The sequence below is a fragment of the Agrobacterium sp. CCNWLW155 genome (assembly GCF_036888815.1).
Taxonomy (GTDB): domain Bacteria; phylum Pseudomonadota; class Alphaproteobacteria; order Rhizobiales; family Rhizobiaceae; genus Agrobacterium; species Agrobacterium radiobacter.
On record NZ_JBAKFW010000007.1, the window covers coordinates 170832 to 227433 of the forward strand.

The 56602-nt window shown below is 60.3% G+C and carries 55 protein-coding genes and 1 tRNA gene (2 of these 56 only partly in view); 33 read left to right on the forward strand and 23 right to left on the reverse strand.

Annotated features, from left to right (window positions below):
• From V6S97_RS20425 to V6S97_RS20435, 3 genes are all read right to left on the reverse strand, one after another.
• On the reverse strand, positions 1–738 hold the 5' portion of the coding sequence (locus tag V6S97_RS20425; RefSeq protein ID WP_112278390.1) for an L-aspartate oxidase. Its footprint begins 834 nt before the window's first position; only the first 738 of its 1572 coding nucleotides appear in the window; the start codon lies at positions 736–738; the stop codon falls past the left edge of the window.
• A complete protein-coding gene (nadA, locus tag V6S97_RS20430; RefSeq protein WP_003508608.1) occupies positions 735–1706 on the reverse strand; it encodes a quinolinate synthase NadA in 972 nt (323 codons plus the stop codon). The genes V6S97_RS20425 and nadA overlap by 4 nt, the downstream gene beginning before the upstream one ends.
• 69 nt (positions 1707–1775) lie before the next feature.
• Positions 1776–2678 carry an NUDIX hydrolase gene (locus tag V6S97_RS20435; RefSeq protein WP_003508614.1) on the reverse strand — a complete coding sequence of 301 codons (903 nt, stop codon included), beginning with the start codon at positions 2676–2678 and terminating at the stop codon, positions 1776–1778.
• Between the two features lie 207 nt (positions 2679–2885).
• Here V6S97_RS20435 and V6S97_RS20440 point away from each other — a divergent pair, with 207 nt between their 5' ends.
• Both V6S97_RS20440 and V6S97_RS20445 read left to right on the forward strand, forming a co-directional pair.
• Complete coding sequence (locus V6S97_RS20440) at positions 2886–3260, forward strand: PAS domain-containing protein (protein WP_003508649.1); 375 nt, start codon at positions 2886–2888, stop codon at positions 3258–3260.
• A gap of 72 nt (positions 3261–3332) precedes the next feature.
• Positions 3333–3833 carry a hypothetical protein gene (locus V6S97_RS20445; RefSeq protein WP_060723426.1) on the forward strand — a complete coding sequence of 167 codons (501 nt, stop codon included), beginning with the start codon at positions 3333–3335 and terminating at the stop codon, positions 3831–3833.
• A 74-nt stretch (positions 3834–3907) separates the two neighbouring features.
• Here V6S97_RS20445 and V6S97_RS20450 read toward each other — a convergent pair.
• Both V6S97_RS20450 and V6S97_RS20455 read right to left on the reverse strand, forming a co-directional pair.
• A tRNA-Ala gene (locus V6S97_RS20450) sits at positions 3908–3983 on the reverse strand.
• Positions 3984–4135: 152 nt separating this feature from the next.
• A complete protein-coding gene (locus V6S97_RS20455) occupies positions 4136–4522 on the reverse strand; it encodes a TIGR02300 family protein (protein WP_003508651.1) in 387 nt (128 codons plus the stop codon).
• A gap of 199 nt (positions 4523–4721) precedes the next feature.
• Between V6S97_RS20455 and cmk the strand changes: the two genes are divergently transcribed.
• Both cmk and rpsA read left to right on the forward strand, forming a co-directional pair.
• Positions 4722–5402, forward strand: a complete 681-nt coding sequence (cmk, locus tag V6S97_RS20460; protein ID WP_003508652.1) for a (d)CMP kinase — start codon at positions 4722–4724, stop codon at positions 5400–5402.
• A 150-nt stretch (positions 5403–5552) separates the two neighbouring features.
• Positions 5553–7253, forward strand: a complete 1701-nt coding sequence (rpsA, locus tag V6S97_RS20465) for a 30S ribosomal protein S1 (protein ID WP_020009998.1) — start codon at positions 5553–5555, stop codon at positions 7251–7253.
• Between the two features lie 96 nt (positions 7254–7349).
• On the opposite strand, the gene V6S97_RS20470 is transcribed toward rpsA, so the two are convergent.
• The 4 genes from V6S97_RS20470 to V6S97_RS20485 form a co-directional block, all read right to left on the reverse strand.
• A complete protein-coding gene (locus tag V6S97_RS20470; RefSeq protein ID WP_112346904.1) occupies positions 7350–8900 on the reverse strand; it encodes a hypothetical protein in 1551 nt (516 codons plus the stop codon).
• 261 nt (positions 8901–9161) lie between these two features.
• A complete protein-coding gene (locus V6S97_RS20475; RefSeq protein ID WP_003508655.1) occupies positions 9162–9470 on the reverse strand; it encodes a hypothetical protein in 309 nt (102 codons plus the stop codon).
• A 48-nt stretch (positions 9471–9518) separates the two neighbouring features.
• On the reverse strand, positions 9519–10748 hold the full coding sequence (locus V6S97_RS20480; RefSeq protein ID WP_334427667.1) for a hypothetical protein: 1230 nt from the start codon (positions 10746–10748) through the stop codon (positions 9519–9521).
• 83 nt (positions 10749–10831) lie between these two features.
• The gene (locus tag V6S97_RS20485; RefSeq protein ID WP_060723422.1) at positions 10832–11458 is read right to left on the reverse strand and encodes a ribonuclease D; all 627 of its coding nucleotides are present in this window, start codon (positions 11456–11458) and stop codon (positions 10832–10834) included.
• Positions 11459–11621: 163 nt separating this feature from the next.
• On the opposite strand from V6S97_RS20485, the gene V6S97_RS20490 reads away from it, so the two are divergent.
• The 8 genes from V6S97_RS20490 to V6S97_RS20525 all read left to right on the forward strand — a co-directional run bounded on the left by V6S97_RS20490 (position 11622) and on the right by V6S97_RS20525 (position 20108).
• Positions 11622–12236, forward strand: a complete 615-nt coding sequence (locus V6S97_RS20490; protein WP_162686891.1) for a nucleoside 2-deoxyribosyltransferase — start codon at positions 11622–11624, stop codon at positions 12234–12236.
• Positions 12233–12982: an SDR family oxidoreductase gene (locus tag V6S97_RS20495; RefSeq protein ID WP_112357030.1), complete on the forward strand. Its 750-nt coding sequence runs from the start codon at positions 12233–12235 to the stop codon at positions 12980–12982. Before V6S97_RS20490 ends, V6S97_RS20495 begins: the two co-directional genes overlap by 4 nt.
• Before the next feature lie 553 nt (positions 12983–13535).
• Complete coding sequence (locus V6S97_RS20500) at positions 13536–14723, forward strand: M24 family metallopeptidase (RefSeq protein WP_112278388.1); 1188 nt, start codon at positions 13536–13538, stop codon at positions 14721–14723.
• A 115-nt stretch (positions 14724–14838) separates the two neighbouring features.
• Positions 14839–16443: an ABC transporter substrate-binding protein gene (locus tag V6S97_RS20505; protein ID WP_111820664.1), complete on the forward strand. Its 1605-nt coding sequence runs from the start codon at positions 14839–14841 to the stop codon at positions 16441–16443.
• A 61-nt stretch (positions 16444–16504) separates the two neighbouring features.
• The gene (locus tag V6S97_RS20510; protein WP_003508673.1) at positions 16505–17512 is read left to right on the forward strand and encodes an ABC transporter permease subunit; all 1008 of its coding nucleotides are present in this window, start codon (positions 16505–16507) and stop codon (positions 17510–17512) included.
• The gene (locus V6S97_RS20515; RefSeq protein WP_003508674.1) at positions 17509–18423 is read left to right on the forward strand and encodes an ABC transporter permease subunit; all 915 of its coding nucleotides are present in this window, start codon (positions 17509–17511) and stop codon (positions 18421–18423) included. Before V6S97_RS20510 ends, V6S97_RS20515 begins: the two co-directional genes overlap by 4 nt.
• Before the next feature lie 3 nt (positions 18424–18426).
• On the forward strand, positions 18427–19266 hold the full coding sequence (locus V6S97_RS20520; RefSeq protein ID WP_020813549.1) for an ABC transporter ATP-binding protein: 840 nt from the start codon (positions 18427–18429) through the stop codon (positions 19264–19266).
• Positions 19263–20108, forward strand: coding sequence for an ATP-binding cassette domain-containing protein (locus tag V6S97_RS20525; RefSeq protein ID WP_003508678.1), 846 nt, complete (start codon positions 19263–19265; stop codon positions 20106–20108). Before V6S97_RS20520 ends, V6S97_RS20525 begins: the two co-directional genes overlap by 4 nt.
• 51 nt (positions 20109–20159) lie before the next feature.
• Here V6S97_RS20525 and V6S97_RS20530 read toward each other — a convergent pair whose 3' ends face one another.
• Both V6S97_RS20530 and V6S97_RS20535 read right to left on the reverse strand, forming a co-directional pair.
• Entirely contained in the window at positions 20160–21629 is a 1470-nt protein-coding gene (locus V6S97_RS20530) for a mannitol dehydrogenase family protein (RefSeq protein ID WP_111792982.1), read from the reverse strand.
• Positions 21630–21736: 107 nt separating this feature from the next.
• The gene (locus tag V6S97_RS20535) at positions 21737–22411 is read right to left on the reverse strand and encodes a GntR family transcriptional regulator (RefSeq protein WP_111792983.1); all 675 of its coding nucleotides are present in this window, start codon (positions 22409–22411) and stop codon (positions 21737–21739) included.
• A gap of 229 nt (positions 22412–22640) precedes the next feature.
• Between V6S97_RS20535 and V6S97_RS20540 the strand changes: the two genes are divergently transcribed.
• Entirely contained in the window at positions 22641–23759 is a 1119-nt protein-coding gene (locus tag V6S97_RS20540; RefSeq protein ID WP_111792984.1) for a mandelate racemase/muconate lactonizing enzyme family protein, read from the forward strand.
• Between the two features lie 187 nt (positions 23760–23946).
• Here the strand turns inward: V6S97_RS20540 and V6S97_RS20545 are convergent, their stop codons facing one another.
• Together V6S97_RS20545 and V6S97_RS20550 are read right to left on the reverse strand one after the other, a co-directional pair.
• The gene (locus tag V6S97_RS20545) at positions 23947–24969 is read right to left on the reverse strand and encodes an LLM class flavin-dependent oxidoreductase (protein ID WP_003508682.1); all 1023 of its coding nucleotides are present in this window, start codon (positions 24967–24969) and stop codon (positions 23947–23949) included.
• A 136-nt stretch (positions 24970–25105) separates the two neighbouring features.
• Positions 25106–26023 carry a LysR family transcriptional regulator gene (locus V6S97_RS20550; RefSeq protein WP_031234580.1) on the reverse strand — a complete coding sequence of 306 codons (918 nt, stop codon included), beginning with the start codon at positions 26021–26023 and terminating at the stop codon, positions 25106–25108.
• 233 nt (positions 26024–26256) lie between these two features.
• On the opposite strand from V6S97_RS20550, the gene V6S97_RS20555 reads away from it, so the two are divergent.
• The 12 genes from V6S97_RS20555 to V6S97_RS20610 all read left to right on the forward strand — a co-directional run bounded on the left by V6S97_RS20555 (position 26257) and on the right by V6S97_RS20610 (position 40630).
• Positions 26257–27465, forward strand: a complete 1209-nt coding sequence (locus tag V6S97_RS20555; RefSeq protein WP_060723414.1) for an ABC transporter substrate-binding protein — start codon at positions 26257–26259, stop codon at positions 27463–27465.
• Positions 27466–27494: 29 nt separating this feature from the next.
• The gene (locus V6S97_RS20560; protein WP_111792985.1) at positions 27495–28280 is read left to right on the forward strand and encodes an ABC transporter ATP-binding protein; all 786 of its coding nucleotides are present in this window, start codon (positions 27495–27497) and stop codon (positions 28278–28280) included.
• A gap of 1 nt (position 28281) precedes the next feature.
• Positions 28282–28983: an ABC transporter ATP-binding protein gene (locus V6S97_RS20565; protein ID WP_020009981.1), complete on the forward strand. Its 702-nt coding sequence runs from the start codon at positions 28282–28284 to the stop codon at positions 28981–28983.
• 2 nt (positions 28984–28985) lie between these two features.
• The gene (locus V6S97_RS20570) at positions 28986–29873 is read left to right on the forward strand and encodes a branched-chain amino acid ABC transporter permease (protein ID WP_026363562.1); all 888 of its coding nucleotides are present in this window, start codon (positions 28986–28988) and stop codon (positions 29871–29873) included.
• Position 29874: 1 nt separating this feature from the next.
• Positions 29875–30882 (forward strand): branched-chain amino acid ABC transporter permease, encoded by a 1008-nt coding sequence (locus V6S97_RS20575; protein WP_003508689.1) that lies wholly within the window; start codon positions 29875–29877, stop codon positions 30880–30882.
• A gap of 74 nt (positions 30883–30956) precedes the next feature.
• Positions 30957–32552, forward strand: coding sequence for a GMC family oxidoreductase (locus V6S97_RS20580; protein ID WP_060727512.1), 1596 nt, complete (start codon positions 30957–30959; stop codon positions 32550–32552).
• A gap of 13 nt (positions 32553–32565) precedes the next feature.
• Positions 32566–33450 (forward strand): 3-hydroxyisobutyrate dehydrogenase, encoded by an 885-nt coding sequence (gene mmsB, locus V6S97_RS20585; protein WP_111792986.1) that lies wholly within the window; start codon positions 32566–32568, stop codon positions 33448–33450.
• Positions 33447–35402, forward strand: coding sequence for an acetoacetate--CoA ligase (locus tag V6S97_RS20590; RefSeq protein WP_334427668.1), 1956 nt, complete (start codon positions 33447–33449; stop codon positions 35400–35402). Before mmsB ends, V6S97_RS20590 begins: the two co-directional genes overlap by 4 nt.
• Positions 35403–35406: 4 nt before the next feature.
• Complete coding sequence (locus V6S97_RS20595; protein ID WP_111820670.1) at positions 35407–36192, forward strand: 3-hydroxybutyrate dehydrogenase; 786 nt, start codon at positions 35407–35409, stop codon at positions 36190–36192.
• A gap of 118 nt (positions 36193–36310) precedes the next feature.
• Positions 36311–37354 carry a helix-turn-helix domain-containing protein gene (locus V6S97_RS20600; RefSeq protein ID WP_111792989.1) on the forward strand — a complete coding sequence of 348 codons (1044 nt, stop codon included), beginning with the start codon at positions 36311–36313 and terminating at the stop codon, positions 37352–37354.
• Between the two features lie 494 nt (positions 37355–37848).
• Complete coding sequence (locus tag V6S97_RS20605) at positions 37849–38190, forward strand: hypothetical protein (protein ID WP_111784242.1); 342 nt, start codon at positions 37849–37851, stop codon at positions 38188–38190.
• A 103-nt stretch (positions 38191–38293) separates the two neighbouring features.
• The gene (locus V6S97_RS20610) at positions 38294–40630 is read left to right on the forward strand and encodes a glucose/quinate/shikimate family membrane-bound PQQ-dependent dehydrogenase (RefSeq protein ID WP_003508700.1); all 2337 of its coding nucleotides are present in this window, start codon (positions 38294–38296) and stop codon (positions 40628–40630) included.
• Between the two features lie 69 nt (positions 40631–40699).
• On the opposite strand, the gene V6S97_RS20615 is transcribed toward V6S97_RS20610, so the two are convergent.
• On the reverse strand, positions 40700–41200 hold the full coding sequence (locus V6S97_RS20615) for a YciE/YciF ferroxidase family protein (protein WP_020009970.1): 501 nt from the start codon (positions 41198–41200) through the stop codon (positions 40700–40702).
• A gap of 172 nt (positions 41201–41372) precedes the next feature.
• Between V6S97_RS20615 and V6S97_RS20620 the strand changes: the two genes are divergently transcribed.
• Positions 41373–41858, forward strand: coding sequence for an MgtC/SapB family protein (locus V6S97_RS20620; protein ID WP_003508703.1), 486 nt, complete (start codon positions 41373–41375; stop codon positions 41856–41858).
• Between the two features lie 6 nt (positions 41859–41864).
• Here the strand turns inward: V6S97_RS20620 and V6S97_RS20625 are convergent, their stop codons facing one another.
• From V6S97_RS20625 to V6S97_RS20650, 6 genes are all read right to left on the reverse strand, one after another.
• On the reverse strand, positions 41865–43091 hold the full coding sequence (locus V6S97_RS20625) for an NAD(P)/FAD-dependent oxidoreductase (protein ID WP_111820671.1): 1227 nt from the start codon (positions 43089–43091) through the stop codon (positions 41865–41867).
• Positions 43092–43109: 18 nt separating this feature from the next.
• Positions 43110–43520: a TIGR02588 family protein gene (locus V6S97_RS20630; protein WP_060723403.1), complete on the reverse strand. Its 411-nt coding sequence runs from the start codon at positions 43518–43520 to the stop codon at positions 43110–43112.
• Positions 43521–43527: 7 nt separating this feature from the next.
• The gene (locus V6S97_RS20635) at positions 43528–44388 is read right to left on the reverse strand and encodes a TIGR02587 family membrane protein (RefSeq protein WP_060723402.1); all 861 of its coding nucleotides are present in this window, start codon (positions 44386–44388) and stop codon (positions 43528–43530) included.
• A gap of 54 nt (positions 44389–44442) precedes the next feature.
• The gene (locus V6S97_RS20640) at positions 44443–44883 is read right to left on the reverse strand and encodes a PPC domain-containing DNA-binding protein (RefSeq protein WP_020009965.1); all 441 of its coding nucleotides are present in this window, start codon (positions 44881–44883) and stop codon (positions 44443–44445) included.
• Between the two features lie 61 nt (positions 44884–44944).
• Positions 44945–45505, reverse strand: coding sequence for a type 1 glutamine amidotransferase domain-containing protein (locus V6S97_RS20645; protein ID WP_112357029.1), 561 nt, complete (start codon positions 45503–45505; stop codon positions 44945–44947).
• Positions 45506–45523: 18 nt separating this feature from the next.
• Positions 45524–45745 (reverse strand): hypothetical protein, encoded by a 222-nt coding sequence (locus V6S97_RS20650; protein ID WP_020009963.1) that lies wholly within the window; start codon positions 45743–45745, stop codon positions 45524–45526.
• Positions 45746–46036: 291 nt separating this feature from the next.
• Between V6S97_RS20650 and V6S97_RS20655 the strand changes: the two genes are divergently transcribed.
• Genes V6S97_RS20655 through V6S97_RS20665 form a run of 3 tightly spaced genes read left to right on the forward strand, consistent with a single transcriptional unit; the run spans position 46037 to position 49798 of the window.
• The gene (locus V6S97_RS20655) at positions 46037–46867 is read left to right on the forward strand and encodes an N-formylglutamate amidohydrolase (protein ID WP_112357028.1); all 831 of its coding nucleotides are present in this window, start codon (positions 46037–46039) and stop codon (positions 46865–46867) included.
• The gene (locus V6S97_RS20660; protein ID WP_112357027.1) at positions 46864–48741 is read left to right on the forward strand and encodes a flavohemoglobin expression-modulating QEGLA motif protein; all 1878 of its coding nucleotides are present in this window, start codon (positions 46864–46866) and stop codon (positions 48739–48741) included. The genes V6S97_RS20655 and V6S97_RS20660 overlap by 4 nt, the downstream gene beginning before the upstream one ends.
• 10 nt (positions 48742–48751) lie before the next feature.
• Positions 48752–49798 carry a glutathione synthase gene (locus V6S97_RS20665; protein WP_003508719.1) on the forward strand — a complete coding sequence of 349 codons (1047 nt, stop codon included), beginning with the start codon at positions 48752–48754 and terminating at the stop codon, positions 49796–49798.
• 2 nt (positions 49799–49800) lie between these two features.
• Here V6S97_RS20665 and V6S97_RS20670 read toward each other — a convergent pair whose 3' ends face one another.
• Both V6S97_RS20670 and V6S97_RS20675 read right to left on the reverse strand, forming a co-directional pair.
• A complete protein-coding gene (locus tag V6S97_RS20670) occupies positions 49801–50823 on the reverse strand; it encodes an NAD-dependent epimerase (RefSeq protein ID WP_087746418.1) in 1023 nt (340 codons plus the stop codon).
• Positions 50824–50909: 86 nt separating this feature from the next.
• A complete protein-coding gene (locus V6S97_RS20675; protein WP_003508722.1) occupies positions 50910–52226 on the reverse strand; it encodes a UDP-glucose dehydrogenase family protein in 1317 nt (438 codons plus the stop codon).
• 63 nt (positions 52227–52289) lie between these two features.
• On the opposite strand from V6S97_RS20675, the gene V6S97_RS20680 reads away from it, so the two are divergent.
• The 3 genes from V6S97_RS20680 (at position 52290) to V6S97_RS20690 (ending at position 54568) form a co-directional block, all read left to right on the forward strand.
• Positions 52290–52439 (forward strand): hypothetical protein, encoded by a 150-nt coding sequence (locus V6S97_RS20680; RefSeq protein ID WP_162690248.1) that lies wholly within the window; start codon positions 52290–52292, stop codon positions 52437–52439.
• A gap of 167 nt (positions 52440–52606) precedes the next feature.
• Positions 52607–53494, forward strand: coding sequence for a DMT family transporter (locus V6S97_RS20685; protein ID WP_111792998.1), 888 nt, complete (start codon positions 52607–52609; stop codon positions 53492–53494).
• A 105-nt stretch (positions 53495–53599) separates the two neighbouring features.
• Positions 53600–54568 carry a glutathione S-transferase family protein gene (locus V6S97_RS20690; protein ID WP_111792999.1) on the forward strand — a complete coding sequence of 323 codons (969 nt, stop codon included), beginning with the start codon at positions 53600–53602 and terminating at the stop codon, positions 54566–54568.
• 17 nt (positions 54569–54585) lie between these two features.
• Here V6S97_RS20690 and V6S97_RS20695 read toward each other — a convergent pair whose 3' ends face one another.
• Positions 54586–55488 (reverse strand): LysR family transcriptional regulator, encoded by a 903-nt coding sequence (locus V6S97_RS20695; protein ID WP_111784248.1) that lies wholly within the window; start codon positions 55486–55488, stop codon positions 54586–54588.
• Positions 55489–55689: 201 nt separating this feature from the next.
• Here V6S97_RS20695 and amaB point away from each other — a divergent pair, with 201 nt between their 5' ends.
• Positions 55690–56602: the 5' portion of an L-piperidine-6-carboxylate dehydrogenase gene (amaB, locus tag V6S97_RS20700; RefSeq protein WP_077998595.1), read on the forward strand. 617 nt of this gene lie beyond the right edge of the window; 913 of the gene's 1530 nt are visible here — the first part of the coding sequence; the start codon lies at positions 55690–55692; its stop codon lies off the right edge, out of view.

Below are 56602 nucleotides of genomic sequence, written 5' to 3' on the forward strand. Positions count from 1 at the left end.
CAGCGCCAGCGGCCGTCGTAGCGAGGAAAGCGCCGTCGGGTGAAACTGGACGAATTCCATATCGGCGAGGATGGCGCCGGCGCGGGCGGCGAGCATGATGCCCTGTCCGAAATTGCCGGATGGATTGGTCGTCGCCTCATAAAGCCCGCCGAGGCCGCCGGTGGCGAGAACGACCTGTGTGGCCGGCAACGTAAAGCAGCCTTTGGGGCCGATGCAGGCGAGACCGGCGATGGCGCCGTTTTCCGTCAGCAGGCGACGAACTTCCGTGCCTTCCAGAACGGTGATGGAGGGTGTGCGAAGAACGCTGGCGGCGAGAGCCGTGACGATGGCCGCGCCCGAACCGTCACCTTCGGCATGCAGGATGCGCCTTCTGCCATGGGCGGCCTCCAGCCCGAAGACGAGCCTGCCCGCGGCATCACGGTCAAAGCGCACCCCCGCCTGCTCCAGCGCCTCGATGACGGCGGGGGCGGCGGAAACGATCTCTGCGGCCATTTCAGCATCGCAGAGGCCGTCACCCGCGGCGAGCGTATCGGCAAGGTGGAGGGCTGCACTATCGTCGGGGCCGAGGCTTGCCGCAATACCGCCCTGCGCCCAGGCGCTGGACGTCTCGCCGCCGAGAACGCCGCGTGTGATAAGCAGCACAGGCTGCGGCGCAAGCGTCAGCGCCGCCATCAGGCCGGCAATGCCGCTGCCGACAATGACCGTCCAGCCCGCATGCGACGGGAGGCGTTCGTTCATACTTCCAGCATCCTTTCCACGGCGCGGCGGGCGGCGACGGCGATAGCCGGATCGACCGTCACTTCGTGGCGGTTTTCCTCAAGGGCCGTGCGGATGTTGCCAAGCGTGATGCGCTTCATATGCGGGCAGAGATTGCAGGGACGGATGAATTCGACATCCGGGTGATGTACGGCGACATTGTCGCTCATCGAGCATTCCGTCAGAAGCACCACGCGGGCGGGGCGTTCGCGGCCGACATAGTCGGACATGACGGCGGTGGAACCGGAAAAATCCGCGGCCTCCACGACATCGGGCGGACATTCCGGATGCGCCAGCACGGTGACGCCGGGATGGCTTTCCCTGAGTTCTCTGATGTCATCGGCGGTGAACAGTTCATGCACCTCGCAATGGCCGCGCCAGGCGATCAGTTCGACATTGGTTTCCTTCGCCACGTTCTTTGCCAGATATTCATCCGGCAGCATCAGCACGCGCGGCACGCCGAGCGATTCCACCACCTGGCGGGCATTGCCTGACGTGCAGCAGATGTCGGAGGCCGCCTTCACCGCAGCGGACGTGTTCACATAGGTGACAACCGGAACGCCGGGATAGGCCTTGCGCAGAAGGGCAATGTCCTCGGGCGTGATGGAATCCGCCAGCGAGCAGCCTGCGCCCATATCCGGAATGAGCACGGTTTTTTGCGGATTGAGCAGCTTTGCCGTCTCGGCCATGAAATGCACGCCGGCGAGAACGATCACATCCGCTTCCACTTCCATCGCCTTGCGGGCAAGGGCAAGGCTGTCGCCGACGATATCGGCGACGCCGTGGAAGATTTCCGGTGTCTGGTAATTATGGGCGAGGATGACCGCGTTTCGCTTGCGCTTCAACTCGAGGATCGCATCCACATCGTCCTGAAAGCCCATCCATTCGGCCTTGGGAATCACCCGGGCGACGCGATCATAGAGGCTTGCGGCGGATATCTGTTCGTTCACGGCACTCTCCCATTTATACTCTGTTTGAGTATATCTAGGACAAAGAGATATTCTCATTGTGAGTATATGTCAATTGCGGGAGAGGGGCAGTTTTGTACCTGAGAGGGCGCGTTCATCGAGAACGGTCTGGCGGAAGCGGAAAAGCTTTGCCGGGCGGCCGCCGGTTTCGGTCGCCATGTCGCCGGTTTCTTCCACCAGCTGCTGCTGTTCAATCAGCCGGCGGAAATTCTGCTTGTGCAGCGTCAGCCCGGCCAGCGCCTCGATAGCGCGCTGCAGCTGCAGGAGCGTGAAGGCATCGGGCATCAATTCGAACACCACCGGCCGGTATTTGATCTTGGCCCTCAATCGCGCAATGCCGGTGGCGAGAATGCGGCGGTGATCGGCAAACATGGGCCTGCCGAAATTGATCCGCGGATCGCCCTGCGCTTCCTCAACCAGCCCGGCTTCATACAGCAGCTCATAGCGCTGCAGGGTCAGTTCCTCGTTCCAGCCGCCGCCATCTAGGCCGAAGGTGAAGTCCGCCCGCAAATGGCGCTGGCTTTTGCAGGCGGGATCGGAATCCGCCCAAGCACGCAGCCTGTCGATGATGCTGTCCAAAACCTCAGGGCGTCCCTGGCGATGATCTTCCCAGGGGAAATATTCGTACCAGCCGTGCCAAAGGGCGCGTTTGCCGCCTGAGGCTTCCTGCTCGCGAACCAGCCCAAGATAACCGATGGAGATGGTTCTGCCGCCCAAAATGTCGTTGTTGCGGTCGCGATCGGCGAAGGTGTAGAGCTGTTCGAGATAACCGACGGGGTGGTGGGTCTGTTCGTGGATCCATTCCCGCAACCCGCTCTGGAGCGTTCTGTGCCCGAATTCGAACGGCCCCGACGGAAGTGCTGCGCCTTCCCGAACGGTCATGACCCGCGGCTCATCCGTGGTGATGGCGGTGACGACGGCGATGAGTTCGGCATGGGCAAGCCCGATGGTCACGGCGGCTCCTCTGGTCGTTGGCTCTAGGGTCAACCTTCTTTGGCACAGGAAGGTTGGTTCGCCAACATGGCGGCCGAAATGGGCTGTCGATAATCCGCCGCCCACAAAACCGCGTCTCATCAGACAAAAGGATGAATTCTTGTGGTTAGCCGTCTATCGTCTGGTATGTTACAGACCCGCACAAGCATTTCAGACGGTAGAAGGCCGATGTTGGAGAACATATCGCTCGAAGAGACACTTGTGGGTTATTATACCTGGAACATCGGGCAGAACCTGATCTATCTCGATGCCGTGGCGGCCCGCCTGCGCGAATTCTCGCCGGAAAAAGCCGCCTGCGGCATTCCGGTCGAAGATTTCATCGCGCAGATCGAAAGCGGCTCGCGCGCACGCGTCGCCAAGGCGGTTTATAATTCGCTGACAAATGGCGTGTTCTATGATCAGGAATATCGCATTCAGCTCAAATCCGGCGGTTTCCGCTGGTTGCGGACAACCGGACGGGTGATCCTGGATAGCGACCAGCTCCCGATCATGGCCATGGGCACCGTGCGGGATGTCAGTGCGTGCAAGGTTTTATTGATGTGATATGCGGCCGGTCACTTTCGTAAAGACGGCCGATTTATTTTATGTCGTTCATTGTTTTGATGTTGCGGTGACATGGTCAGGCAGATCGCAATTTTGCTGTTTCAGATCGTCCTTGCCATAGGCCTCGGCATAGCCGGCATCCGCATCGCCTCGCTCGTCAATGGCGAGGCGACCTCCGCACCGGCGAGCCTTGCCGCCAATACGGAACTGCTGTGGACCACCTCGCCGGTGCGGGTCGATCCCCGTAGCCAAAATTACGAGCGCATTCCGACGCCGCCAGATCTCTATCCGATAAAAATGCATGCGGACCAGCGCCTGCGTGTGATTTCCAGCAACCGCTTTACCTTCAAGGGCCAGGAATTCCGCCTCGCCGGCGTGGAGGAGGTCGAACGCAACCGCGTCTGCACCGGCCCCGACGGCCGCCGTTACGCCTGCGGCCTCAACGCCTTCAAGGCGCTGGAGAACCGGCTGCGCGGCAGATATCTCGAATGTCGGGTGGTGGAGGAGGTGAGTGCGCCGGGTTCCCTGGAGTGCCGTATCAACGGGCAGGATGTGCGGGCGCTGCTGCAATAGGCGATGACGTCAAATGGCCTAAAAGATGAATAGGACCGGTTGGCCGAAAGCAGAATTTATTGTCTGAGAAGATTTGGTGGAGCTAAGCGGGATCGAACCGCTGACCTCTTGCATGCCATGCAAGCGCTCTCCCAGCTGAGCTATAGCCCCATAAGGGTTCCGGCATTTCTTCCGGTTCCGGGAACCGAAGCGGTTGTTGTTCCGTTCGGTGGCGGCTTACTACTGCGGCTTTCCGACGAGTGCAAGCATAAAAAACGGCCCGGCGTCATTTTTTTGTCGTCGGGCCGAATTATCGAGTAAAATCAAGCTTCTTCGTCGTCGCCCGATACGCCGATGATGCCGGACATGTCGTCGTCGTCATCTTCGTCGTCGGTTTCGAGGAAGGTGTCGTCATCGTCGTCGATTTCGACGTCATCGTCGTCACCCAGATCAGGGATTTCGTCGCCGCTGTTGTCGCCATCGGCATCTTCCAGCGAGACGAGTTCGACTTCCGTGTTTTCGGTATCGACTTCCGCCACTTCCTCTTCTTCAGCCTGCTCCATCTTGGCCTGGGCGGTGCTTTCCTCGAAGAAGGACAGCGGCCAAGACTTGCCGGTGTAGGGAGAAACGACCGGGTCGCGGTTCAGATCGTAGAACTTCTTGCCGGTATCGGGGTCTGTGCGCTTGGTACCAAGTTCCGCTTTTGCCACTGTCTAAGCCTCAAATTGTCGGATGAGTTTCGGTGTGTACGCCGTAAAACCGGCATAGACGGTAAAATTTATAGCCGGTCCCCTTAATCGTTGCGCTCTTTCGTGTCAAAGACAAACTTCGGGTGCCGCCTGCCTCGGCGCAACCCCTATGCGGGGATGCTGATATAAATAGGGAGGCATGACACACTCTATTATATCAATGACGGATGCACAGGCGGAAAGCTTCATGACCTTCACGATCGCCATAGACGGGCCGGCCGCGGCGGGCAAAGGAACCCTATCACGCAGGATCGCCGAGACCTATGGTTTCCACCATCTCGATACCGGGCTGACCTACAGGGCAACCGCCAAGGCGCTTCTGGATGCCGGCCTGCCGCTCGATGACGAGGCCGTGGCCGAGAAGATGGCGCTGGAGGTCGATCTTGCGGGGCTCGATCGCGCCGTTCTTTCCCGGCACGATATTGGTGAGGCGGCGTCCAAAATAGCGGTGATGACGCCGGTGAGACGCGCGCTCGTCAAGGCGCAGCAGCGTTTTGCCTTGAAGGAGCCGGGCACGGTGCTTGACGGACGCGACATCGGCACGGTGGTGTGCCCGCAGGCGCCGGTGAAACTTTACGTCACGGCCTCTGCCGACGTGCGGGCGCGACGCCGTTACGACGAAATTCTGGCCAATGGCGGCAGCGGCGATTATGATGCCATCTTCACTGAGGTGAAAAAACGCGACGAGCGCGACATGGGCCGCGCTGACAGCCCGTTGAAGCCGGCTGAAGACGCGCACTTGCTAGATACGTCGGAAATGAGTATAGAGGCGGCGTTTCAGGCCGCGCGGACGATCATCGACGCCGCCCTGGAGAAACAGGTTTCTCGCGGAACCGCTTGAATTCGGTCCGCGTTTAGTCCGGAATTGCCCGAAGTCATGTCCTTGCGCCGGAAAGCCTTTTGAAAAGGCGGGCATGGGGTCGGGTATCAACAACACTAGCCCACCGGCGCTTTTGTATTCGTCATAGCGCGGATGCAATCAGGAGATTTCATGTCAGTATCTACCCCCACGCGCGAAGATTTCGCAGCGCTTCTCGAAGAATCCTTTGCCTCTAACGATCTTGCCGAAGGCTATGTTGCCAAGGGTATCGTAACGGCAATCGAGAAGGACGTTGCCATCGTCGACGTCGGCCTCAAGGTTGAAGGCCGCGTACCGTTGAAGGAATTCGGCGCGAAGTCCAAGGACGGCACGCTGAAGGTCGGCGACGAAGTCGAAGTTTACGTCGAGCGCATCGAAAACGCTCTCGGCGAAGCCGTTCTGTCGCGCGAGAAGGCTCGCCGCGAAGAAAGCTGGGTCAAGCTCGAAGCCAAGTTCGAAGCTGGCGAACGCGTCGAAGGCGTTATCTTCAACCAGGTCAAGGGTGGTTTCACCGTCGATCTGGACGGCGCTGTTGCCTTCCTTCCGCGTTCGCAGGTCGACATCCGTCCGATCCGCGACGTTACCCCGCTGATGCACAACCCGCAGCCCTTCGAAATCCTCAAGATGGACAAGCGTCGCGGCAACATCGTTGTTTCGCGCCGCACGGTTCTCGAAGAGTCCCGCGCCGAGCAGCGTTCTGAAATCGTTCAGAACCTCGAAGAAGGCCAGGTTGTTGACGGCGTCGTCAAGAACATCACCGATTACGGTGCGTTCGTTGACCTCGGCGGCATCGACGGCCTGCTGCACGTTACCGACATGGCATGGCGCCGCGTCAACCATCCTTCGGAAATCCTCAACATTGGCCAGCAGGTCAAGGTTCAGATCATCCGCATCAACCAGGAAACCCACCGTATCTCGCTCGGCATGAAGCAGCTCGAGTCCGATCCGTGGGATGGCATCTCCGCCAAGTACCCGGTTGGCAAGAAGATCTCCGGTACGGTCACGAACATCACCGACTACGGTGCATTCGTTGAGCTGGAGCCGGGCATCGAAGGCCTGATCCACATTTCCGAAATGTCCTGGACCAAGAAGAACGTACATCCCGGCAAGATCCTGTCCACGAGCCAGGAAGTCGACGTTGTCGTTCTCGAAGTCGATCCGTCCAAGCGCCGTATCTCGCTCGGCCTCAAGCAGACGCTGGAAAACCCGTGGCAGGCATTTGCCTACAGCCATCCGGCCGGCACTGAAGTTGAAGGCGAAGTCAAGAACAAGACCGAATTCGGCCTGTTCATTGGCCTCGAAGGCGATGTTGACGGCATGGTTCACCTGTCGGATCTCGACTGGAACCGTCCGGGCGAACAGGTCATCGAAGAGTTCAACAAGGGTGACGTGGTCAAGGCCGTCGTTCTCGATGTTGACGTCGAGAAGGAACGCATCTCGCTCGGCATCAAGCAGCTCGGCAAGGATGCTGTCGGCGAAGCCGCTTCTTCCGGCGACCTGCGCAAGAACGCAGTCGTTTCCGCTGAAGTCATCGGCGTCAACGATGGCGGCATCGAAGTGAAGCTCGTCAACCACGAAGACCTCACCTCGTTCATCCGTCGCGCTGACCTTTCCCGTGACCGTGACGAGCAGCGCCCTGAGCGCTTCTCCGTTGGCCAGGTTGTCGACGCCCGCGTCGTCAACTTCTCGAAGAAGGACCGCAAGGTCATGCTTTCGATCAAGGCTCTGGAAATCGCTGAAGAGAAGGAAGCCGTCGCACAGTTCGGTTCTTCCGACTCGGGCGCTTCGCTCGGCGACATCCTCGGCGCGGCTCTGAAGAACCGCGGCGAATAATCGCCAAGATCTTTGAAATGAAGAACCCGCCGGAATTTTCCGGCGGGTTTTTTATTGCTTTCAGGTTGCGCCGGCGGGCGGGCAGCGGCGCTCTTCTCAGAGCATGCCGCTCATCTTGAGATAATAATTTTCCGCGCTGTCGTCGGAAGCCGCCGCAGGCGTGCTTTCCCGCTCGTCTGTCGTGTCATTGGCAGCAATGCGTTCTTCCGTATCGTCCTGACCATCGGAGTTTTCAGCGCCGGCCTCGGCCTCACCTTCCGCCTCATCCTCGGAAAAGGGGCCGCCTCCCCGCGGCGGGGTTTCCGATTCATAGTCCTCGTCCGCCGGCGGATAGGCGACGAGCGGCAGCGGCGTGCCGTCTTTTACCAGGGCGGCGGCGATCAATGATTGCGAGGCCGATTGCTCCAGCATCGCCATTCTCGCTTCCGGGTCCAGCATGGCCCGCGGCTGCAGCTGGGTTTCGGGACGATGGGTCGCCGTTTCCGTTTCTTCGCCGGAGGGGCGGGCGGCGGCCGTTGCGAGGGCGGGTTTTTCCACGGCCTGATCGTCGAAGGGCTGCTGCGCGCCACTTTGCGGCGCGGGCAGAGACTGCTGTGTGCCGGCTGCCTTGGCAGGAAGTTTGCCAGCCGTGGCGGCAAGCAGCAGGGTATTCATGGTCTCGGCGTCGTCCGCGAGCGGACCGGACGGTGGGTTAAAGCCCGTGCGGGGCTCTTTCTGCTCCGCCTTCGTTATCTCTCGATGCGGCAGGGCAGGGCGCGTTTCACCGGTTTCGGCGCGAGGCGGGTTTGCCAGGCGGATTTCGCCCGACACCTCCTTTGTCACGTTGCCGGTCTGAGGCGGAAGCGGACGTGCCGTGTTTTCGGCTCTTCCATCCGGCTTTGCGGCATTGCTTGGCGTATCATGTGTGTCGGCAGGCGGGGCGGAAAGCGTGGGCCGAGGGTCCAGCTGCGCGGTTAGCGCCGCCACCGTGGCTTTCACCGCTGCGCCACTGAGGGCGAGCGGGCCGATGAGCAGAGGCAGAAGCCGGCTGGCGGTCGCGGAATTTGCCGCCTGTGCGGTCACGGCCGGAGAGGGGCGACCTTCGGCATTCTGGCCCGGCGCGTTCTGCTGTTTCGGCGGTGCCGATTGCGCAGGGGTGGGATTGGAGGAATTGTTCTGCTGATAGGAGGAGACCACCGCCTTTGCCGCCAGATCCGCTCCCTTGTAACGGGAAAGCTCGATCAGCAGCGCGAGGCGGGCAGCATCCGGCCCGGTCGGCTGTTTCAGGATTTCGGCGAGCATTGAAAGCGTCAGGCCCTGCAGGGCTTTGCCGACCTGTTGTTCAAGCGCCAGACGTTGTGGCGCCGGCAGGGTGCGGAGCGCCTCTGTCAGTCGCGTCACATAGGTCTGGATCGCTTCGCCATCCCGCCGCGGCAGGTTCATCAGCTTGCCGAGCGCTTCCGCCAGAACGGCGGTGCTGCGGGAGAGCTGAAATTCGCTGGTGAGGGAGGCGATTGCCGCCCGGGCAAAAAGACTGCCGCTATTTTCAGGGACGGGATTGCTCGGTTGCGGCGGTGTGGTCTCTTTCACCTGCCCGCGCGGCATCAGCGGGACCGTGGTTCCATAGGCGGCATCGGTTGCCGCAATTTTCGGTACAGGCGGTAACATGCTGCGCTCCGTTTCTATCGGTGACCGCCGCTGGCTGCGAAAGGGCCAATCCCCATTGGCTCTCTGATCCGCATCTGGCTTAAATGTTGAAAAATCGCCGCGCCGGTGATGGACAGGTGTCATCTCGCCCGCTCATGCGGGAGCGCCGTATACGCCTCTGGCCGCAAATGTCGGTTGCAGCGCATACAGAATCATCTGGTTCAATCTTGGCTTGCAGATATTAAGATTTGGCTAACCAAAGAATTGCCTGTGCGGGCGCAATCAGGGTGAGACGCCGATGAACATGCGGTAAAGGCCGTTATCGTCGGAATTGACAGAGGAAATATGATCGGGGTCGCTGGTTGCGGCCTCAAAAGCCTCCGGTGGCATCGCATCCAGCCAGCTTGCCTTGGGAAGGCTTCGCTCTGGCTGCATTTCAATGGGGGCGATGGGATTGTCCTCTTCGCCGGCTGCGGTGAAGGCCCCGTCATCGGGAACAAGCGGCGGGGCGGCCATGGACAGCAGGGCCTGCGCCGCATTGGGCTCATTGTCGTAAACGACGCTGCCGGATAGGCCGGAAATATCGGTCATGTCTGAACTCACATCATGTTTCGCTCAAGTGACTTTCGGAAGCGGCAATCATGCCGCCTTTTTCTTCAGCAGTTCATAAAGGCCATTGTCGTCGATCGAGACCGGCAGAATGGCATTGCGGGTCTCTTCGACAAGTGTCTGCGCATCGAGCAGTTTTTCGGCGTCGTCTTCCGCATCGGCCGGATTGGTGGCTGCGTCTGTCTCGGCAGGTTCATCTTCGTTCTTCGCCGGCTCGGCTTCATCCGCAGGCGCAGCCGCAAGCACGGAGATCAGGGCGGTTTCCGATGATATGTCGGCCGACGCCTGCGGATCGGCGTCTACCGTCTTTTCCTCGCCGGAAGCATCGATATGCTCCTTCACGACGTCCTGGAGTTCCTGCACGTCTTCAAGCTTGCCCTGCGCATCGAGGGCCTGGATATCCTCTTCCCGCTCCGCCTTCACTTCCGCATCGTTGATTTCGCCAATGCGCTCTTTACCGCGTTCGGCCTGCAACTCTTCTTTGGTTTTGGGATCGGCGACATCTTCGAGACGCTGAATGACTTTCAGGGTCTCCCGCGTCATGAAGCGTCTGCCCTGCGCCTGCGTGTCCAGCGCACCTTTCACGGCGCGCGCCTCGTCGCCATAGGGGTTGGCGATGGCGGCGATCATCTGTCTGGCGGAGATGCCGAGTTGCTTGAGGCCGGTGGTTTCTTCCAGTTCACTGACATTTTTCGGCAAAGTCGCGCGCATCGCCATGATGGCTTTCGACATCTCATCGCCGAAATTATCTTCGTTGCCCGTCAGGCCGGCGCCCTTGGCGATGCGGGCGGCGAGGGCGGCCATGGGATCGGTCTTGGTGGTGGCGCCATTATTCAGCACCTCGACGACCTGTCCCTCCGAAACACCGAAAGAGGTCAGGGAAATTTTCGTGGCTTTTCCCTGCGCATCGGTTTTTTCGAAACTGTCCGTCAGCGTCAGGGCATCCTGAAGTCTTTTGGCGAAGGAAAAGCTCGACTCGTCGGCTTCCTGTGTGATGCCGAGGGCGGAGGAAAAGCGGGAAACAAGTGAGGCGAAAGCATCGGCGTCCGGTTTCATGATGCCGAAGAGATAGGCGCTTATCTTTTCATTGGCGGCGCGATGGCTTTCGTCCGGCTGCGGGTTGGTCTTGACCGCATCGTCCTTTTGGGTGCCGTTCGCCTTTTCCTGCTCTTCGCGCTGGCGGTCCTCGATGGCTTCCACCATCGAGCGCATGAGTTCGCTGACTGCAATGCCCGCCGTCTGCTGTAGCGGAGTGATCATCTTCAAAGTTCCCGGCCGCCCAAAGTTGCGGCCGAGAATAGGCAGTTCTGGTAAATCAGTGCTTAAACGAAGCGGCTGAAGGCTCAGCTATGGGCGAAAATATCCGTTTCTTCCCAGCCGAGGAGATCGAGTTTCGCGCGGGTCGGCAGAAAGGCGAAACAGGCGTCGGCATGGTCGAGGCGGCCGTCGCGGATGAGGCGGGCTGTCAGCTTGTCACGCAGTGCGTGCAGATAGAGCACGTCGGAGGCGGCATATTCGAGCTGGGCGGGCGACAGGGGCTGGGCCGCCCAGTCGGAGGATTGCTGCGCCTTGGAGATGTCGACTTCCAGCATTTCCTTCAGATTGTCCTTAAGGCCATGCCGGTCCGTGTAGGTACGGGTCAGCCGCGAGGCGATCTTGGTGCAGAAGACCGGTGTGGTCGTCACGCCGAAGGTATGGAACAGAACGGCGATATCGAAACGGCCGTAGTGAAAAATCTTCTGGTGGGCGGGATCGGCCAGCATGCGGACGAGGTTCGGGGCCTGCGTCTGGCCGGCGGCGATGCGGATGACGTCAGCCGTGCCATCGCCCGGCGAAAGCTGGACGACGCAGAGACGGTCGCGGCGCGGCACCAGCCCCAGCGTTTCCGTGTCGATGGCGATAGCACCGGTGTAGCGGGCTGCATCTTCGGCGGAAATATCGCCTTCGTGATAGCGGATGGTGGCTGCCATGTCTTGCTCCGGAAATTTCCTGTTTATGGCACCGGCTATAACGGAAAGAGCGTCTGGACGATACCGTTTTATGGGTCGTTTCCGTCCTCCTTCGGCTTGCCTTTGCGAAACAGCCCGGGTTAGGTTCGGAACATCCTTTCCTGACAGATCGCATGAATTCCCGATGACAAAGAAAATCTATCTCGCCGGCCCGGAAGTCTTCCTCCCGAATGCGCGTGAAATGCTCGACCTCAAGGCCTCGCTGGCGCGGGAAGCCGGTTTCATACCGCTTTCGCCGGGTGATCTGCAGATTCCGCCGGCGGACACCAGGATCGGCCACGGTTGCAACATCAATGCCGTCGATGAGCAGATGATGCTGGAAGCGGACGCGATCATTGCTAATCTCACGCCGTTCCGCGGCATCGCCGCCGATACGGGAACGAGCTACGAGCTGGGCTTCATGTGCGCGCTGGGCAAGCCGGTTTTCGCCTATACCAATGTCGCGGCCAATCATTTCACCCGTATCAAGGCGCATTATGGCGGCGTTGCTACCCTGGATGAAACGGGCCGCTATCGCGGACCGGACGGGCTGTCGATTGAGAATTTCGACATGGTCGACAATCTGATGCTGCATGGCGGGATTTTGCGGCGCGGCGGTATCATCATCGTCGGCGATGCACCGGAAGACGCTCTGTATACGGATCTGGACGCCTATAGACGCTGCCTCACGGCGGCGGCTGAAAAATTATTGACACCGATTGACCCCGAACGAACTGATATAGTGGAGGCATCATCATGAGCGGAACCATCCTCATCACCGGCGCGACATCCGGTTTCGGACAGGCCACGGCGCAGCGCTTCGTCAAGGAAGGCTGGAAGGTCATCGGCACGGGCCGGCGGGCGGAACGGCTGGAGGCGCTTTCGGCTGAACTCGGTTCCGCCTTTCATGGCGTCGCCTTCGATATCACCGACGAGGAGGCGACAAAAAAGGCGCTGGCCGGCTTGCCTGATGGATTCAGGGATATCGACATTCTCGTCAACAATGCCGGCCTTGCACTCGGCACGGCGCCCGCGCCGCAGGTGCCGTTGAAAGACTGGCAGACCATGGTGGACACCAACATCACTGGTCTCCTGAACGTCACCCACCATCTGCTGCCGACGCTGATCGAGCGCAAGGGTATTGTTATCAACCTTTCGTCTGTTGCTGCGCACTACCCCTATCTGGGCGGCAATGTGTATGGCGGTACCAAAGCGTTCCTGCGGCAATTCTCGCTCGGCCTGCGTTCCGACCTGCATGGCAAGGGCGTCAGGGTAACCTCGATCGAACCGGGCATGTGCGAAACGGAATTCACGCTGGTGCGCACCGGCGGCAATCAGGAAGCCTCGGATAATCTCTACAAGGGCGTCAATCCGATCACGGCGGACGATATTGCCAACACTATCCAATGGGTCGCCTCGCAGCCCAAGCATATCAACATCAACAGCCTCGAACTCATGCCGGTCAACCAGTCCTTTGCCGGTTTCCAGGTCTATCGGGAAAGCTGATTTCTCACGGTTTGGGGGAGTGCTGAAAAACCGGGCAGGAATTCTGGAGCTATGCAGAAATGCAATGCTGCATTGCGAGACTTGCTCTGTTAAAAATCACAGATACCGCTATATTCAAATCATCGAAGCGACGCACTCCTCCTCCCAGTGTCGCTCGATGTGGATCGGTGGTACTCCTCCTCCCAATCACCGATCAAGTTTGAAGCCTGCCGCACCTCCTCCCGCGGCAGGCTTTTTCCTTTTCTGGGCGTCTTTTCCTTTACTGCCTCTCGCCGTCGTCCTTTGGCGTGCCCGCTCCGTGTTGAAGGCTGGCCGCAAACTCCCCTTGGATTTCCGGGGGGATTTTGATTTTTTGCGTCAAGGCAATGAGGGCTTAAATCGGGCGTGTGTTGATCACATTTTCGTTATGTCTAGATGAATTTGCACAGTTTTGTGGTGGCGCGCCCCGCCGGGCCATTGCCTAGCCCCCGCCCTGTGTTTAAGCATGAGCAAAAGAACGCTTGGGAGGTTGCCGGCACGCTTGTGTCTGCGGCCCGAAAGCGGCGGGGAGAGAATGGCAGACTTTCAAGAGGCGCTGAAGCGGTTTCAGCCGATCGCGGTTTCATCGATCGCTGAAGACGAGTTCAGATTGCGGCTACGTGGCCTGCAAGCGCGGATGATCCAGCAAAATGTGAAGGCGGTCTGGCTCGATGCATCATCGTCGCTGACCTATTATACCGGTCTGTCGCTTGGCCTTTCCGAGCGCATTCATGGCGCTCTCGTTCCTGCCGAGGGTGCGCCGGTCTATGTCAGCCCGACCTTCGAGGAGCCTAAGCTTCAGACGCTCATCCGCATTCCGGGTGAGGTCGCCGTCTGGGAAGAGGATGAAAGTCCCTTCGACCTGATGGCAGGACGCATTGGCGCACTTTCCTGTCCCGGTCATTTTGTCGCCATCGATCCCGCAACACCCTTTGTTTTCGCATCGGCCCTGATGCAGCGTCTCGAAGGACGGATCATTTCCGCCCAGCCGATGATCGTTGCCCAGCGGCAGGTCAAATCCGCGGCCGAAATCGCTCTCATCCAGACCGCGATGGACGCCAGCTACGGTGTGCAGAAAGCCGTGTTCGAAGGCCTGCGTCCCGGCATTTCCACCACCGAAGTGGCCGATTTCGTCAACGCCGCCCATATTGCGCTGGGCCTGAAGCCGCTTTTCGTGGCGGTGCAGTTCGGCGAGGCGACGGCCTATCCGCATGGCGTGCCCTATGCGCAGACGCTGAACGAAGGTGACATGGTGCTGGTCGATCTCGGCGGCATTCTTCATGGCTATCGTTCCGATATCACCCGCACCTATGTTTTCGGTGAGCCGACCGAGCGTCAGCGCTTTCTCTGGAACGCCGAACGCGACGCGCAGGCTGCGGCTTTTGCGGCTGCGAGCCTCGGCGCTGCCTGCCAGGATGTCGACAAGGCCGCGCGCGAAAGCCTCAAGGCGGCTGGTTTTGGCCCGGACTATCAGGTTCCCGGCCTGCCGCACCGCACCGGTCACGGGCTTGGGCTGGATATTCACGAAGAACCCTATATCGTTGCAGGAAATGCCACGGCGCTTGAGCCGGGCATGTGTTTTTCCATCGAGCCGATGCTGTGCGTTTATGGCGAATGCGGCGTCCGTCTCGAGGATATTGCTTATATGACGGAGGCGGGGCCGCGCTGGTTCTGTCCACCGGAGACGAACCTCGACCGGCTGTTTCAGCCGGTCGCCGGGTAATTGGTCGGGAGGCAAAAGACCGAACGGCGACACGGGTCTCCGCGTCGCCGCTGACCAGAAGAGGTAGGCCCCCAGGGGCCGCAGGAACTCAGAAAAAGAGGGAAAGGACCACCAGATGAAAACGCTGACCCGCAGTTTGCTTATCGCCTCTGCGCTTGCGATGGCTTCCGCCATGCCAGCCATGGCGAAGACCTTCGTTTATTGCTCCGAGGCATCGCCGGAAGGCTTCGATCCGTCGCCCTACACCGCAGGTGGCACCTTCGACGCTTCCGCGCATCCGGTCTACAACCGTCTGACCGAGTTCAAGAAGGGCACGACCGAAGTTGAGCCCGGTCTCGCTGAAAAATGGGATGTTTCGAGCGATGGCCTCGAATACACGTTCCACCTGCGCAAGGGTGTGAAGTGGCACTCCAACGAGAAGTTCACGCCGAGCCGCGATTTCAACGCCGACGACGTGATCTTCAGCTACAACCGCCAGGGCGACGCGAAGAACCCGTGGAACCAGTATATCGCAGGCATCACCTACGAATATTACAACTCCATGGAAATGCCGTCGCTGATCAAGGAAATCGTCAAGGTTGACGATTACACCGTCAAGTTCGTGCTGACCCGTCCGGAAGCGCCTTTCCTCGCCAATATCGCGATGCCTTTCGCTTCGATCGTGTCGAAGGAATATGCCGATACGCTTGATAAGGCCGGCACCAAGGAAGACTTCAACAACCTGCCGATCGGCACCGGTCCGTTCAAGTTCGTCGCCTATCAGAAGGACGCGGTCATCCGCTACCAGAAGAACGCCGACTACTGGGGCGAAGCTCCGAAGATCGACGATCTGATCTTCGCGATCACGCCTGACGCCGCCGTTCGCCTGCAGAAGCTGAAGGCCGGCGAATGCCACCTGATGCCTTATCCGGCTCCGGCTGATCTGGCCACCATCCGCGCCGACAAGAACCTCAAGCTCGACGAGCAGCCCGGTCTGAACGTCGCCTATTTCGCCTACAACACGACCGTTGCGCCTTTCGACAAGCCGGAAGTCCGCAAGGCGCTGAACATGGCGATGAACAAGCAGGCGATCATCGACGCCGTGTTCCAGGGCGCCGGCACGGTTGCCAAGAACCCGATCCCGCCGACAATGTGGTCCTACAACGACAGCATCAAGGACGATCCGTACGATCCGGAAGCAGCCAAGAAGGCTCTCGAAGCCGCTGGCGTCAAGGATCTGACGATGAAGATCTGGGCGATGCCGGTTCAGCGTCCCTACATGCCGAACGCCCGCCGCACCGCCGAGCTGATCCAGTCGGATTTCGCGAAGGTCGGCGTCAAGGCCGAGATCGTCTCCTTCGAATGGGGTGAATACCTCAAGAAGTCGACTGAAGTGAACCGCGACGGTGCCGTCATCCTCGGCTGGACCGGCGACAATGGTGACCCTGACAACTTCATGGGCGTTCTGCTTTCCTGCGCTGCAACCGGTGAAGGCGGTGCAAACCGTGCCCAGTGGTGCAACAAGGAGTTCTCCGAACTGCTTTCCAAGGCAAAGCAGACCACTGACGTTGCCGAGCGCACAAAGCTTTATGAGCAGGCGCAGGTGATCTTCAAGGAACAGGCTCCGTGGGCGACGCTTGCGCACTCCACGCAGTTCGTTCCGATGTCCGCCAAGGTTTCCGGCTTCACCATGAGCCCGCTTGGTGACTTCACCTTCGAAAACGTCGACGTCGCGGAATAATCCCAAACAACGGACGCGCGGAAGGACCCTGTTCTTCCGCGCGTCTTTTCAGGAAAAAACCATGATCCGGTTCATTCTCGGCAAACTCCTCTACCTCGTTCCGACATTTCTCGGGATTACCTTCGTCGCCTTCGCCTTCGTGCGCGTCCTGCCGGGCGATCCCGTGCTGTTGATGGCGGGCGAGCGTGGCATTTCGCCTGAGCGGCATGCGCAGCTTGCCGAACAGCTCGGCTTCAGCCAGCCCGTCTGGCAGCAATATCTTCATTTCCTCGGACGGCTGCTTCAGGGCGATCTCGGCAATTCGCTGGTCACCAAGAAGCCGGTTCTCACCGAGTTCCTGTCGCTCTTCCCCGCGACGGTCGAGCTTGGTCTCGTCGCAATCATCATCGCAACATTGATCGGCGTGCCGGTCGGCGTCATTGCCGCCATCCGTCGTGGTTCCTGGTTCGACCAGATTTCCATGACCACCGCGCTCGTCGGCTTCTCCATGCCGATCTTCTGGTGGGGCCTGCTGCTGATCATCATGTTCTCCGGCATCCTGCAATGGACGCCGGTGTCGGGCCGCATTTCGCTGATGTATTTCTTCCCCTCCGTTACCGGTTTCATGCTGATCGACAGCCTGATTTCGGGGCAGAAGGGCGCCTTCCTGTCGGCCTTTTCGCATCTCATCCTGCCGTCGGTCGTGCTTGCCACCATTCCGCTGGCGGTGATTGCCCGCCAGACGCGCTCGGCCATGCTGGAAGTCATGGGCGAGGACTATGTGCGGACCGCACGCGCCAAGGGCATGTCGCCCGCCCGCGTTGTCGGCGTCCATGCGCTTCGCAACGCCATGATCCCGGTCATCACCACCATCGGCCTCCAGATCGGCGTGCTGATGGCTGGCGCCATCCTGACCGAAACCATCTTTTCCTGGCCGGGCATCGGCAAGTGGATGATCGATTCCATCTCGCGCCGCGACTATCCGGTCGTGCAGAGCGGCCTGCTTCTGATCGCGGGTCTGGTAATGGTCGTCAACCTGCTTGTCGATCTGACCTATGGCCTCATCAATCCGAGGATCCGTCACAAATGACCGATGTGATCACCACCCCCGGCGTCCGCCTTTCGGACGCCGCCATCCGCCGCCGGATGATCGCCGATTTCTGGTTCTACTTCCGTCAGAACCGCGGCGCCGTCATCGGCCTTGCCGTCTTCATTCTCCTCGTCCTCATCGCGGTCTTTGCGCCCCTGATCGCGCCGCATGATCCGACCCAGCAATATCGCGATGCGCTGCTCGTCCCGCCGGTCTGGCAGGAAGGCGGTCGTGCCGGCTTCTTCTTCGGCACCGATGCGGTCGGGCGCGACATGCTGTCCCGCCTGATCTATGGCGCACAATATTCGCTGTTCATCGGCGTCGTTGTCGTCTCCATCGCCCTTGTCGGCGGCATCGTTATCGGTCTCGTCGCCGGCTTTTTCGGTGGCTGGGTCGATACCGTCATCATGCGCGTCATGGACGTCATTCTGGCGTTTCCGTCACTGCTTCTGGCGCTGGTCCTGGTCGCGGTCCTCGGGCCGGGGCTCACCAATGCGATGATTGCCATTGCCATCGTCTACCAGCCGCATTTCGCCCGCCTGACGCGTGCTGCCGTCATGAGCGAACTCCGGCGCGAATATGTCACCGCCGCCCGCGTGGCCGGCGCCGGCAATTTACGGCTGATGTTCAAGACCATCCTGCCGAACTGCCTTGCGCCGCTGATCGTTCAGGCAACGCTCTCCTTCTCGTCTGCGGTTCTCGATGCCGCAGCCCTCGGCTTCCTCGGCATGGGTGCACAGCCGCCCGCTTCCGAATGGGGCACGATGCTGGCGGAAGCGCGTGAATTCATCCTGCGCGCCTGGTGGGTTGTCACCCTTCCGGGCCTGACGATCCTGATCTCGGTGCTCGCCATCAACCTCATGGGTGACGGCCTGCGCGATGCGCTCGATCCCAAACTGAAGCGGAGCTGAGCAATGAGCCTGCTGAAAATCAAGAACCTCACCGTCAAATTCGCCACCGCCACCGGCGCCTTCACGGCCGTCGACGGGATCGATGTCTCCGTCGACAAGCACGAAGTGCTGGCGATCGTCGGCGAATCCGGTTCCGGCAAGTCGGTTTCGATGCTCGCCGTCATGGGGCTTCTGCCCGATACGGCGACGATCACCGCCGATGAGATGACCTTTGACGGCATCAACCTGCTCGCCATGTCGCCGCAGGAGCGCCGCAAGCTGATCGGCCGCGAGATCACCATGATCTTCCAGGAGCCGGTCGCCTCGCTCAACCCGTCATTTACGGTCGGTTTCCAGATCGAGGAGGTTCTGCGCCTCAATCTCGGCATGAGCGGCGCTGCCGCGCGTGCCCGGGCTCTGGAACTGTTTCGTGCCGTGGGTATTCCCGAGCCGGAAACCAAGCTCAAGGCTTATCCGCACCAGATGTCGGGTGGCCAGTGCCAGCGCGTGATGATAGCGATTGCGATCGCCTCCAAGCCGCGCCTGCTGATCGCCGACGAGCCGACCACCGCGCTCGACGTGACGATCCAGAAGCAGATCCTCGATCTCCTGATGAATCTGCAGACGGAATATGGCATGGCGCTGATCCTCATCACCCACGACATGGGCGTCGTGGCGGAAACCGCGGATCGCGTCGTCGTGCAATATAAGGGCCGCAAGATGGAGGAGGCGGATGTCTTAAGCCTGTTCGAGGCCCCGCAGCATCCCTATACCAAGGCACTGCTTTCGGCCCTGCCGGAAAATGCCACCGGCGACCGTCTGCCCACGGTTTCCGATTTCTTCGGCAAGGAGGGCGTTCAATGAGTATCGTTGTCGAAGGCAAGGGCATTACCCGCCATTATCACGTTCCCGGCGGCATCTTTGGCGGCGCCAAGACGGTTCAGGCCCTCAAAGGCATCGATTTTGCCGTCGAGCGCGGCAAGACGCTCGCCATCGTCGGTGAGTCCGGTTCGGGCAAGTCGACGCTTGCCCGCATCATCGCGCTGATCGACCCGGCATCCGGCGGTGAACTCAAGATCGAAGGCAAGCCGGTCGATATCGCCAAGCGCCGCCCCGATACGGTCATGCGCTCCAAGGTGCAGATGGTGTTCCAGAACCCCTATGGCAGCCTCAACCCGCGCCAGAAAGTGGGTGATGTGCTGATGGAGCCGCTGCTCATCAACACGAAAATGCCGGCTTCCGAGCGCCGCGAGCGCGCCGAAGCCATGCTGGTGAAGGTTGGCCTCGGTCCTGAGCATTTCAACCGCTATCCGCACATGTTCTCGGGCGGCCAGCGCCAGCGTATCGCCATCGCGCGCGCACTGATGCTGAACCCGGCGCTGCTGGTGCTGGATGAACCGGTCTCCGCGCTCGATCTTTCGGTGCAGGCGCAGGTGCTGAACCTGCTCCGAGATCTGCAGGAAGAATTCGAACTGACCTATGTTTTTGTCAGCCACGATCTTTCTGTGGTGCGCTACATCGCCGATGACGTGCTGGTCATTTCCAAGGGCGAGGCAGTGGAGCAGGGCACGCGCGAGGAACTTTTCGCCAACCCGAAGCACCCCTATACGCGCCAGCTTTTTGCCGCGACACCGATCACGGATGCCGACGCCATCCGCGCCCGCGTGGAGCGCCGCAAGGCGGCACGGCAGGCCGCGACGGCTTAAACGCGAGACGCCAAAGTTGAGAACAGGCCGGATTTCCGGCCTGTTCGTCTTTCAGGACTTCAAAAATATGCCGATGGCGGCGAGTGCGCCAAGTTCCCTGACGTTGCGATAGGCGGCTTTCAGGTTCGAGACGAAGGTTTCATTGCCGGGCAGATCATCGCCGAACGTGCGTTTGAACGCGAGAAAGCGGTCGATAACATCGTCCGGTGCCATTGCCAGCTGATCCGGCGCATCCCACTCCCTGAAGGCCGGATCGAGAATCGTGATCGGCTCTCCCTTTTCGTTCCTGTCCGCGCATGACCTGATCCAGAGGGCCACGGCAAAAATGACAGCGCCGCTTCCGGCGTTTTCCTCCAGCAATTCGCGTAAGGGCGCAAGAATACGCAGCGGCACCTTCTGCGAAGCGTCGGAGGCGATCTGCATGGTCTTGTGCTGCAGAGAGGGATTGGCGAAACGTTCCCGCAGGCCGGCTGCGAATTCCGCACCATCGACGACAGGGTCCAGCGTCCGGCCGACCTCGCGCCAATAGGCGTCGATGAAATCGCGCACGGTCTTTTCACCCCAGGCATCGGCCACCGTCGCAAGGCCGGCAATCTGGCCAATGGCGGCAATGGCGCTATGAGAACCGTTCAGCATTCGGAGCTTCATATGTTCGTACGGTTCGACATTGCCGACAAATTCCACGCCTGATTTCTCGAGCGCCGGCCTTCCATGAGGAAAGTGGTCTTCTATGACGAAACGGAAATAGGGTTCGGCAACGACCGGCCACGCATCACGCAAGCCGAGTGCGACCGAAATCGCATCCCGGTCCGCATCCGTGGTGGCGGGAACGATCCGATCCACCATTGAGCAGGGGCAGGCAATATTGGCTTCGATGAAGGAGGCCAGTTCCTTATCCGCAAGGTTGGCGAATTCCAGCAGCAGCTTTTGCAACACATGGCCGTTGGCGGGCAGGTTGTCGCAGGACAGCAGCGCCAGGGGCCGAGAACCCTCTTTGCGCCTGCGCCGCGTGGCCGCAAGGATGAAGCCGAAGATGGAACGCGGCCTGTCCGGGTTTTCGAGATCATGGACGATATCAGGGTGTTCGCGCAGCAGGCTGCGGGAGGCGAGATTGGTCAGGTAGCCCTTCTCTGTCACGGTCAGGGTGACGATGAGAACGCGCGGATCGGCCATCCGCTCCACCAGCCGTTCGGGGTCTTCCGGGGCAACGATGGTTTCCAGAATGGAGCCGATGATGCGCAGGCGCTCGCTTTGGCCATCACGCAGGCAAAAGGTGTAGAGATTGTCCTGCGGTTCGATGGCGTCGCGTGTGTCCGGACTGCGCAGCGACGCGGCGACGATGCCCCATTGCGTCTCACCGCGGTTAAGGCAATCATCGATGAAAACCGCCTGATGCGCCCGGTGAAAGGCGCCGACGCCGAGATGCACGATGCCGGGCGTGATCTTCTCACGCTCATAGGCGGGTGTTGCTACTGTTTGCGGCAGGCGGGGCAGGGTTGCAGCGGAAAGCCGGTCTGTCATCGACGCGAAATCCCCGTACGGAGCGAGATGGTCGCGGCTCGCGCCGATGGAATTGCGACGCTCGGGTTTTCGCGCATGTCAGTTCCTCCCCTTGTCTTTTGAATGGATCAGACACCGGCCTCTTTGAGCAGCCGGACCTGGCGCAGCGTATTCTGCCGGCTGCGCTCGAGATGCCGCCACAGGGCATCGATGATCTGGACCTTGCTGCCGGCGGCAATGGCGTCGGCGATATTCTGGTGTTCCTCGACCGAGCGGGCGTAATCGCCGAGGATCGAGACGAAAACCGTGTGGGTCTGGTCGAGAATGCGCCCATGCGAGCCGGAAATGACGGGAATGCGCGCCGCCGAAACAAGAGTCGTATGGAAGCTGCGATCGTAAAAAAGCGCTTTCGACAATTCGTCCAGCGTCGAGCCCTTGGCGAATTCACGATGTTTCGTCAGGCTTTCCAGAAGTTCCGCGTGCAGCGCTCCATCCAGTTGGCCGGCGTCGAAAGCCACTTCCACCGCGCCTTTTTCGAGCAGCATTCTGGCGGCGTAAAGTTCTTCCACATCCTCCACCGTGAAATCGCGCACCACCATGCCGCGCCGGGAGGAATTGACCACCAACCCGTCAGCTTCGAGTTTCAGGCAGGCTTCTTTCACCGGTGTGGGGCTGATGCCGAGATCGGCGGCAAGCTCATTGGGCAACAGGCGTTCGCCGCCGCGCAATCTGCCGCTGACGATGCGTGCGCGCAGTTCCTGATGCGCCTGTTCGGCGAGCGTGATTTTGACCAGCGTGTTCATGGCTGCATCATTGCCCAGCTTCGCGGGACAGGCAATGGCTGAATATTAAAAATAAAAAATTTTTTATTTTACAAAAGCCGATTTTCCTTTAGCTCTATCTGCCAGCGGAAGCGGGCTGCTGGAGGAGGGTGGCCTGCAAATTCCCGAAAGCCATCCGCGCGATCTCTGATCGCGGGGCGGTGGCGTCTGTTCCTCCCCGGAAGCAATCAGCATCGAGGACTGACCGATCATGAAAATTACCGCCGTCGAACCTTTCATCCTGCACCTGCCGCTGACCTCGGAGTCCATTTCCGATTCCACCCACAGCATCACCCATTGGGGCGTCGTCGGCGCGAAGATCACCACCAGTGACGGCCTTGAGGGCTATGGTTTCACCGGCACCCATGCGCATCTGCCGTCGGACAGGCTGATCACATCCTGCATCAGCGATTGTTATGCGTCCTTGCTGGTGGGAGAGGATGCGTCGGAGCATTCAAGGCTGTGGACGAAACTTGCCCGTTATCCCTCGCTGCAATGGGTTGGCCGCGCCGGCATCACGCATCTGGCGCTGGCCGCGATCGACGTGGCGCTCTGGGACCTGAAGGCGAAAAAGGCGGGCGTGCCGCTCTGGCAATATCTCGGCGGCGCGCGCACAGCGGCGGTGGAAGCTTACAATACCGATATAGGCTGGCTTTCCTTCACGCTGGAGGATTTGCTGGCGGGCAGCATGAGGGCGGTGGAGGAAGACGGCTTCACCCGCCTGAAGATCAAGGTAGGGCATGATGATCCGACTATCGATATCGCCCGCCTTGCCGCCGTCCGCAAGCGTGTCGGTTCGTCCATTCGCATCGCCATTGACGGCAACGGCAAATGGGATTTGCCGACCTGCCAGCGTTTCTGCGCGGCGGCGAAGGATCTGGATATCTACTGGTTCGAGGAGCCGTTGTGGTATGACGATGTGACGAGCCACGCGCGGCTGGCGCGCAATACGTCCATTCCGATTGCGCTCGGGGAGCAGCTCTACACGGTGGATGCGTTCCGCTCATTCATCGATGCCGGCGCGGTGGCCTATGTCCAGCCGGATGTGACCCGGCTCGGCGGCATAACCGAATATATCCAGGTTGCCGATCTCGCGCTCGCCCATCGCCTGCCGGTGGTGCCGCATGCCGGCGAAATGAGCCAGGTGCATGTGCATCTGAGCTACTGGCACCCGGCATCGACCATTCTCGAATATATTCCGTGGATCAAAGATCATTTCGAAGAACCGATCCATGTCCGTGACGGTGTTTACAAGCGCCCGGAACACCCCGGCGCCAGCACCACGCCTCTGGCTGAAAGCTTTGCCCGCTATGGCAAATCGGTAAAATGAGCAGCGGTATACAGCCCGGATTTTAAGGGAGGGAAAGCCCGTCCTCCGTCATGCCGGACTAGATCCGGCATCCAGCCACGGCGCGTCTGCGCCGTGAAAAGAGTCTTTCGCGATCAAAGACTTGATCGCGCTGGACCCCGGATCAAGTCCGGGGTGACGGAGTGTGGATGATGCAATTTTTCCAAATTTAGCGCCAGCCGAGTGCCGGCGCTACCTGCTTGAGGATCGTCTCGATCACATGGGCGTTGTAATCGACGCCCAGCTGGTTCGGCACGGTCAGGAGCAGCGTGTCGGCCTCGGCGATGGCTTCGTCGGCCTTCAGCTGTTCAATCAGCTGCTCCGGCTCGGCGGCATAGCTGCGCCCGAAGATCGCACGTGTCTTGTCGTCGATGTAGCCGATCTTGTCATCACCTTCGTTGCCGTAACCGAAATACGACCGGTCGCGATCGTTGACGAGGGCGAAGATGCTGCGGCTGACCGATACACGCGGCTCGCGGGCATGTCCGGCTTCCTTCCAGGCTTCCCGGAAGGTGCGGATCTGCTGCGCCTGCTGGACATGGAAAGGCTCGCCCGTTTCGTCCGTCTTCAAGGTGGAGCTTTGCAGGTTCATGCCAAGCTTTGCCGCCCACACCGCCGTTGCATTGGAACTCGAACCCCACCAGATGCGCTCGCGCAGCCCTTCGGAATGCGGTTCCAGCCGCAGCAAGCCGGGCGGGTTCGGGAACATCGGACGCGGGTTCGGCTCAGCGAAACCTTCGCCCTTCAGAAGTTCGAGGAAGACTTCGGTGTGCTGACGCGCCATGTCTTCTTCGCTCTGGCCTTCGGCCGGACGGTAACCGAAATAACGCCAGCCATCGATCACCTGTTCCGGCGAGCCGCGGCTGATGCCGAGCTGCAGGCGTCCGCCGGCGATGAGGTCGGCCGAACCGGCATCCTCGGCCATGTAGAACGGGTTTTCATAACGCATGTCGATGACGCCGGTGCCGATTTCGATCTTTTTCGTGCGGGCGCCGACGGCGGCCAGAAGCGGGAAGGGCGAGGCAAGCTGGCGGGCGAAATGATGCACGCGGAAATAGGCGCCGTCGGCTCCCAGTTCTTCCGCCGCGACGGCGAGGTCGATCGATTGCAGCAGCGTGTCCGCAGCCGAGCGGGTCTGCGACTGGGGCGAGGGCGTCCAGTGGCCGAAGGAGAGGAATCCGATCTTTTTCATGATGACCTTCCAGATGTCGGAGGATGCCGGTCGTCACAAACCGGCTTCGTTGTTGTCAGTCATATAGGCAACCGTGCGCATCCTCCAATCGGCCACCCGTAAACACGGTGTCGCCGAAATGTGAACGATGACCGCGTCAGGCGATTGTTCTGCGGTCCAGGATGAAGAGATTTTCATGCGCGCGTGCGGTCGTGAGGATGAAATCCATCAGAGAGCGTACCCGCGGCACATTGGCGAGATCGTGGTGGCTGGTCAGCCAGTAGCCGCGCCGCAGTTCCACCTCACCGGCAAGCACCATCTGCAGGTCTGGAAAACGTGCCGCGATGAAATTCGGCAGGATGCACAGGCCCCTGCCGCTCAGCGTTGCCGTCAGCTGCGCGAAAATGCTTGAGGACTGAAAGCCCGGACGCAGGCCGGGCATCACGTCGCGCATATAATCGAGGCCCGGTGAGAAGATCAGGTCCTGCACGTAGCCGATAAAGAAATGATCGGGCAAATCCTCGCGCCGGGTGATTTTCGGGTGGCTGGCGAGATAGGAGCGCGAGGCATAGATATGCAGCGTGTAATCGATGATCTGTTCGTTGATGTAGGGACCGGCTTTCGGCGGGTCGAGCGTGACCGCCACATCCGCCTCCTTCCTCGACAGCGCCATGATCTGCTGGATCGTCACCATCTCCACCATGATGTGAGGATGGGTGATGGCGAAGTCTTTCAGCCTTTCCACGAAGAAAAAATTGGAAAAACCCTCGGGCGCACTGAGCCGCACCACGCCGCGCAGCAGGCTGCCGCTTTCGGAAATATCCGATTGCAATCTTTCCGCTTCCGCCTCGATGCGCTCGACGGTATCGACCAGCCGCCGCCCGACCGTGGTTAGCTCGTAACCACGCGGGTTTCTCTCGAACAGCTTGGTTTTAAGCGAGAATTCCAGCCGGTCGATGTGGCGGGAGACGGTGGCGTGGCTGGTGCGCAGGCTTCTCGCCGCCGAGGAGAGCTGTCCGGTGCGGGCCACGGCCAGAAAATATTGCAGGTCGTCCCAGGTGAAAGGGGTGGCCATATTTGTCTCCCATCAAGAGTTCTGTTCAAAAATGAACAGTTCCTGTTCGCAATTTGATGATGCCCAGCTCTTGTGTCAACGACCGAATTCGAGAAGTCTAGGCTCAGGATGCATCGCTTTGAGGAGGGCGGTGTGACCAATCAGGTGCAATGGCATGGAAACCCCCGACGCGGTTTCGTTCACCATTGCACAGACCCATCTGAGGCTCGCAATCATCTCTGGGAGGAGAAGTCATGCGCAAGAGTATCCTTTTATCCACGGCCATGGCACTGGCCGCGGGCACCGCCGCTTATGCCGCCGAGATTTCAGACGGCAAGGTCAAGATCGGTATCCTGAACGACCAGTCGGGTGTCTACGCCAATTTCGGCGGCAAGTACTCTTATGAAGCCGCGAAGATGGCGGTTGAGGATTTCGGCGGCAAGGTGCTGAACGCGCCGGTTGAGGTGGTGACCGCCGACCACCAGAACAAGGCGGATGTGGCCTCCAATATCGCCCGCCAATGGTACGATACCGAACAGGTCGATTCGATCATGGAGCTGACCTCGTCGTCGGTCGGCCTTGCCGTGCAGGCGCTCTCCAAGGACAAGAAGAAGATCACCGTCAACACCGGGGCGGCAACCACCGAACTGACCGGCAAGCAGTGCAGCCCCTATGGTTTCCATTGGGCCTATGACACCTATTCGCTGGCGGTCGGCACCGGCGGCGCGCTGGTGAAGCAGGGCGGCGACAGCTGGTTCTTCCTGACCGCAGATTATGCCTTCGGTTATTCGCTGGAAGAAAATACCGCGAATTTCGTCAAGGCCAATGGCGGCAAGGTGCTGGGCTCCGTGCGCCATCCGCTTGCCACGACGGATTATTCCTCCTTCCTGCTGCAGGCGCAGTCCTCGGGCGCGAAGGTCATCGGTCTTGCCAATGCCGGTCTCGATACCTCCAACGCCATCAAGCAGGCGGCCGAATTCGGCATCGTCGCCGGCGGCCAGCGGCTTGCGGCTCTTCTCTTCACGCTCGCCGAAGTCCACGGCCTCGGTCTTGAAGCAGCCCAGGGCCTGACGCTGACGGAAGGCTTTTATTGGGACCGCGACGATGAATCGCGCAAATTCGGCGAACGCTTCAAGGAACGCACCGGCGCCATGCCGAACATGGTGCATGCCGGCACCTATTCCGCCGTGCTGCATTACCTGAAAGCCATCGAAAAGGCCGGCACCGACGATGCTGATGCCGTCGCCAAGGCCATGAAGGAAATGCCCGTCAACGACGTCTTCTCGAAGGATGGCCATGTGGCCGCCAATGGCCGCATGATCCACGACATGTATCTCATGGAAGTGAAGAAGCCGGACGAGAGCAAGCAGCCGTGGGATTATTACAAGGTGCTCGCCACCATTCCCGGCAAGGAAGCCTTCATGGACCCCGCAAAAAGCGGTTGCCCGCTGGTAACGCAATAAAAGACTGACGCAATAAAGGGGAAAGTTTCATGACGATCGCTCCCGCCCCCGCCGGGCAGGCCGAACCTCGCGTCGTTCTTTCGGCGCGTGGTCTCACCAAGACCTTCGGTGCATTCGCAGCCGTGAAAAACGTCGATCTCGACGTGCATCACGCCCGCGTGCATGCGCTGATCGGCCCGAACGGCGCCGGCAAGACTACGGTCTTCAATTTGTTGACCAAGTTTCTCCAGCCGACGGGCGGGGCGATCACCTTCATGGAAACGGACATAACAAGGACGCCGCCGGACAAGGTGGCGCGTCTCGGCCTCGTCAGGTCCTTCCAGATATCGGCGGTGTTTCCGCATCTAACGGTTCTGGAGAATGTGCGGGTGGCGTTGCAAAGGCCCAACAACCTTTCAACGCAATTCTGGTTACCCCTGTCGTCGCTCGACAGGCTCAATGCGCGCGCCGAGGAGCTGATCGCAACGGTTGGCCTGACGCGGGAAAAACATGCGCTTGCGGCCGATCTTTCCTATGGTCGCAAGCGCGTTCTCGAAATCGCCACCACGCTGGCGCTCGACCCGAAGGTGCTGCTGCTTGATGAGCCGATGGCCGGTATGGGCGGGGAAGATGTCTCGCATGTCGCCGAGCTCATCCGCGAGGTGGCCAAAACCCGTGCGGTGCTGATGGTCGAACACAATCTGAAGGTCGTGGCCGATATCTGCCACCACGTCACGGTGCTGCAGCGGGGGGAAATTCTGGCGGAAGGCGATTATGCCGCCGTTTCCGCTGATCCGCGCGTGCGCACGGCTTACATGGGCACGGAGGAGGCTTGATATGGCGGCAATGCTCGAAGTCTCCAACCTGAAATCCTGGTACGGCGAAAGCCAGGCCCTGCACGGCGTCGACCTGACCGTCGGCGAAGGCGAAACCATCACCATTCTCGGACGCAACGGCGTGGGCAAGACCACGACGCTGCGCACCATCATGGGCATCATCCGCAACCGCAAGGGCGTCATCAAGCTCGGCGGCAAGGATCTGATGCCGGTGCCGCTGCATCGCACGGCGAAATACGGTCTTGGTTTTGTGCCGGAAGAGCGCGGCATCTTCGCGACGCTGAGCGTCGAGGAAAATCTGAAGCTACCGCCCGTCGTCGCATCCGGTGGCATGACGCTCGATGAAATCTACGAGCTGTTTCCCAATCTTTACGAACGCCGCACCAGCCCCGGCACCAAGCTTTCCGGCGGCGAGCAGCAGATGCTGGCCATGGCGCGCATCCTGCGCACCGGTGTAAAGGTGCTGCTGCTTGACGAACCGACCGAGGGACTTGCCCCCGTCATCGTGCAGCGCATCGGCGAGGTGCTGCAGAAACTGAAGAGCCGCGGCATGACCGTGGTTCTGGTCGAACAGAATTTCCGTTTTGCGAGCCGCATCGCTGACCGTTTCTACCTGATGGATCACGGCCAGATGGTCAGCAATTTTCCGGTCGGCGAGCTTTCCGGCCGCATGGGCGAGCTCAACAAGGTGCTGGGGGTTTAACCATGACAATGATCTTCGGCGTTCCAATTCAGGCACTGCTCGGGCAATTGCTGGTGGGCCTCATCAATGGGTCCTTTTATGCGCTGCTGTCGCTCGGCCTTGCCGTCATTTTCGGCCTGCTGCGCGTCATCAATTTTGCCCATGGCGCGCAATATATGCTCGGCGCTTTCGTGGCCTTTCTCGGCCTTCAGTATTTCGGCATCACTTTCTGGGTGGCGCTCATCGTCACGCCGCTTGTCGTCGCACTTTTCGGCGCGATCATCGAACGCTTCCTGCTGTCGCGGCTTTATGATCTCGATCCGCTTTACGGGCTGCTTTTCACCTTCGGCCTGGCGCTGGTGGTGGAAGGCACGTTCCGCTGGCTTTATGGCGCGGCGGGCCAGCCCTATTCGGTTCCCCGCGAGCTTGCCGGCGGCACCAATCTCGGCTTCATGTTCCTGCCGAATTACCGCGCTTTCGTCGTCGTGATTTCACTCATCGTCTGCATTGCCACCTGGGCTTTGATCGAAAAGACGCGTCTTGGCTCCTATCTGCGCGCTGCCACCGAAAACCCGACATTGGTGCAGGCTTTCGGCATCAATGTGCCCGTTCTCCTGACGCTGACCTACGCGCTGGGTGCGGGCCTTGCCGGGTTCACCGGGGTTCTCGCCGCGCCCATCTATCAGGTCTCGCCGCTGATGGGCACCAACCTCATCATCGTCGTCTTCGCGGTTGTCGTGGTCGGCGGCATGGGGTCGATCATGGGCGCCATCGTCACCGGTTACATGCTGGGCGTCGCAGAGGGCCTCACCAAGGTGTTCTACCCGGAAGCCTCCAATATCGTCATCTTCGTCATCATGGCCTTTGTGCTGCTCATCCGCCCCGCCGGACTTTTCGGAAAGGACGCCTGATATGTCCAAAGCCACCCATAGCCCCACTGCCGGCACGCTGCCGCAGACGGAAGTTTCCGCGACCGCCGGAACCATCAAGACCGTTCTCATACTGGCGGGTCTTGCCGTGTTGATCGCCGCGCCGATGTTCGTTTACCCGATCTTTCTGATGAAGCTTCTGTGCTTTGCGCTGTTCGCCTGCGCCTTCAACCTGCTGATCGGTTATACGGGGCTGTTGTCCTTCGGCCATGCGGCGTTTTTCGGCGGCGCCGCCTATTTCACCGCCTATTCGGTGAAGGAATGGGGCGTTACGCCGGAGATCGGCCTTGTCATCGGCATGGCGGGCGCGGCCCTTCTCGGCCTCGTCATCGGCTTTTTCGCCATTCGCCGTCAGGGCATCTATTTCGCCATGATTACGCTCGCGCTATCGCAGATGTTTTATTTCTTCTGCCTTCAGGCGCCGTTTACCCATGGCGAGGACGGCTTGCAGGGCGTGCCGCGCGGCCATCTTTTCGGCCTTCTCGATCTCAATGCGCCGCTCAATATTTATTACACGGTGCTGGCCGCCTTTGTCCTGGCACTTCTGGTCATCTGGCGTTTCGTCAACTCGCCCTTCGGCATGATCCTGAAGTCGATCCGTGAAAACGAGCAGCGCGCCATTTCGCTGGGTTACAGCGTGCAGCGTTACAAGCTGGGTGCTTTCGTCATGTCGGCGGCGCTGGCCGGTCTTGCGGGCGGTCTGAAGGCGCTGGTCTTCCAGTTCGCGACGCTGACCGACGTCACCTGGCAGATGTCGGGCGAGGTGATCCTGATGACGCTGCTCGGCGGCATCGGCACCATGATCGGCCCTATCTTCGGCGCGGGTCTCGTTGTCACCCTGCAGAACTATCTCGCGACATCGGATTTCCCGGTCACCATCATCACCGGGCTTGTCTTCATGGCCTGCGTTCTGGTGTTCCGGCGTGGTCTGATCGGCGAATTTTATGCGTCGTGGCTCGGGAGAAAACTCGGCTTCCAGCACCGCGGCTAGAGATTTTTGAAAACACTTGAAAGGCTTCCCCCGCGTCCGGGACGGTGCGGCAAGGGCGGCGCATGGAGAAAAGCATGGGCGAATATGACTATATCGTCATCGGAGCGGGGAGTGCCGGATGTGTCCTCGCCAACCGCCTTTCGAAAGATCCGAACAACCGCGTGCTGCTGCTGGAGGCTGGCGGCAACGACAACTACCACTGGATCCATATTCCGGTCGGTTATCTCTATTGCATCAACAATCCGCGCACCGACTGGTGTTTCAAGACGGCGGAAGAGCCGGGGCTTAACGGCCGTTCGCTGATCTATCCGCGCGGCAAGGTGCTGGGCGGCTGCTCCTCCATCAACGGCATGATCTATATGCGCGGGCAGGCGCGGGACTATGATCTCTGGCGGCAGCTTGGTTGCGAGGGCTGGGGGTGGAACGACATCCTGCCCTATTTCCTGAAATCGGAAGATTTTTATCGCGGCAAAAGCGACTTGCACTCTGCCGGCGGTGAATGGCGCGTGGAGAAGGCGCGCGTGCGCTGGGATGTGCTTGACGCCTTCCAGAGGGCGGCAGGAGAAGCCGGCATTCCCGCGACCGATGATTTCAACCGGGGCGACAATGAAGGCGCCGGTTATTTCGATGTGAACCAGCGGGCCGGCTGGCGCTGGAACACGGCAAAAGCCTTCCTGAAGCCGGCGCTTGGCCGCAAGAACCTGACGGTTCTGACCAAGGCGCATGTCAAGCGTCTCATCATCGAAGAAGGCCGGGTGACGGGCGTGGAGTTCCACCATGACGGCGTCTTGAAAAAGATGCGCGCCCGGCGCGAGACGGTGCTGTCCGCCGGTGCGATCGGCTCGCCGCATATTCTGGAGCTTTCCGGTGTCGGTCGTGGCGATGTGTTGCAGGCTGCCGGTATCGATACGGTGGCGGAGGTCCAGGGTGTGGGCGAGAACCTGCAGGACCATCTGCAGCTGCGCATGGTCTACAAGGTCTCCGGCGTCCTGACGTTGAATGAAAGGGCCTCCACCCTGTTCGGCAAGGCGAGGATCGGTCTCGAATATGCGCTCACCCGCTCCGGGCCGATGTCAATGGCGCCGAGCCAGCTCGGCGTCTTCACCCGCTCCTCGCCGGAAAAGGAAACCGCCGATCTGGAATATCATGTCCAGCCGGTTTCGCTCGACAAGTTTGGTGATCCGGTTCACACTTTTCCCGCCATTACCGCAAGTGTCTGCAATCTGCGGCCGGAAAGCCGCGGCTCAGTGCATGTGAAAGGACCGGATTTCGCCATGCAGCCGGAAATCCGCCCGAACTATCTTTCCACCGAAGGCGACCGGCAGGTGGCGATCGACGCCATGCGGCTGACGCGCCGCATCGTCGCCCAGCCGGCCTTCGCACGCTTCAAGCCGGAGGAATACCGGCCCGGCCCCTCCTTTGAAAATGACAATGATCTCGCCAAAGCGGCGGGCGATATCGGCACCACCATCTTCCACCCCGTCGGCACGCTGCGCATGGGGTCGGATATGGAAAGCGTTGTCGATGCACGGCTGAAGTTCCGGCGGCTTGCCGGGCTGCGCGTTGCCGACGCCTCCGTCATGCCGCGCATCACATCCGGAAATACCAATTCGCCGACGATCATGATTGCCGAAAAGGCCGCCGACATGATCCTTGCGGATAATCGCTGAAAGGAGCGCACCGATGAAGACCGTCGCTTTTCTCGGGCTGGGACATATGGGCCTGCCGATGGCCGCCAATCTCGTCAAGGCGGGTTATGCCGTCAGGGGTTACGATCTTGCCGACGCCTGCCGCGCGGCGGCGAAAGAGGCGGGCATTCCCGTTGCCGCGGATTCCGCCGAGGCCATCGAAGCGGCTGAGGTGATCATCACCATGCTGCCGAAGGGCGAACATGTCGTTTCCGCCTATGGCGATCTGGTTAAAAAGATCTCTGCCGGCACGCTGCTCATCGATTGCTCGACGGTGGATATGGAAAGCGCGCTGAAGGCGCATGAACTGGCCGCTTCCGCCGGTTGCCCCTCTGTTGACGCGCCGGTCTCCGGGGGCACGGGTGGCGCTGCTGCCGGCACCCTGACCTTCATGTGCGGCGGCGAAGCGGAGGCCTTCTCTGCGGCGAAGCCGGTGCTGGAGGCGATGGGCAAGAAGATCGTGCATTGCGGCAAGGGCGGCAACGGCCAGGCTGCCAAGATCTGCAACAACATGATCCTCGGCATTTCCATGATCGCCGTTTCCGAAGCCTTCGTGCTGGGCGAAAAACTCGGCCTTTCGCATCAGGCGCTGTTCGATGTCGCCTCCACCTCTTCGGGGCAATGCTGGTCGCTCACCACCTATTGCCCGGTGCCGGGACCGGTGCCGACATCACCAGCCAACAAGGATTACCAGCCCGGATTTGCGGCGGCCTTGATGCTCAAGGATCTGAAGCTTTCGCAGGAGGCTGCGAACGGTGCCGGGGCCTCCACCCCGCTCGGCGCAGCTGCGGCGGCGCTTTATGAGAATTTCGTTGATGACGGGAGCGGCGGGCGTGATTTCTCCGCCATCGTCGAAATGCTGCGCGGGGGCAAAGCATGACGGACGCCGCGCCATCCGACATCTTATGGGCACCGCCCGAAAAGAGGGTGAAGCACTCGGCTCTGTTTTCATTCGCGGCCAGAACTGCAGAGCTGCACAAGCAGGCGGCTGATGACTACGCCGGCCTGCTGCGTTGGTCGATCGACGCGCCGAACGAATTTTACGATGCGCTTTGGGACGAGCTCGGCATTATCGGAACCCGCAGCGAAACGGCATTCAAACCCGGCAAGACTATACGAGACGCTGAGTTCTATCCGGGCGCAAGGCTCAGTTACGCCGAAAATCTGCTGCGCGATGCCGACGATCGGCTGGCCATCATCGCCCATCGCGACGATGGCACGCGCCGCGAGATCAGCCGCAGACAGCTTTACGACGAAGTGTCCCTGATGGTGCAGGCGCTCGTTGATGCGGGCGTGAAGGAAGGCGACCGCGTCGGCGCCATCGTCACCCATGACATCGAGGCGATCGTCAGCTATCTGGCTGTCAGCGCCATTGGAGCCATCTGGTCATCCTGCTCGCCGGATTTCGGCCCGGCCGGCGCTTCCGACCGCCTGTCGCAGATCGACCAGAAAATTCTCATCGCCGTGTCGGAATATGGTTATGCCGGCAAACGCATCGATGTCGGCCCGACCATCCGTGCGGTGGCGGAAAGTGCGGCTCCTGAAAAGATCGTGCTGATCGGCGATGCCGTTCCCGAAAGCCTCGCCGATCTCGGCTGTGTGACGCTCAAGGATTTCGTCGCGCCTTATGCGGCGGGCGAGATTGCCTTCAATCGTCTGCCCGTCAAGGCGCCGCTGGCGATCCTTTATTCCTCGGGTACAACAGGCAAGCCGAAATGCATCACCCATTCCGGCGGCGGCCTGCTTCTTCAGCATATGAAGGAGCTGAAACTGCAATGCGATATTCAGGAAGGCGAGCGTTTCTTCTATTTCACCACCTGCGGCTGGATGATGTGGAACTGGCAGGTCTCCGGTCTGGCGCTCGGTGCAACGCTTGTCACCTATGACGGCAATCCCGGTTATCCAACATCCGCGCGGCTGATCGATCTCATCGATGCCGAACGGATCGCCACTTTCGGCACATCGGCGAAGTTTATCGATGCCTGCCTGAAGGCCGGGTTGAAGCCGAGTGAAAGCCATGACCTTTCGTCGCTCAGAACGATCCTTTCCACCGGCTCGCCGCTCATCCCACAATCCTTCGATTATATCTATCGCGACTGGAAGGCTGACGTGCATCTCGCCTCCATTTCCGGCGGTACTGATATCTGCGCGTGTTTCCTCGGCGGCAATCCGCTGCAGCCCGTGCATCGCGGCGAATTGCAGGGTGCGATGCTCGGCATGGATATTGACACGCTGGATGATGAGGGCCATTCCGTTCGCGGCGTTGCCGGTGAACTCGTCTGCCGCAATGCGCATCTGTCCATGCCGGTGAAGTTCTGGGGCGACGAGGACGGTTCGCGGTATCAGGCCGCCTATTTCGACCGCTTTCCCGGCATCTGGGCGCATGGCGATTTTGCCGAAATGCGCCCTTCGGGCGGATATGTCATCCATGGGCGTTCAGACACGACCCTCAATCCCGGCGGGGTCCGCATCGGGACTGCGGAAATCTACCGGCAAGTGGAAACCGTGCCTGAAGTGGAGGAGGCGATTGCCGTCGGGCAGGATATCGACGGTGACCAGAGGGTCATCCTCTTCCTGCGCATGAAGGGCGGCGCGACCCTGACGGAAGAGCTGGAAAAAACCATCCGCAGCCGCATCCGTTCGGGCGCCACGCCGCGGCATGTCCCGGCAAAAATCATTGCCGTCAGCGCCATTCCCCGCACCCGTTCGGGCAAGATTTCCGAAATCGCGGTTCGCGATACCATCCATGGCCGGCCGGTGAAGAATGCCGATGCGCTTGCCAATCCTGAAGCGCTCGAACTTTTCCGCAACCTGCCGCAGCTGAAGGACTAGGCCGATGGAGGATCAACCGAAAACCGTGCTCGTCACGGGTTCCACCAGCGGCATCGGGCTCGCCATCGCCAAACGTTTCGCCGAAGCGGGATATCTGGTCGCGGTGCATGGCATAGAGACGACGGAGGAGGCGACGCAGGCCCTGGAGATGGTGGCACAGGCGGCGCGGCACAGGCCGGTCTATTTTTCCGCCAATCTCGCCAATTATGATGAAAGCGCGCATCTGCCGGAAACCGTCATCGCCGAATTTGGTCATATCGACGTCCTCGTCAACAATGCGGGCATCCAGAAGGTTGCGCCGATCGACGAGTTCGATTTCGCCGATTTCTCCCGCATCGTCGCCATCTCGCTCGACAGCGCCTTTCACACCATCCACGCGGCCCTGCCGGGCATGAAGGAAAGGGGCTGGGGCCGCATCGTCAACATCGCCTCCGCCCATGGCCTGCGCGCGTCGCCCTTCAAGGGGCCTTATGTGGCGACCAAACATGCGGTGGTGGGTCTGACGAAAAGCGTGGCGCTGGAAGTCGCCGAACTCGGCATTACCTGTAACGCCATCTGCCCCGGTTATGTCTGGACCCCGCTTGTCGCCGCCCAGGTCGCCGATCAGGCGCGCGTGCACGGCATGAGCGAAGAGGACGTGGTGAAGAAGGTGATGCTTGCGCCGCAGCCGACCAGACGGTTCGTGCAACCGGAAGAAGTGGCGGAAATGGCGCTTTATCTCGCGGGCGATATGGCGCGCTCCATCACCGGCACCACCATTTCGATCGATGGCGGCTGGACGGCGAAATAAATTTCGCACACGCGTCTGAAGCGAACGATCGCGCTGGTTTCCGGTATTGTTAGGCGATTTCAATCCTGTATAGTTTTCGGGAACGGTGGGGGTAGCGCCGTGTTCACGGAAAAGCGGCATGATGAACACAGGGTCTTTTGAAGCGCCGCTGGCGCGTTCGCGCTTCGATACGCGCCAGGTGCCGAAACGCGACGCCATGGCGTTGTGGCGGGATTCGATCAACGTGCTTTTTGATGCCCGCCTGCGCCGCTCGCAGGATGACGGTTTTTTCGCCAGCGTGGACGCCGCTTTCATCGGGAATGTTGCGCTCGGTCGCACCCAGTCCTCGGCGCAGGATTTCGACCGATCGCGCCACAAGCTTGCCCGCGACGGCATGGACGGTTTTCTTCTGCAATTTTACGCCAGCGGGAAGAGCATGTCGCGGCGCGGTTCGGGCGAGACCGCAGGCCCCGGCGACCTCTATCTCATCGATATGGCGCAGCCGCTGGCCACTGCCACGTCGGATCATGATCATCTCAGCCTCGTCGTGCCGCGCCGGCTGCTGGAAGGCAGGCTTGGCGGTTCCGGCAATCATCATGAACGCGTGCTGCCGGCCGGTTTGCCGCTGGTATCGCTGCTGCGCGAAACGATGACGAGCATCTATCGCCATTTCGACGTCATGAACGCCAGCGAGGGCGCAGCCACGGTCTCGCCGCTTCTGGAACTGGCTGCGGCCGCCATCAACAATCATGTCGGGCACGACAATGCGCAGGGCGTGCAGCGGGCGCTCAGGGCATCCATCCGCCGTTATATCGACAGTCACCTTCTCGATCCGGCCCTGTCGGTGGAAAAGGTCATGGGCGAATTCGGTGTGTCGCGACGCACCGTCTACCGGCTCTTCGAGCCGCTTGGCGGGTTTTCGGCCTGCATCACCCACCGACGTCTCGAACGCGCGATGGATTTCCTGCGGGCACCACAATCGGCGCATATGACGATTGCCGAGGTTGCCGCGTCCTATGGTTTCACCAATCCGGAAAATTTCAGCCGCGTCTTCAAGAAGACTTTCGGCCTTTCGCCGCGTCAGATGCGGCATTTCGCTTCGGAAAACCGTGACCTCACGTCGGATATTCTGAAGCCGGATAGCGCGGAATGGACACGCTGGATCGTGCAGCTCGGCCGCTGATGACGATTGGCCGCGCGCCGTTCTGACACTTTATGACGGTTTGTTGGCACAATCCGACCATTCGCTGCGGCTGCGGCGCGATGGGGATGCGCATGTCTTCCAGACGTGCCAAACAGGGCGCGTTATTTTTATCAATATATTGCCTGACAATCATGATACTGAGAATCCTCGCTTTTCTGGACCTGTGTCGCCAATGGCGCCATGCGGTAAAACAACACCTCTCCTTTTCCGGCGCCACATTTCACAGGCCGCCATCGCCCCCGCCTTCGGCGAATTTTGACAGCTCCTCAGACGATCCATCGGAAACGGACGACGGCGAAGCACGCCTGCCGGTTTCCTGGCTCGGCCTTGGACAAAGCTTCAGCGCGCTGGATGCGGAAGACTGTGACAGGGCGCGTTTGCCGGCCGAGTGCGGTTAACGTCGTTCTCCGGCGATCTGGAACAAAACCCTGACCCCAAGGATTAGATCAACAGGGTTACAGGGAGTGAAAGACATGGCCAGAGAAAATGCCAGCTATCTCGACAGTCGGGATACTCCGAAAAGCGAAACGGCAACGCGTGCGCGGCAGGGATCGCGCGGACGTCCCGTCCTTGTCATTCTGATCGTCAGCGTGCTTCTTGCATTGGTGGTCTGGGCTGTCGTCGAATATTCCGTTTTCGAACCCGACCAGAACCTGCCGCAGAACCCGCAGACCGAGACTGCGCCGGTGCCGCAGCAGCCGTCCGGATCGGGAAGCTTCGACAACAATCCCGCGAATGGCCGCGCGCAACCACCGTCATCGACAGAGACAAACCCCTCGCCACAGGATTCGACAGGGGCGCCGCAAAACCCGTGACCACCCTAGCGTGAAGTTTTTTCGCGATGATGATAATTTCCATGGAACCAGATTGCGCCCGATTTCATTTCACGCAAAGTGACAGGAATCGGGGGTTTCATTCATGGCAGTCACCGTCACTGCAGTTGTTCTTACGCTGATCGGTCTTGGGCTGTTCGGTTTCGGCTCTCAGCTCGTCATGCTGGGCGGGAGCTTTTATTACGTGCTTTCCGGACTGGCCTTCCTGTTGACGGCCGTTCTGCTGTTCAAGCGCAATCGCGCAGCCCTTCACGTCTATGCCGTCTTCATTGTCGCCACGCTCGCCTGGGCTATCTGGGAAGTTGGCTTCGACTGGTGGCAGCTTGGCCCGCGCGGTGGCATCGTCATTCTCATCGGGCTGTGGCTTCTGGTTCCATGGGTCCGGAAGCCGCTCGGTTTTGCGAGCCCCACCGGGCTTCGCTATGGGCCGAACGCCTGGCCGCTTGCGCTATCCGTGCTCGCCTCCATCGTCGTGGCCGGATATTCCATGGCGCAGGATCCACACGACACGGCAGGTTCCCTGCCGCAGGAAACCGCCTCGGCGACGCCCGCCTATGGCGGCAATGTGCCTGACGGTGACTGGCATCAATATGGCCGCACGCCCTATGGACAGCGTTATTCGCCGCTGACCCAGGTCAATGTCGAGAATGTCTCGCAGCTCAAGGAGGCCTGGCGTTACCAGACTGGCGATGTGAAGCTGCCTGATGATGTGGGGGAAACCACGTATCAGGTGACGCCGCTCAAGATCGGCAATACGCTTTATATCTGCACACCGCATAATTGGGCGATTGCCATCGATGCCGCCACCGGCAAGGAAAAGTGGAAATACGACCCGAATGTCGGTCTTAATCCGGACCGCCAGCACCAGACCTGCCGCGGCGTGTCCTATTATGCCGAGCCCAATGCTGCTGAAGGCACGGCCTGCGCCCAACGCGTCTACCTGCCGACCTCGGATGCGCGGCTGATCGCGCTTGACGCGGCCACCGGTCAGGTCTGCACGTCTTTTGCCGATCAGGGTGTGCTGCATCTTGAGCAGGGCATGAAGTACAATCCCGCCGGTTATTATTATTCGACCTCGCCGCCGGTCATCGCGGCGGGCAAGATCATCATCGGCGGCGCGGTGAACGACAACTATTCCACGCAGGAACAGTCCGGTGTCATCCGCGCTTTCGATGTGAATAGCGGTGCGCTCGTCTGGAACTGGGATTCCGGCAATCCGGCGAAAACCGAACCGATTGCGGCGGGTGAAACCTACACCACCAATTCGCCCAACAGCTGGTCGGTCTTCAGTTATGATGAAGGCCTCGGTCTCGTTTATATCCCGCTCGGCAATCAGGTGCCCGATCAGCTCGGTATGGGCCGCAGCGAGAATGTGGAGAAATATTCCTCCTCCATCGTCGCGCTCGATATCAACACCGGCAAGGATCGCTGGGTGCGCCAGACGGTTCATCACGATCTCTGGGACATGGACGTGCCGGCCCAGCCAGTGCTGCTCGACATCACCAAGGACGGTCAGACCATCCCGGCTCTCGTCGGCCCGACCAAGCAGGGCGATATCTACGTTCTCGACCGGCGCACCGGCGAGCCGCTTCTGCCGATCACGGAGGAGCCGGCGCCGGGCGGTGCGATCCCTGAGGACTTCACCTCACCGACGCAGCCGACGACGGCCTTGTCGTTCAAGCCGGAGCCATTGCAGGAAAAGGACATGTGGGGCGTCTCCATGTTCGACCAACTCGCCTGCCGCATCCGCTTCCATCAGCTGAACTACAAGGGCCGCTATACGCCGCCGTCACTGACCGGCTCGATCATCTATCCCGGCAATTTCGGCACCTTCAACTGGGGCAGCGTCGCGGTCGACCCCGAACGCCAGGTCATGTTCGGCATGCCGACCTATCTCGCCTTCACCTCGCAGCTCGTGCCGCGCGCCGACATTCCGCCGAAGGGTCAGGACGAGAAGGGTAGCGAACAGGGCCTGAACCGCAATGACGGCGCACCCTACGGCGTGTTCATGGGCCCGTTCCTCGGTCCGCTGAAAATCCCGTGCCAGGCCCCGCCATGGGGTTATGTCACGGGTGCCGACCTGCGCACCGGCGATATCGCCTACAAGCACAAGAACGGCACGGTCTATGACATGACGCCGCTGCCACTGCCCTTCAAGGTGGGTGTGCCTGGTATTGGCGGGCCGATGATCACCAAGGGTGGCGTGGCCTTCCTCGGTGCTGCCGTCGACAACTATCTGCGCGCCTATGACCTCACCACCGGCAAGCAGCTATGGGAAGCGCGCCTGCCGGCCGGCGGCCAGGCAACGCCCATGACCTATGCGCTGGAGGGCGGCAAGCAATATGTGGTGATGGTTGCAGGTGGTCACGGTTCCGTCGGAACCAAGCCGGGCGATTATGTGATCGCCTATACCCTGCCGTAATCTCTGCAGTCTTCAAGACACATAAAAAACCGGAATGGGTGACCATTCCGGTTTTTGTTGTTGAGGGTATTACGCGGCCTTTTTCTGGGCGGCGGCGTTGACCGAAGTCTCGGCGAGCGCGGTCAGCGCATCGTCGGTCTTTGCCTCTTCCTTGAGCGTGGCATCCAGCAGCGAAACCGCCTTCGTGTGGCCCAGCTTTTCCGCCCAGGCCTTCAGGGTCCCATAGCGGGCGATCTCATAGTGTTCGACCGCCTGTGCTGATGAAACGAGACCGGCATCAAGCGCGGGTGTGCCTTTGAAGTCCTCCATTATCTCCTCGCCCTCGGCGATAATGCCCTGGATGGCTTCGCAGGTCTTGCCCTGTGCGCGCTTGCCAATGATCTCGAACACTTCCTGCAGGCGTTCGACGTGGCCCTGGGTTTCTTCCTTGTGCTTTTCAAAGGCCTGTTTCAGCTTCGGGTCGGTTGCCGCCCGCGCCATTTTCGGCAGGGCCTTCAGGATCTGCCTTTCGGCGTAGTAGATGTCCTTCAGCGTGTCGTAAAACAGGTCGTCGAGTTTCTTCTCGGCCATTGGTCCTTCTCCCATGTGTGAAAATGCATGATGTGCGCCCATGCGCACGGGAGACAAACCCTTTGCCGCTGCCATGGTTCCGGCTCGGTTGCGCGCAACGTTTATATTGCTGCGCGGAACCAACGCAGCCTTTCCGAACTTAGTGGGAATAAATGTCGGGAGGAGACATGACGTGCCCCAGAGCCTTGCAGAAGAATTTTCCATGAATATTTCCATCCCCTTCGAGGTACTGCTGGTGCGCGTGTTTGGCGCGGTCATCCTGTGCGGCCTGATCGGTCTGGAGCGGGAGTTTCACAAGAACACGGCCGGTTTGCGCACCAACATGCTCATCGGCCTTGCTGCCGTCACCTTCTGCATCATCACCATTCATATGATGGAGACGATGGCGGAAGGTCATGAGGCCGCGCGGCTCGATCCTATCCGTCTGGTGGAAGCCGTGACGGCGGGCATCGCCTTTCTCGCAGCGGGTGTGGTCGTTTATACGAGAGGGGATGTCAAAGGCCTGACGACGGGCGCCAGCATGTGGCTTTCGGCGGCAATCGGCCTCTCGGCAGGTCTCGGCATGTGGCCGCTTGCCCTTGTCGCCGCCGGCGCCGGTATCGTTGTCCTTTGGACGCTCCGGCGCTTGCAGGTGGCCACCGGCATCAAGGAGGATTGACGGGCATCAGCCGAAACGGAAGAGATCGGCGTCCGGGTCCTTGCCGCCATTAACGGCGGCCGCCACGATTTCGGCGGCGATCTGGCTGAAGGTGATGCCATTGCCGCCGAAACCCATCACGGCATAGACGTTTTTCATACCCGGCACCGCGCCGATCAGCGGCAGGCCGGTGGTGGTGGTGCCGAAGGCCGCGGCCCAGCGATAGTCCGGCTCTCCCATATCGACGCCAAGAAGCCTTTCGATCTTGCAGCTGATCGTCTTCGCCTTCGCGGAAAGCTTGCGCTCCGACAGATAGGCGGTGGGGTTTTCCTCGTCCTCGCCTCCGGCGATCATCCTCCCCTCGCGGTCGGTGCGCAGGTAAAGATAGGGATCGGACGCTTCCCAGACGATATGGTTCTCCAGCCAGCCGGGTAGATCGAGCCGCTTTTTGCTCGCCAGAGCCCAGGTGGAAATGATCTGGTGTTTCGGGCTCTCCAGCATTTTCAGGAATTCATAGCCGGTGCAGAAAACGACATTGCGTGCGGAAAGGATCTTGCCGCCGGCGGTGGCGAGGACAACCTCGTTGCCGAGGTTTCTAAGATCGGTGATCTCAAGCTGGGAGACGATTTCGGCGCCTGCGCCGGCCGTATGGCGCAAAAGGCCGGCCGTCAGCTGTGCGGGATTGGCGGAGGCCGAGATATCGCTGAGGATGGCGGCGGTCCGGTCCAGCCCATATTGCTCTCGCAGTTCTGCAGCGGAGAGGAAGCGGGCTTCGATGCCAGCTTCTTCGCGCGCGGCCGCTTCGGCTTTCAACGCGCGCGATCCCATGTCGTCTCCGGCGAGATAAAGCGCCTGCTTGCGCTTCATGCTGCAGGAGATGCCAAGCGAGGAGACGACTTCCTCCAGACGCAGGACGGCGCGTGCGGAACGCTGCCATGCCCTGTCGGCCGCGGGCCTGCCGATCATCTTTCTGAGTTCCGTCAGCGGCGTGTCGATCTCGTGCTGTATCATCGCGGTGCTTGCCACGCTGCTGCCCATGACCGGTTCGCGCCGGTCGATGATGAGCATGGATTGACCCGGCCTTTGCAGGGCGTGGGATACGAGTGCGCCGCTGATGCCGGCGCCGACGACGATCGTGTCGTAATGGTCGGCGGCGGGTGTGTGCCCGCTGCGGATGCCGATGCGCGGGCTATCGGCCCAGACCGGTTTTGAATCCCTGAGATCGCGTTCTTTCGTCAGTTCCGGTGTCGTCATGAAGATGTCCTGAATGGGTCAAGGCTCGGTATAACCGGCGACAGTGAGGGTGAGCGTTCCGCTGCGGGGATCGCTGCGGAAAAAAAGCGTGCCGCTGTCCTTCGATTCCGAGGCGACATAATCGAAGGTCACATCGGCGTTTTCCGGCGCGGCGTCATTCCGCTGCAGGTCGCCGCGCACCTGCACCTGCGCTGCGGTGGTCATGGAGAGGTTGCGGATGTCGAATTTCACCCGATATTGCCCGGGCTGCCCCTCCACGCTGGTGACGGCGATGTCGAAGCGGGCATCCTCGGGTACATAGCGATAGATGTCATAGGCGATCCAGCCGAGCATCGCGGCGACGAGCAAGGTGCAGATGGTTCCCGTCACCCATTCGATCCAATGCGGATCGGCGCTTTCCGTCTGTTTTCCGTTTTTCGATATCGTCATCTTGTCCTCACAGGATCAGCCGGGCCGACGCCGCGCCGATCGAGGCTGGAACACCGAGAATGACGGCGGCATTCATGATCTGCGACAGCGAGGTGTGGTCGAGGCGCTCGAAGGTCCAGAGCGTATAGATGCTGATGGCGATGGCGATGACGTAGCCGGGCAGGGTGAAGCGGATGAAGGATTGCCACCATTGCTGTCCTTCATGCAGCTGATGCGAGCCCTTGAAGTGAAGCGCATAGACAAAGCCATGCATGATGGCGATCGACAGCAGACAAAGGGCCAGAACGTGATAGGGCGTCACCTTGTAGGCGATCAGGATCATTTCCTCCGTCGGGGCGACATTGAGGTTGAGGAAGAGCGCGCCCACCACCATCATGAAAAGCTCGTGCAGATAACCTGTCTCGCCGGAATACTCGCCTTCCTCTTCGTCCTCTGCGTCGGAATGCTGGCCGAGCTGGCTGCGGCCGAGCAGCGCGCCGATGCTGGCGGGAACGGATTGCAGCGCGACCTTGGCGACGATATTGGAGGCGGTGAGCTGGTCGTTCAGAACGCCGAACAGCAGGAGCACGCCCGCGCTGACAGCGATGCCCAGCCCATAGGCGGTTATCGCGTCGCGCAGGGCCTGGCTCCAGGAATTGATATTCTCAAAACCGATGCGGCGGGCAAGAAGAAGAAGCAGCGGCAGGTTGAGGATGCAGAGCAGCAGAAGCCGCCATGAGTTGACGTAAAGACCGAGGAACCACATTTCCATGGTCATCAGCATGGGCAGGGCAAACAGCAATGCACCCGCTGTGCCGCGCGCAAGGCCGATCAGGAACTGCCTGACCTCGTCATCTTCCCCATGTTTTTGATTGACCGTAACCGCCATGCCGTCCCCTCGTGCGGAGGATAACGCAATGGCGTTTTTCCGGTTCCGTTGGGTTTATTTTGCAGGGTCAATAAGGGCGATGCCGAATTCCCTGTTATAGCTGCGCCGCAATTCTGCGGGCGTTTCGCGAATGACGACTTCCAGAGTGGGACGAACCACGCCCTTCAGAAAATGGCCGCCTTTTGTGGACCCGTCGGCAAAACCCAGAACCACATGCAGGTGCGGATTGGGCGTGTCGTTCTCGTCAAGCGTAATGTCGCCAAGCAGGCTCAGGACCTCGCTCTGTTCGGTGACCGGTATTTCCTTGTAGTCCTGCGTGGACAGATCAAAAAAGGCGAGCGTTGCCGTGGCGAAGGCGCCGATCGCGGTGACAGAGGCGGCGTTGATGTTCTCGGCCCTGGCAAAACGCCTGATGGCCTCGAAGGCTTCTTCCTCGGGATCGATGACGAGGATGAAGGTGCGCTCCGCGCCGCTTGCCAGCAATCTGCTTTTCATATTCTTCCTCCCAAATAAAAGTGCCGCCGGAAACCGGCGGCACGGGAATGTCGTTCGTGTCTTAAGCGGCGCGACGTTCGTGACGGCCTTCCTCAATCTCTTCCACGATCTTGGCGACGAAGGCATCGAGATCGTCAGGGCTGCGGGAGGTTATTATACCCTTGTCGGTTACCATCTTTTCATCCTTCCAGTTGGCACCGGCATTCTTGAGGTCGGTCTTGATCGACCAATAGGAAGTGGCGTCGCGGCCGCGCAGGGCGTCCGCTTCGACAAGCAGCCACGGCGCATGGCAGATGGCGGCAACCACCTTGCCCGATTTGACGAAATCGCGAACCACCCGCATCGCATCCTCGTCATTGCGCAGAATATCGGGGTTGATCTGGCCACCGGGAAGAACCAGCGCGTCAAAATCTTCGGTTTTTACGGTCTTGGCCGAGAGATCGACGGTGATGCTGTCGCCCCAGTTCTTCTTGTCCCAGCTCTTGATTTCGCCCTCCTTGATGGCGGCGATCTTCACGTCCGCACCCTTGGCCTTCAACTGGTCATACGGCACCCGCAGCTCGGAACGTTCGTATCCGTCCGTTGCGAGAATGAGGATTTTTGCGGCGTTGATGGCAGTCATATCTGTCTCCTTCTGGGTTCAGTCGTCCTTGTCGGAATTCATGGAGGGGAGGAAGAATTCCACGTCCTTGAGGCGCTTCTCATCGAGATTTTCGATGTTGGTTTGCCAAAATCGCTCGGCTTCCGCCGGTTCGGCTTTCCATTGGCGCACGAAGGTCTTGTTGTCGTCGATCATGACCTTGCGGGTGCCGCCGAGCCGCAGATATTCTTCCGCAAGTTTGCGTGTTTCGGTCTTTTCCATGTCGCAGCTCCTTGTGCGTGGAAAACGGGAACGGAGGGGCGCCGGATGGGTAAGAAGCTCGGCTGCCATTTCGTTGGCCACCGGGAGAAAACGGAAAAATCCCGGTGTTCTTCGGCACCATCGTGTCCGTTTGACACGGCGGCCCTCCTGCTGGAACAACGTGAGCTTTAAAGGATGGTTCCGCAGTTTTTTCGGGCGGCATCATTGCCAGGCACAAATGAATAGTGCGCAATTTTTTACCGGAACAAACGGACATGTCGTGTTGTTTTATCCCCGATGCAGGGAGGCAGCATGGCAGCCACACAGAGTGACGGCGAATACCGGGGTAACAACGAAAACAGGGGCTTCTGGTCGATCGATTTCGGCAATTCGCCCGTTATCGGCACGGCCATCCATGACGGTCATTTCATCCGCATGGATATAGCCGATCTGATGGCTCTTTCGCCGGAAAAGCGGCTGAGAGAGGAGGATCCCTTTACCGGCGAGATGGTCGCCGGATTGACGAACCGGATCGTCGTTCACCATTCCCGTTTTGAAGTCGATCTCAATCGCGCCACCGATCAGGCGATCTATCTGAAGCCGGAACAATCCTGGGGGCTGGAGGTTTGGAACCAGACGCCGCCGGAACAGGCCAGCCGGCAATCGCTCGATTTCCACGCCGATTATTACGCGATGCTTGAAACCGTTCTCTCAACGCTCGAGCGACGGCATGGTGCTTTCGTGGTGCTGGATGTGCACAGTTACAATCATCGCCGGCAGGGCGCCGACGCACCGGCGAAGGCGCAGGCGGAGGCGCCCGATATCAATATCGGCACCTTTTCCATGGATCGCAGCCGATGGGGCGATGTCGTCAGCGCGGTCGGTCATCATTTCGCGTCTGCGACCATCGGCGGACGCCGTCTCGATGTTCGCGAGAATGTGGCGTTTCAGGGCAAGGGCGAGCAGACGCGCTTCATCCACGAGCGTTTCGCCGAAAATGGCTGCGCCATTGCAATCGAGTTCAAGAAATTCTTCATGGACGAGTGGACGGGAAAGCCGGATGAGCGCGTGGTGGCGGATATTCGTGAAGCGATCGCAACGCTCCAGCCGGTTCTCGAAGAATGTCTGAGGGCGCGGCGATGAACCTCTCACCCGTCCGCAGCGCGCCATCCCCAATCACCGATCTGGTCGATGACGTGGTGTTGTGCCTGGAAGCCGGCAAGGCCATCCGCCGCGATGTCGGAAAAGACGGCCGTTTGCACATCGACCGACCGCTGCCGTTCCTCTGCCTGCATCTGACGGGCGGCACGAAAGATCTCGCCGCGCGCGACATCGCCGCCGCCCATGCCTCCTATCTCATCGCTTCGAACATTCAGGAGGCCGCGCCGCTGATCGAGGCGGTCGGCGCGCTCATGCGCGAGCGTTTCGGCGCCTTTATTGTTCTCGATATTGGCGAGCTTGAACACGACATCCTGCTCGCCGACGACTCTCCCTTCCTGCCGCATTATGAGGTTTCGGTCTCGGCGACGTCAGAACCGGAAACCCAGAAAGCGCGCCGGGTCTTCATCAAGGCGGTCTGTGATGCCGAAGTGCGCTTTCGCACGCCGCGCATCACCCGGCCGGAGCCGGAAGCCGACCCGGTCCTCCGGTTTCAGAATGCCGGACTGGATTTTCCCTGCATCAGCGTGCGCTTCGCGCCGATCTATCGCCAGCCGGAATCCGGTGCGGATTATCCCGGTCTGCGCGAGACGATGATTGCCGATCTCTTCGATGCCGGTCTGCAGGCCTTTTCGTCTTTTTCCTCCGGCATGGATGCGCTGAAGGTCACCAGTCACCGGGCGCTTGGCCGCAAGGCCTTTGTCGATGCGGTCAAACGTGCCGACCGGTCGATCGACGAGATTGTCTCCTCCTTCGATTTTCTTCTCTCCGTCACGCCCATCAATGCGCGGCGGGCATTCGAGGAGTTTCGCGATGGCAGCTTCCAGTACGCGCCGCGCCTGCTTTACCGGCCGCTGGGCGTGGATGTGGAGGAGCAGAAGCGCAAGCTCTATTCCGTCGTCTTCGACCATCTTGAAGACCCGGTGCTCTATCATCTCTACCGGGAGAAACAGCGGGAGATCGATCTGCAGCTGACGATGCTGGCGAGCCTGCATCATCGCACCTTCACCGATTTTTCACGCGCCCTCTATGGCGCCGTCGAACCCGCTCTTCTGACGCTGGCGCTTCGCGTGCTTGAGGATTGCCCGCACAGGCAAGAAAGCGGCGAAATCGCCATGGTGGATTGTTACGTGGTCGCCAGGAAGTCGCGCGAAATGGTCGAGACCTATCTGGGCGAGGAGCCGGAATTCAAGGCCCGCGTCGAAATCCGTGATGACCTGCCACCCGGCCTGATGGTGACGGGCGAGAAGCTCTTGATCTCCCGCCATACTGTCATGGAACAGCGCCGTGTCGAGGCGCTCCTGTCGCATGAGATCGGTGTGCATCTTCTTACCTATTTCAACGGCTCATTTCAGGGGCTGCGGCTCTTCCGCACCGGCCTTTCCGGTTATGAGGGCGTGCAGGAAGGGCTGGCGGTGCTGGCGGAACATCTGGCCGGCGGCATGACGCGCGAGCGCCTGCGGCTGATCGCCGGCCGCGTCGTCGGCTGCGCCGCCATGCTGGATGGTGCGACTTTCGTGGACACTTTCCGCATCATGACCCGCGAACACGGTTTCGACGAGGCCGCGGCCTTCAACATGGTGCTGCGCATCTATCGCGGCGGGGGTCTCTCCAAGGATGCGATTTATCTGCGCGGGTTGGCCGAGGTGATGGACCATCTGCGCAGGGGCGGCGCGCTCGATCCGTTCTGGATGGGCAAGATTGCGGCGGCCCATTTTCCTGTCATGCAGGAGCTCGCCCTGCGCGGCCTGCTTCGTCCGCCGGGTGTCCGACCCGCATTTCTGCTGCCCGCCAAGGCCAATGAGCGGCTGGAAAAAATACGGGCGGGATTATCCATTGCCGAACTGGCGACTTTATAGGAGGGGCTTCATGCGTATCGCATTTTTCGTCAATTCCATCGAAACCGAGGGGCCGAACTACGCGACCGGCCTGCTTGCCATGGCGGCGCTCAATCGCGGCCATGAGGTGGTCTATCTGACACCAGGGGATTTTACCCTGCGCGCGGATGACAGCCTGACCATCCATGCCACCGTATTGCCGAAGACAAAATACAAGAAATCGGAAGGCTTCCATGCCGCCCTTCAGGACAAGGCGCTGGAGCGGCGCACCATGGATGTGGAGGAAATCGATGCGCTGATGCTGCGCAACGACCCCTCGCTCGACCAGACAACGCGACCGTGGGCGGTGCATGCGGGTATCCTGTTCGGGCGGCTTGCCGAACAGCGCGGCGTTGTGGTGCTGAATGATCCCGAAGGACTGGCGCTGGCGCAGAACAAGCTCTATTTCCAGAGCTTTCCTGAAATCGTCCGCCCCACCACGATCATCTCGCGCAATGTCGATGAAATACGCGCCTTTGCCGATGGCCACCCCAAGGGCGTCATCGTCAAGCCGCTGCAGGGTTCCGGCGGTAAGAACGTCTTCAAGATCGGCTCCAGCAAGGAGGCCAATCTCAACCAGATTTTCGAGGCGGTCAGCCTTGAGGGTTATCTGATCGCGCAGGCCTATCTGCCGGCTGCGAAGGATGGTGATATCCGCTTCTTCATGATGAATGGCCGGCCGCTGATGCGTGACGGCAAATATGCCGCCCTTCGCCGCGTGCCGGCCAAGGGCGACCTGCGCTCCAACATCCATGCCAAAGGCACCGCCGAGGCGGTGAAGGTGACGGATGAAATCGTGGCGCTTGCCGAGATGGTGCGGCCGAAGCTCGTGGAGGACGGCATGTTCCTCGTCGGGCTCGACATTGTCGGTGACAAGATACTGGAAGTGAACGTGTTTTCGCCGGGCGGCCTTTCCAATATCCGCGATCTCACCGAGATGGATTTCAGCGACACGATCATCGAGGCCGTGGAAACCAAGATCAGCATGCAGAGCGCGTCCGGCGGCACCATCTCCAACCGCCTGCTGGCGACGCTGTGAGCTTATTCCCGTAATTCGGCCGGGTGCATTTCGCGGTACCAGGCGACGAGGGCCTTGATGCCCTCCTCGACCGGGGTTTGCGGCACGTAGCCGGTCAGGGCTCTCAAAAGATCGGGCGAGGCGAAGGTGCGGGGCACATCGCCCTGCTGCATCGGCAGCATGTTGCGGATAGCCGGCCTGCCGACCGCCTTTTCGACCGTCTCAACGAAATGCATCAGTTCCACCGGCTGGCCGCCGCCGATATTGACGATGCGGAACGGCGCATGGTGCGAGAGCGTGTCGGTGACACCTTCCTGAGTGACCCGGTTTTCCTCGGAAGGGATGACCGTGCTCAGCCGGACGATGCCTTCCACGAGGTCATCGATATAGGTGAAATCGCGGCTCATATTACCTTGCCCGTAAATATCGATCGCTCTGCCGTTGGAGACGGCGTCGACGAATTTGATCGGCGCCATGTCCGGCCGTCCCCACGGGCCATAGACCGTGAAGAAACGGAAGGCGGTGGTGGGCAGCTTGTGTAGATGGGCATAGCTGTGCGCCATCAGCTCCATCGATTTTTTGGTGGCCGCGTAAAGCGTCATCGGCTCGTCGGCCTTGTCGCTTTCCGCGAAGGGGATTTTCTCGTTGGCGCCGTAGATGGAGGAGGTCGATGCCAGCATCAGGTGCTTGACATCAAGGCTTCTGGCGAGCTCCAGCATGTTGAACGAGCCGATGAGATTGGAATCGATATAGGCGCGCGGATTTTCAAGGCTGTAACGAACACCCGCCTGGGCTGCGAGGTGGATGATGATCTCAGGCTCGGCGGCCTCTGCCGCTCGCTTCAGCGCATCCGTATCTTCCAGCATGCCGATCTCGGCCCGGAAGCCGTTGGAGCGGGAAAGAATGGCGTGGCGTTTTTCCTTGAGGCTGACATCGTAATATTTCGTCATGCCGTCGAAGCCGGTCACGAAATGGCCGGCGTCCAGCAGCCGTTTCGCAACGTAAAAGCCGATGAAGCCAGCCGTACCGGTAACCAGATAACGCATGATGATTATATCCCGAATCCGTTGGTGCGTTTTCGGTCTGACCGAAGCGCAGAAAACCTTTTAATGAAATTGAGAAAACGAAACCTCTATGCGCCTTCGTGCGGACGACCGACTGCGGCATAGATGAAGCCATGCGCGGCGACTTCATCCGTGCGGTAGATATTGCGCAGGTCCACCAGAACAGGGCTTTTCATGATCGCCTTCAGGCGCGGCAGGTCGAGCGCGCGGAACTGGTTCCATTCCGTCACGATCACCACGGCGTCGGCGTCTTCCGCTGCCTCGTAAGGGCCGTCCGCATAGTCGATGTCTTCCATCAGGTGGCGGGCATTCGCCATGCCTTCCGGATCGTAACCGACCACTTTCGCGCCGCCATCCTGCAGGGTCTGGATGATGGCGATTGCCGGGCTGTCGCGCATGTCGTCGGTATTCGGCTTGAAGGTGAGGCCAAGCACGGCAATCTTCTTGCCGCGCACATCACCGCCCATCGCGTTGATGACCTTGCGGCCCATGGCGCGCTTGCGGTTGTCGTTGATGGCGATGGTGGTCTCGATCAGCCGCACCGGGGCGTCATAGTCCTGCGCGGTCTTGGCGAGCGCCAGCGTGTCCTTGGGAAAACAGGAGCCGCCATAACCGGGGCCGGCATGCAGGAATTTCGGGCCGATACGGCCATCGAGCCCGATGCCGCGCGAGACATCCTGCACATTGGCGCCGACCTTTTCGCACAGATCAGCCATCTCGTTGATGAAGGTGATCTTCATCGCCAGAAAAGCGTTGGCGGCATATTTGATGAGTTCGGATGCACGTCTGGTGGTGAAGAGCAGCGGCGACTGGTTGAGATAAAGCGGGCGGTAAACCTCGGTCATGACGGGGCGGGCGCGCTCATCCGAAAGGCCGACGACGATGCGGTCCGGCCGCTTGAAATCCTCAATGGCGGCACCTTCGCGCAGGAATTCCGGGTTGGAGACCACGGCGAAATCGGCCGAGGGGTTTTCCTCGTGGATGATGCGTTCCACCTCGTCACCGGTGCCGACGGGAACGGTGGATTTGGTGACGATGACGGTAAATCCGTCGAGTGCATGGGCGATCTCTTTCGCCGCCGCATAGACATAACCGAGATCGGCATGGCCATCGCCGCGCCGCGAGGGGGTGCCGACCGCGATGAAGACGACCTCGGCATTGGCGACCGCGGCGGAAAGATCCGTCGTGAAGCTCAATCGGCCAGCCTTGGCATTGTTGGCAACGATGACATCGAGACCCGGCTCGAAGATCGGGATATGGCCGTTTTTCAGGGCTTCGATCTTCTCCGGCATCTTGTCGACGCAGACCACGTCATGGCCGAAATCTGCAAAACACGCGCCGGACACGAGGCCGACATAACCCGAACCGATCATCACAATCCGCATTCTTTTTCCTTTCGGTTAGCGAGGTCATGTTAACGCAGCGACACCGGCCGGGGAAATCGGCGGGTGAAAAATACCATGACATACTTAGCCGCCTTCATGCCCGTCGCCAAGCGCCACGATCAACACCGGCTAACCTCTTTCCATGACGGTGATGTGATGGCCGCGGCGGGACAAATTTGCCGCACCTTGCAGCCGATTGCATCGATGCGGTGAGATCGCGCATTTTTGCCTGTTTTGCGGCTTGCACTCATAGGTAGCCGGGTCTAGCCATAGGGTGAGGATCAAATCTGCCAGACTGTCTGCCCCTTGAAGGGGCGTCCGGGTTGCTTCACGCGACCGGGGGAAGCTTTGCGTTGCGGTCGGTGTTCGGGGACGTTCAAATGCAAAAGGGTTTTCTGCTCGGCCTGTTCGCTTATGCGACCTTTTCCTTGGGCGATGCCACCATCAAGTCGCTTGGATCGCAGATCAGCGTTTTCGAAATCGGCTTCTTCAGCATCCTCTTTTCCGGCATCTTCATCTTCTTCAGCAAGCCGCGCGAGGAAAGATGGCGTGAATTCTGGCGCATGAGCCGGCCTTTCGCCGTGCATGGCCGGGCCATTTCCGGCCTCTTCGCCGGTATGTTAGGCATCTATGCCTTCACCACCATTCCGCTGGCGGAAGCCTATGCGCTGATCTTCCTGTCACCGCTCTTCGTGACCGTCCTTTCCGCCGTCGTGCTGAAGGAGAATATCGGCCCCTGGCGCTGGGCGGCGGTTCTGGCCGGCATCGTCGGTGTCATCCTCGTCGTGCGGCCGGGCTTCAAGACGCTGGAACTTGGGCATATCGCCGCCATCGGCGTCGCGTTCCTGGCGGCCATGACCATCGTGCTTTTGCGCTCACTTGCGGGCAAGGAAAAGCGGACTTCGATCATGGGCGTGCTGTTGATCTATGGCCTCACCTTCAACGGTATTGCCTCCATCCCCGATTTTGTCATGCCCGATCTGCACCAGCTTCTGGCCTTCGCCTTCATCGGGCTTTGCACGGCAACGGGGCAGGTCACGCTTCTGGTCGCAACCCGTATCGCGCCGGCGAGCCAGATTGCGCCGTCGCATTATTCGCAAATCCTCTGGGCCGTGGCGATCGGCATGGCCTTCTTCCACGAATATCCTGACGCCATGGCGGTGCTGGGATTGAGCGTCATCGCCGCATCGGGGCTGCTCACGATGATCCGCGAAAAGGTGAGGCTGGGCACCGTGCGCTGGAACCCGTTTTTCCGCAATCGCCTTTGAGTCCATCCGCCGATCGGAAACAGTGCGTCAACCGAAGCGCGGCTTGTGAAGCGGTGGTGACCCGGCCCATAAGGCTTTCATCTTTAGATGAACGGGGAGCCGCAAATGCTCGTGGATGGAAAATGGACCGCTGACTGGCATCCGGTGCAGGCGACCGACAAGAAAGGCGGCTTTGTCCGCCAGACCTCGGGCTTCCGCAACTGGGTGACACCTGACGGTTCGGCTGGACCAACGGGTGAGGGCGGTTTTGCCGCTGAGCCCGGCCGCTATCATCTTTACGTCGCGCTGATTTGCCCCTGGGCATCGCGCACGCTGATTGGCCGGAAGTTGAAGAAGCTGGAAGAGGTGATTTCGGTCTCCGTTGTCGAGCCCGCCCTTTCCGACGAGGGCTGGAAATTCGGCGACTATCCGGGCTCGGATCGCGATACGCTCAACGGCTTTACCTATATGCATGAGGTCTATACCAGCGCGGATCCGCACTATACCGGTCGCGCCACCGTGCCCGTGCTCTGGGACAAAAAGACGAAAACCATCGTCAACAACGAATCCGCCGATATTCTGCGCATGCTGAATTCCGGTTTCGGCGCTCTGGCCGACAATGGCGTGGACCTGTATCCGGAAGCGCTGCGCGATGAGATCGATGCTCTCAATGACCACATCTATCCGCGGCTCAACAACGGCGTTTACAGAACCGGTTTTGCCACCACGCAGGTCGCTTATGAAGAAGCCTTCGCCGACGTGTTCGCGACGCTTCAGGAGCTTGAAATCCGCCTCGTCTCAGGCGGGCCTTTCCTTTTCGGCGGTCTCCTGACCGAAACGGATGTCCGGTTTTTTGTGACGCTGGTGCGTTTCGATGCCGCCTATTACGGCCTGTTCAAATGCAATCTCCGCCGCATCGCCGATTATCCCGCCCTGCAGGCTTATATGATGCGGGTGCTGAACGTTCCGGGCGTGCGTGACACGGTCAATATCGACCATATCAAGCGCGGTTATTATTCCATCAAGGCGCTCAACCCGACCCGCATCGTGCCTGTCGGTCCTGATCTTCCGGGGCTGGATGACGTTTCGCTGTGAGGTGAACGGATAACGGACTAAACCGGCTTGCCGACCTGATCGAGCAGCCAGGCCTGAAAGGCGCGGGCCAGCGCATTGTCCTGCCGTCCTTCCGGCAGGGCCACGTAATAGCTCTTGTCGGTCTGCAGCGGGATGTCGAAGACGATTTCGAGGCGGCCGGAGGCGATCTCCGCCTCGATGAGATATTTCGGCAGAAGGGCGAAACCGATGCCGCTCGCCGCAGCCTCGATGATCATGGAGAACTGGTCGAAACGGCTGCCCTGATAGGCATTATCAGCCGTCACCCCGTTCATTTCCAGCCATTCCGTCCATAGTTTCGGCCGCGTCGTCACATGCAGGAGCGGTTGCCCGGTCAGGTCCTGCGGCCGACTCACGCCGGCGCGGTGCAGCAGGGCGGGGCTCGCGACCGGCACGATCACCTCATTGCATAAAAATGTGCAGGTGCCATGCGCCCAGACCGGCTGGCCATAATGAATGGCGAGATCGAACCCTTCCTCGTCGAAATCGAAGGGGTGCGATCGTGAGCCGATCGTGATCGTCATATCAGGATTGGTGTCGATGAAGCGGGAGAGGCGCGGCATCAGCCAGCGGCTGCCGAATGTCGGCAGTGTCGCTACCGAAAGCGATGCCTGCGATGTTCCTGCCGAAACCGCGCGCACCATCAGCTGCTCGGATTGCTGCAGGAGGCGCCGCACATCGGGCAGGAATTTGCGCCCCGCCTCTGAAAGCACGACCCGCCTGCGGATGCGCTCGAACAGCTGCATTCCCGTCTGCGCTTCGAGTTCGCCGATCTGCCGGCTCACCGCGCTCTGCGTGAGGTTGAGTTCTTCCGCAGCACGCGTAAAATTGCCGTGCCGTGCCGCGCATTCGAACGCCTGCAGGGTAACGATGTCAGGGACCAGTCTTCGGCGTGGATCCATTCCATTCTCGCATCAACTTACCCGCTTTCCTCATTGGAAAAGGGTCATTATGGCCATATATGATTACGGGAAAGAATGGAACGGTGCAAAACGCCAGTTTCAAAGAACGAATGACAAATTCGGGGAAAGACGAGTGACGGGAGTTGAAAGCGCCGTATCAAATCGGCCTTTCCTCCCCTTTCAGCCAAAAGGACGATGGACATGGATGCGACCACGAAGCTCGACGTGAAACAGGAAGCCGCGGCCCTGCTCGACAGGATGGGCGTTGCCCGCGATCTCTATACCGGCGGCGATATGGCCTCCTTCAGCCCGGTGACCGGTGAACAGGTCGCGAGCCTCAAGACCATCTCGGTCGAAGGTGTCGCCGCCGTGGTCGACAGGGCCGATGCCGCCTTCAAGGTATGGCGCAATGTACCGGCGCCCCGCCGTGGCGAACTGATCCGGCTGCTCGGCGAAGAGCTGCGGGCTTTTAAGGCCGATCTCGGACGTCTCGTCTCGCTGGAAGCAGGCAAGGTTCCCTCCGAAGGTCTCGGCGAAGTGCAGGAAATGATCGATATCTGCGATTTCGCGGTCGGCCTTTCCCGCCAGCTTTATGGCCTCACCATCGCCACCGAACGCCCCGGCCACCGGATGATGGAAACCTGGCATCCGCTCGGCGTCGTCGGCGTCATCTCCGCCTTCAATTTCCCGGTCGCGGTGTGGTCGTGGAATGCGGCACTCGCCATCGTCTGCGGCAACTCGGTTGTCTGGAAGCCTTCGGAAAAGACGCCGCTCACGGCGCTGGCCGTTCAGGGCATCTTCGAACGCGCCGCCGCCCGTTTCGGTGATGCGCCGGAAGGCCTGTCCCAGCTGCTGATCGGCGACCGCGCCGTGGGTGAGGCATTGGTGGACAATCCCAAGGTGCCGCTCGTCTCGGCCACCGGCTCCACCCGCATGGGCCGCGATGTCGGCCCGCGTCTGGCGAAACGCTTCGCCCGCGCCATTCTGGAGCTTGGCGGCAACAATGCCGGCATCGTCTGCCCGTCCGCCGATCTCGACATGGCGCTGCGCGCCATCGCCTTCGGCGCCATGGGTACGGCCGGCCAGCGCTGCACCACGCTTCGCCGTCTCTTCG

Coding starts and splice junctions, on each gene's coding strand:
- V6S97_RS20440 (WP_003508649.1), top strand. CDS start 2,886: ATGTTGGAGAACATATCGCTCGAAGAGACACTTGTGGGTTATTATACC.
- V6S97_RS20445 (WP_060723426.1), top strand. CDS start 3,333: ATGGTCAGGCAGATCGCAATTTTGCTGTTTCAGATCGTCCTTGCCATA.
- cmk (WP_003508652.1), top strand. CDS start 4,722: ATGACGGATGCACAGGCGGAAAGCTTCATGACCTTCACGATCGCCATA.
- rpsA (WP_020009998.1), top strand. CDS start 5,553: ATGTCAGTATCTACCCCCACGCGCGAAGATTTCGCAGCGCTTCTCGAA.
- V6S97_RS20470 (WP_112346904.1), bottom strand. CDS start 8,900: ATGTTACCGCCTGTACCGAAAATTGCGGCAACCGATGCCGCCTATGGA.
- V6S97_RS20475 (WP_003508655.1), bottom strand. CDS start 9,470: ATGACCGATATTTCCGGCCTATCCGGCAGCGTCGTTTACGACAATGAG.
- V6S97_RS20480 (WP_334427667.1), bottom strand. CDS start 10,748: ATGATCACTCCGCTACAGCAGACGGCGGGCATTGCAGTCAGCGAACTC.
- V6S97_RS20485 (WP_060723422.1), bottom strand. CDS start 11,458: ATGGCAGCCACCATCCGCTATCACGAAGGCGATATTTCCGCCGAAGAT.
- V6S97_RS20490 (WP_162686891.1), top strand. CDS start 11,622: ATGACAAAGAAAATCTATCTCGCCGGCCCGGAAGTCTTCCTCCCGAAT.
- V6S97_RS20495 (WP_112357030.1), top strand. CDS start 12,233: ATGAGCGGAACCATCCTCATCACCGGCGCGACATCCGGTTTCGGACAG.
- V6S97_RS20500 (WP_112278388.1), top strand. CDS start 13,536: ATGGCAGACTTTCAAGAGGCGCTGAAGCGGTTTCAGCCGATCGCGGTT.
- V6S97_RS20505 (WP_111820664.1), top strand. CDS start 14,839: ATGAAAACGCTGACCCGCAGTTTGCTTATCGCCTCTGCGCTTGCGATG.
- V6S97_RS20510 (WP_003508673.1), top strand. CDS start 16,505: ATGATCCGGTTCATTCTCGGCAAACTCCTCTACCTCGTTCCGACATTT.
- V6S97_RS20515 (WP_003508674.1), top strand. CDS start 17,509: ATGACCGATGTGATCACCACCCCCGGCGTCCGCCTTTCGGACGCCGCC.
- V6S97_RS20520 (WP_020813549.1), top strand. CDS start 18,427: ATGAGCCTGCTGAAAATCAAGAACCTCACCGTCAAATTCGCCACCGCC.
- V6S97_RS20525 (WP_003508678.1), top strand. CDS start 19,263: ATGAGTATCGTTGTCGAAGGCAAGGGCATTACCCGCCATTATCACGTT.
- V6S97_RS20530 (WP_111792982.1), bottom strand. CDS start 21,629: ATGACAGACCGGCTTTCCGCTGCAACCCTGCCCCGCCTGCCGCAAACA.
- V6S97_RS20535 (WP_111792983.1), bottom strand. CDS start 22,411: ATGAACACGCTGGTCAAAATCACGCTCGCCGAACAGGCGCATCAGGAA.
- V6S97_RS20540 (WP_111792984.1), top strand. CDS start 22,641: ATGAAAATTACCGCCGTCGAACCTTTCATCCTGCACCTGCCGCTGACC.
- V6S97_RS20545 (WP_003508682.1), bottom strand. CDS start 24,969: ATGAAAAAGATCGGATTCCTCTCCTTCGGCCACTGGACGCCCTCGCCC.
- V6S97_RS20550 (WP_031234580.1), bottom strand. CDS start 26,023: ATGGCCACCCCTTTCACCTGGGACGACCTGCAATATTTTCTGGCCGTG.
- V6S97_RS20555 (WP_060723414.1), top strand. CDS start 26,257: ATGCGCAAGAGTATCCTTTTATCCACGGCCATGGCACTGGCCGCGGGC.
- V6S97_RS20560 (WP_111792985.1), top strand. CDS start 27,495: ATGACGATCGCTCCCGCCCCCGCCGGGCAGGCCGAACCTCGCGTCGTT.
- V6S97_RS20565 (WP_020009981.1), top strand. CDS start 28,282: ATGGCGGCAATGCTCGAAGTCTCCAACCTGAAATCCTGGTACGGCGAA.
- V6S97_RS20570 (WP_026363562.1), top strand. CDS start 28,986: ATGACAATGATCTTCGGCGTTCCAATTCAGGCACTGCTCGGGCAATTG.
- V6S97_RS20575 (WP_003508689.1), top strand. CDS start 29,875: ATGTCCAAAGCCACCCATAGCCCCACTGCCGGCACGCTGCCGCAGACG.
- V6S97_RS20580 (WP_060727512.1), top strand. CDS start 30,957: ATGGGCGAATATGACTATATCGTCATCGGAGCGGGGAGTGCCGGATGT.
- mmsB (WP_111792986.1), top strand. CDS start 32,566: ATGAAGACCGTCGCTTTTCTCGGGCTGGGACATATGGGCCTGCCGATG.
- V6S97_RS20590 (WP_334427668.1), top strand. CDS start 33,447: ATGACGGACGCCGCGCCATCCGACATCTTATGGGCACCGCCCGAAAAG.
- V6S97_RS20595 (WP_111820670.1), top strand. CDS start 35,407: ATGGAGGATCAACCGAAAACCGTGCTCGTCACGGGTTCCACCAGCGGC.
- V6S97_RS20600 (WP_111792989.1), top strand. CDS start 36,311: ATGATGAACACAGGGTCTTTTGAAGCGCCGCTGGCGCGTTCGCGCTTC.
- V6S97_RS20605 (WP_111784242.1), top strand. CDS start 37,849: ATGGCCAGAGAAAATGCCAGCTATCTCGACAGTCGGGATACTCCGAAA.
- V6S97_RS20610 (WP_003508700.1), top strand. CDS start 38,294: ATGGCAGTCACCGTCACTGCAGTTGTTCTTACGCTGATCGGTCTTGGG.
- V6S97_RS20615 (WP_020009970.1), bottom strand. CDS start 41,200: ATGGCCGAGAAGAAACTCGACGACCTGTTTTACGACACGCTGAAGGAC.
- V6S97_RS20625 (WP_111820671.1), bottom strand. CDS start 43,091: ATGACGACACCGGAACTGACGAAAGAACGCGATCTCAGGGATTCAAAA.
- V6S97_RS20630 (WP_060723403.1), bottom strand. CDS start 43,520: ATGACGATATCGAAAAACGGAAAACAGACGGAAAGCGCCGATCCGCAT.
- V6S97_RS20635 (WP_060723402.1), bottom strand. CDS start 44,388: ATGGCGGTTACGGTCAATCAAAAACATGGGGAAGATGACGAGGTCAGG.
- V6S97_RS20640 (WP_020009965.1), bottom strand. CDS start 44,883: ATGAAAAGCAGATTGCTGGCAAGCGGCGCGGAGCGCACCTTCATCCTC.
- V6S97_RS20645 (WP_112357029.1), bottom strand. CDS start 45,505: ATGACTGCCATCAACGCCGCAAAAATCCTCATTCTCGCAACGGACGGA.
- V6S97_RS20650 (WP_020009963.1), bottom strand. CDS start 45,745: ATGGAAAAGACCGAAACACGCAAACTTGCGGAAGAATATCTGCGGCTC.
- V6S97_RS20655 (WP_112357028.1), top strand. CDS start 46,037: ATGGCAGCCACACAGAGTGACGGCGAATACCGGGGTAACAACGAAAAC.
- V6S97_RS20660 (WP_112357027.1), top strand. CDS start 46,864: ATGAACCTCTCACCCGTCCGCAGCGCGCCATCCCCAATCACCGATCTG.
- V6S97_RS20665 (WP_003508719.1), top strand. CDS start 48,752: ATGCGTATCGCATTTTTCGTCAATTCCATCGAAACCGAGGGGCCGAAC.
- V6S97_RS20670 (WP_087746418.1), bottom strand. CDS start 50,823: ATGCGTTATCTGGTTACCGGTACGGCTGGCTTCATCGGCTTTTACGTT.
- V6S97_RS20675 (WP_003508722.1), bottom strand. CDS start 52,226: ATGCGGATTGTGATGATCGGTTCGGGTTATGTCGGCCTCGTGTCCGGC.
- V6S97_RS20685 (WP_111792998.1), top strand. CDS start 52,607: ATGCAAAAGGGTTTTCTGCTCGGCCTGTTCGCTTATGCGACCTTTTCC.
- V6S97_RS20690 (WP_111792999.1), top strand. CDS start 53,600: ATGCTCGTGGATGGAAAATGGACCGCTGACTGGCATCCGGTGCAGGCG.
- V6S97_RS20695 (WP_111784248.1), bottom strand. CDS start 55,488: ATGGATCCACGCCGAAGACTGGTCCCTGACATCGTTACCCTGCAGGCG.